The following is a 57,671-nucleotide window of genomic DNA, read 5'->3' as shown; positions in this document are numbered from 1 at the left end:
TGCCGCAGCAAAGCCACCGAGCGGCATGATCAATTCGGAAGGAATGGGCGGGAAAATGTTTTCCGCCAGCATCAAGAGGAAAATGCCCAGGTAACCGGCCTCGGCGGCCATCGCGACGATCTGATCAAACAATTACACACTCCACGGCAAAATGTTGCCGGATGCGGCAACGCACAGACTTCATTGCAGACCACCTCCCGCTGATTCAGCATTGGGCAGGCACAAACTCAAGGTCTGAAGTTCATCTTGCAAAAAGGTTCATTATTTTACCGGCAGCAACTTCAGCTCTGGCTGCTGAGACGGAGAACCAGCTCAATACCGATTTCTGCCCACGCTTCTTTTTCCTTTTCGATCCAGTACGCCACGGTCGGATGCTCACGCACCCAAGCACGCGGCAACTCCAGTTCGATGCGACTTTTCATGCGGATGCGCATGGCACTTGGATCGGCGTGCGTGTCGATACGCGCATGCATAAACATAGCAGCCAGACGCAAAGCCAGCGTGGCCCGCATGAAAGCAGGATCGGATAACTGGTCGACCACCTTGCGCAAATTGCCTTTCTGCGCCAGCACGAGATTACTCATGACACGTTGTTCGCGCGTGGTAAAACCGGGCAAATCGGCATGTTCGATCATGTAGGCACCATGCTTGTGGAAACCGCTGTGCGATACGATTTGGCCAATTTCATGCAATAAGGCACTCCAGCGCAACAATCGTTCGATAGCGTCATCGCCCGGCTTGAGCAAGGCCAGCGCAGTGCGCGCGATGTGTGCGGTACGATCGGCGCGACGCGCATCGACACCGCAACGTGCCAGAAACTCGCGTACCGATTCTTCACGACGATCACGCTGGTTGGCGCGCAATTGCAGATCGCGCAGCACGCCCAGACGTAATCCCGCCTCGACCGGCTGAATCGTCTTGATACCAAACTCCTGCATCGCCCCGATCAGGATCGCGACACCACCCGCAATACTGGTGGCACGATCGGGCTTGAGGCCGACGAGATCAATTTGATGTGGATATCCGAAATCGATCAGTCGCCGCTTGAGTGCATCAAGACTCTTGAGCGAAACCGTGCCATCGCCGAGCTGATTGCGCGCAATAGCCTCACCGATTGCCCGCGCGGTCCCCGACGAACCGTAAGCCTGCGTCCACTGCTTGCGGTCGTATTCCGGTGCAATATCCTCGAAACGCGAGCGTGCCGACAAGATGGCGGCTTCGAACGAATCGGCATCGATACCGTGGCCAAAAAAGCCGGCATTCTGCGGCACGGTACCGATACTGAAAGATTCGACCTTCAGAATTTCCATGCCCTTGCCGAGAATCACTTCGGTCGAGCCACCACCGATATCGATAACCAGCCGTCCTTCGTTCAGCGGCAAGGTACTTGCCACGCCCATGTAGATCAGACGTCCTTCTTCTTCACCCGAAATGATCTCGATGGGGTAGCCAATGGCCGCTTCGGCAGCAGGCAAAAACTCGGCTGCATTCCTGGCGATGCGAATCGTATTGGTGGCAACCACACGTGCGGCACTGAGCGGATAAGCGCTAAGGATTGCGTTGAAGCGTGACAAGGTAGCAATCGCTGCCTGCATGGCGGTAGGTGTCAGATTGCCCTTGCTATCGAGACCGGCACCAAGCCTGACCGGATCGCGCGCAGTCTTGACGATACGTATGCCATCGCCTTCCTGATGCCCGATATGGAGACGAAAACTGTTCGATCCCAAATCCACTGCTGCAAACATCTGCTCCATTCCCCTCGATAATCCCGCCAAAAGCCGCACACAAAAAGCCTGTGAAAATAGGCATCGGATGTGACAGGCGCATGACATGCGGCGACGTCGAACGACGTCAGGCCGACATGATGTCGGCGCTTTCCAGAAGAATTGTTTATACCATTTTATGGAGGATCAGGCAGCACAATCTGCGGTCGATAGTGCATGTTCGCAATGCACTGGCATGACGATACCGCTATTGGCATCTTCGATGGCATTGATGGCGATCAAGGGGGCATAGGAAGAAACACCGCCGAAGATGGTGGCAAAAGCCGTATCGCCGGCATCGCGCCCCGTGCCGATACGGATCAGCCCCATTGGAGGCGTGACACCGCTGGCATCGAACAGATACCAGCGACCGCTGAGCATGACTTCCACATAGGCATGAAAGTCAGTCGGTCCCAGATCGGGGTTGGCGCCATAATCGATACCTGAAGCGAAACGTGCCGGAATGTTCAGCGCACGGCACAAGGCGATCATCAGATGTGCATAGTCACGGCAGACACCGGCTCGTTCGACCAGCGTTTCGGCAGCAGACGTCGTACCACAGGAAATGCCGGATTGAAAACGTATATGTTGCTGTACCCATTTCTGGATCGCCAGCACACGGCCGTAACCCGGCTCAAGATGACCGAACTCACGGCAAGCCATCTGACACAAGCGATCCGACTCGCAATAGCGACTTGGATACAGGTAGACAAACGCTTCCGGCGGCAATTCGGCAACCGCCGTTTCATAAAGCTGCTCGGGAAAACTTGTTCGATGATCGATATCGACCGTCGCCTGATAACGCACCACCAGCGAACCGCGTTGCGCTTGCAGCCGCATCATGCGATTGCCACTACCGGATTCGGTAAAGAAAACCGGATCGGTCGCCTGATTGATGAGGAGATCTTCCTCGACAATTGTCTGGCATTGGGTTCTGGCAGCCTGGATATTGAAGATGAAATCCGCCGTCTCGTCCAGAACATCGTAAGCGAGTTGGATGGAGAACTGGAGCCTGACCATGGTTGCCATGCCTTTGCGTGAAGAACCGGTAATGGAGGTTGTGCACTGGCACAACTGCTTTACCTCAGCATGACAAGATCAGAGTCGCGAGTCTGTACGCCAGCCAACAGACTGGTGCTGCAAGAAAATGGCGATGCCACAACCGTTTCCAGCTGAACATCAGCACTGTGTGCAATCTGCCACTACCAGAAAATTACAGATGGAATTTCTTCAATGCAGCAAAACGAAAATGGAAAGGCAATCAGCCGAATTTCCGCTCGGCATCGATTGCCAGACCGGCACCGATACTGCCGAACAGATCGCCTTCGACACGGCGCGCATTCGGCAACAAGGCTGCCACGCGCTCACGCAGCAAGCGCACACCGCTGGAGCCGCCTGTGAACACTACCGTATCGATATGGTCGGCACCCAAACCTGCATCGCGCAGCAAATTGCCGACTGTCGATTCGATATCGCCCACCAGATGATCGATCGCCTGCTCGAAACCGATACGTTGCAGGGTCAAGGATTGGGACGGACGCAGACGATCCAGCAGCAACGTGACTTCTTCTAGTGAAGACAGCGCAATCTTGCCCTCTTCCGCCTTGATCGCCAGCCAGTGGCCTGAGCGTTCTTCGATCACATTGAGCAAGGTGTCGAGTAAAGGTTTGTCGCGTGCATCGCGATAGATATCGCGAATCTGCAACCAGGTCTTTTGCGTGTAAGCCAGATTGATCGTATGCCAGGTCGCCAGATTGTAGTAATAGCTCGATGGCACATCCGCACCATTGTTCAATTTCGACCCCATGCCCAGCAAGGGCATGAAACTGTTCAGGCTCAGATATTTATCGAAATCGGTGCCACCGATGTGCACACCACCGGTTGCCAGAATGTCGGGGCGACGATCGGCATGGCGCGCACGCTCCGGCGACAGGCGCACCAGAGAAAAGTCGGATGTACCACCACCGATATCGACGATCAGCACCAACTCTTCGCGTTCCAGTTGCGACTCATAGTCAAAGGCCGCGGCAATCGGCTCGAACTGGAAATCGATATCGCGAAACCCGACCGATTGCGCAATCTCGTACAAGGTATCTTCGGCCAGGATGTCTGCCTCTTCATCGCCATCGACAAAATGCACGGGACGGCCGAACACGGCACTCGTGAAGGTACGACCAGCGGCCAGCTCCGCACGTTGCTTAAGTTCGGCAATGTATTGCGTGAGCAAGGTACGAAACGGCAAAGCCTTGCCCATTACCTCGGTCTGTTCATCGATCAGGCTGGTACCCAGCAGGCTCTTGAGCGAACGCATGAGCCGTCCTTCGTAACCTTCCAGATAGTTGTCCAGCGCGGCACGACCGTAATAAATCTGTTCTTCATCGGCATTGAAGAAAACCACCGAAGGCAAGGTCGGCTTGCCATCTTCCAGAGCGAGCAAGGGCGAGCTGCCCGGGCGGCACCAGCCAACCGTCGAATTGGACGTCCCAAAATCAACGCCGCACGCATTTGCCATGACACTCCTCTGTCGATGAATGGAAAAAGGCGCACGATGATAAAGCATGCGAGTGCCCAGGTGTAATTTTTGTGGATCGGTTCCAGTCCACGTCCTAACCGTTCGTCCGACAAGCCGCATTCCTTGTCGCTGATACAACAATGTTGGACGAACGGACTACAATGAAGCGTCGCCTACTTGGCGGCCACAACAAGCAATACCCCAAGTAACGCTGAAGAAGTGCTCGATCATCCAACCACAAGAAGGAGGCATCATGGTCACTCTTGGATTGCAAGCCCGCCTGGAAGCCAAGCCAGGCAAGGAAATGGAGCTGGAAGAGTTCCTGCACGCGCAACTTTCCTACGCCATCGGCGAACCTGCCACGGTCGCATGGTTTGCCGTCAAGCTTGCTCCCGGTGTATTTGGCATTTTCGATGCTTTTGCCGATGAGTCGGGACGCAAGGCACATCTCGAAGGCGAAATCGCCAAGGCATTGCAGGGCGATGTCGGCAAAAACCTGCTTGCCAAACCACCCACCATCGAGTCCTTCCAGGTTCTTGCCGCCAAGCTACCCGGAAACGGCGAGATTCCGGATTCACTGGGTTGAGCAATTTTCGTCATTCGGCAACAACAAGGCTGGATGACGAAAACAGAAAAATCTACAATAGCGGCAAAGGAGAATCCGCATGAATACGAGTTGGGGCAATGACGAAGATAGCGACATCGATGACGAACTGGCACGTGACCTGCCTTTTCTGATTCCCGACCGCGAACGCAATCGCGGCGATATCGGTACACGCGATTATTACGATCGTCTGGATCGACAATCGCGCGAGATCAGCGATAACTTGCGCTGATTAAAAGTCATGGGCGGTAGCGATCTGGCGGCCCTGACGAACTTTCTTGCTTGCTCGTTCGACAATTTCTTTCGTCACGGATGATTGTTCAATAACGAACTCCCCCCTGGCCAACAAACGTCCCGACCTCAGATTGCTACCTCGCTTTGGCTGCTGTGCATCGGATCGTCTCGCAACGCTTGCTCCATCACTTATTCCAAAAAGACAAGAGCAAACTCTTTCCAGTATCACGTTCAGCCTCATCCTGACCGCTGGCAAGTGACATTTGCATTTCGTTCCCGGCACATTATGTGCATATAGATGCCCATACCGCTCTGACAAATTTCAGACTTGGCCGCTTAGGCAAAGTGATCCATGCAGCTTTGTCGTGATCGCCCTCGCCGCTTCCAGCCGACCATTCTGAGGATGCCAAGCAAAATGGTATGCGCCAATACAAGCACGCGTTTGTCCATATTTATCAACCCCTTTCATACACCGCAATGTCATCGCGTGTCATTTTGGTGCGAAAGGTGAGGCTTCAATATGGCACCTTTATTGCTTTGAAGAAATTTGATATGGGTAGCGTCTGCCTATCCTTTGAAAAGGACCCGACCCCGTTCAATCGGATTCACCATGCTTTTATCCATGCCATCGACACCCTCCGATCCATCAATGCAGGCCCGTATGCTCGGAACCTTACTCGCCAACCTGGAAGGCATGGTGTACCGCTGCCGTCTTGATGACCAATGGACGATGGAGTTCATCAGCGAAGGCTGTCTCGCGCTGACGGGTTACAAGGAAGAAGACATCCTTTTCAACAGCCGTATTTCCTACGACGACATCACCCACCCAGACGACCGCGCGTATCTACGCGCCACGATTCTCGAAGCGGTACGGCAAAACCGCCGCTTCGATATCGAATACCGCATCGTGCGTGCCGATGGGCAGGTACGTTGGGTATGGGAGCGCGGCACCAATATTTCGCATAGCCACAAGAAATGGGACGTGCTGGAAGGTTTCATTCAGGACATTACCGAACGCAAGGAAGCCGATGAGGCATTGCGGGAAGCCGAACGCCGGTATCGCAGCATCTTCGAAAACGCGATTGAAGGCATTTACCAGTCCACACCCACTAATGGTTACCTTGCCGTCAACCCGGCCCTGGCGCGCATGTATGGTTACGATTCGCCGGGCGAATTGATCGCCACGTTGCACGATATCGAACATCAGGTCTATGTCGATCCGCAAAGACGCGCGGAATTCGTACGCTTGATGGAACAACATGGGGTCGTGACCAATTTTGAATCACGTATTTATCGACGCAATGGCGAAATCATCTGGATTTCCGAAAACGCGCGCGCCGTCTATAACAATGCCGGCAAGCTATTGTTCTTTGAAGGAACGGTCGAAGCCATCACGGAACGGAAGCTACATGAAGCAGAAATCCAGTTTCAGGCCACGCATGATGCTCTCACCGGTCTACCGAATCGCACCCTGCTCTACGATCGCATGCAACAGGCGATTCTGCATTCGCAGCGCAATGGGAATCTGACGGCTATTGCTTTCCTCGATCTGGATCAGTTCAAATTCATCAACGATAGTCTGGGCCATCAAGTCGGCGATGAATTACTGAAGATTACCGCCCAACGTCTGATCAATTGCCTTCGTGCAAGCGATACCGTTGCACGCCAAGGGGGCGATGAATTCGTGCTGCTGCTGACCAGCCAGCCCAACGAAGAATCGATCACGCAAACCATGCAGCGTGTGCTGCACGAGGTGTCGCACCCCTGGAAAGCCAACGATCTCGATTTCCAGATCACCTGCAGCATCGGTGTGACGTTATGCCCGAATGATGGGCGCGATGCAGAAACGCTGTTGAAGAATGCCGATTCGGCGATGTACAAGGCAAAGGAACTGGGTCGCAACAATTTTCAGTACTTTGCGGCGGAAATGAATACATCGGTCACGGATCGTCTCGAATTGCTGAATCGCTTGCGCCAGGCGATTCCAAACGACGAATTCGTGCTGCACTATCAGCCGAAGCTCAACCTGCACAGCAATCGCATCATCGGTGTCGAAGCGCTGATCCGCTGGCAAAGTCCGAATGGCATGGTGTCGCCAGCGAGCTTCATTCCGCTTGCGGAAGAAACGGGATTGATCATTCCGATCGGAGAATGGGTGTTGCGCACAGCCTGTCGGCAAAACCGCGAATGGCAAAAAGCCGGCTACCCGCCAATTCCGATTTCCGTGAATCTGTCACCGCGCCAACTGGCACGTGGGGATATCGTCGATCTGGTGGGGCGTGTTTTGCAGGAAACCGCACTCGACGCGCGCTATCTGGAACTGGAAATCACCGAAAGCGTGATGGCAACCGATGTCGACAAATCGCTGGCCATGCTGTCCGAACTGCGCTCACTGGGCGTGAAGATTTCACTCGACGATTTTGGTACCGGTTATTCGAGCCTGAGCTATCTCAAGCGCTTCCCGGTGGATACTCTGAAGATCGATCAGTCCTTCGTGCGCGACATCGCGACCAGCCAGGACAGTGCCGCCATCGTCAAGGCCATCATCTCGCTGGGGCACAACCTGAATCTGAATGTGCTGGCAGAAGGAATCGAAACAGCCGAACAGTCACGTTTCCTGCAGCAAAATGGCTGCGACGAGGGGCAAGGCTACTTGATGAGTCGCCCCGTCCCCTGCCGCGATTTCCTGCGATTGCTGAGCGCACAGTAATCGATTACTTACGTCGGTTTCCAGATCGATGAGAAGGCGAGGCGCGGGCAAGCGAAGCTGACCAGGCGCACCTTTTGCCTGGATAAGGAATTAGAAGGTCATGCGTTTGACGCCATCGGCCGTGCCCAGCAAACCGATATTGGCACCACGGCGGGCAAACAATCCCACGGTCACGACACCGACGATATCGTTGATTTGTGCCTCAAGCGCCGCAGGATCCGTGATCGACAAACCGTGCACATCGATGATGGAACAACCGTTATCGGTTACCACGGTCTTGCCATCCTTGACGCGCAAACGCGGTTCACCACCCAGTGCTTGCAGGCCGCGTGCTACCGAGGCCTCTGCCATCGGAATGACTTCCACCGGCAAGGGAAATTTGCCCAAGGTCTTGACCAGCTTGGAACCATCCGCGATACAGACGAATTGACGCGCTACCGATGCCACGATCTTCTCACGCGTCAGCGCTGCCCCGCCGCCCTTGATCATCGCTCCCTGCAAAGTAATTTCATCTGCGCCGTCAATGTAGACGGACAGCGATGTCACCGCATTCAAATCCAATACCTCAATACCATGACCACGCAAGCGCTCTGCCGTCGCTTCGGAAGAGGCGACAGCACCGCGGATACGGTCCTTGATCTTGCCCAGCTCGTCGATGAAAAAATTGGCGGTGGAACCGGTACCGACGCCGATGATTTCATTGGGCGTCACATAATCGAGGGCAGCACGAGCTACTGCCTGTTTCATTTCGTCTTGGGTCATTGCAGGGAAGAAGTGAAGGAGGAAACGCACTATTTTAACGGATCGTCACACTCGCTTATTGCTTGGCATGGAACAAATCGCCAACAGCAGATTTGTATGCAACAAAGCGACGTAATGCCCGTCCATTCTGGGGTTTTCGCGGCACTATTGCCTACTTTCCAAGCATCTTTTATCCAACAATGCGTTTCCGCAAGGAAATGCCCGGGATATACTGACGCTACAGGTAGTTTCAGAACGTAGGAGATAATGCGTATCCGAACCGATCCGGCGCAGCCGGTTTCCTGCTTTCGCATTCGTATCGGCCATTTTTTCGCCATATGCTCAGCCCGTTCAATCTCTTGTTGATCACTGCCGGTTTCAGCATCGTTATGCTGTTCGTGCTCGCATCACTGATGCGCAGCCGTATCCCTGGCCTGCAGGAATGGACCACTGCCAACAGCATCGCCGTATTGGCTTTGCTGATGTTTGCCGGGCGCGGCGCGATCCCCAATTTCATTTCGATCGATATCGCCAACGCGTTGGCAGGTACATCCATCTGCATTACCTACCTCGGCTTTCGTCGCTATTTCGGCCTGCCGCTCCCCATCAAACCGATTCTGTCCAGCCTCGCCATTCTGACTGCGCTGATCATGCTGTTTCATTACGGGCATGACTCGATCGGCATCCGCACGGTCGTCGTTTCTACCTTCTTCAGCATCATCTGCCTGCTGATCAGCACCACCGTATTCCGTTGGTCACACTTGCAAAGCGCCCTGTCGCCCTACCCCTATCGCTTTACTGCATGGGTGACCTTGCTGTTTGCCATCGGCCACGCCTGTCGCGGGCTGGTGTATTGGAGCGGTACCGACCAACTGGTCTCGACAATGCAAGCGTCCAGTTGGAATCTGCTGTTTCTGTCGTTGGGCACGCTGATGCAACCGGTACTCACCATGGGCGCCATCATGATGGTGCACGATCGCATGATGGCCAAAGCCGTCGAAGACGCCAATCACGATTTCCTTACCGGCGCCTGGTCGCGCCGCGCCTTTTTCGAATTCACCGAACGCGAACTGGCACGCGCAACACGCCTGAAAAGACCTTTGTCGCTGCTGGTCTTTGATGTGGATTATTTCAAGCAGATCAACGACGCGCAGGGCCACGCCACCGGCGACAATGTGCTGATCGATATCGTCGAACGCGCTCGGCTGGAAATCCGCAGTATCGATTACATCGCCCGTATGGGGGGCGACGAATTCTCCATCCTCCTGCCGGAAGCCGATGCCGAAGCGGCCAGTGCGATTGCTGAACGCGTGCGAAGCCGTCTCAGCGGCGGCACATCTCTCACCATTTCATCTGCACGTGAAGCGTTTGTGCATGCGACGCCAAGCTATACAGTTAGTATTGGCGTCGCGACGCGTCTCAACGATGAAAACATGGCTGACCTCATGCATCGCGCCGACATGGCGCTGTACGAAGCCAAGGCGAAAGGGCGCAATGCAGTCGCCAGTGCCACGATGGCGACACAGGCTGCCTGATCTCGCAACAACCCTAGCGCAACTTTGCGGCAGCCTGTGCCAGTGTGCGGATACCATCCCAATCGCCAGTGGCCAGCAGTTCCTTTGGCGTCAGCCACGAGCCACCGACACAGGCGACATTTTTACAGGCGAGAAATTGCGGCGCTGTCTGCTGCGAAATACCACCGGTCGGACAAAACAAAACGTCAGGCAATGGTCCGGCAATGGCATTGAGCATGCCGACACCGCCTGCCGGCACGGCAGGAAACAGCTTGAGTTGATGGAAACCGGCTTCACGCGCAGCCATCACTTCCGACGGCGTCATGACGCCGGGTAGCAGCGGCAAGCCGCTAGCGCGTGCGGCATGGATCAGATCTTTCGTCAAGCCCGGCGACACACCGAATACGGCACCGGCGTCACGCGCGGCGGCAAAGTCTTCAGCACGCGTGAGCGTACCCACGCCCAGGATCGCTTCGGGCACCTGTTCGGCAATGGCGCGAATCGCCGCCAGACCATGCGCGGTACGCAAGGTCACCTCAAGCACGCGAATGCCACCATCCACAAGCGCCTGCGCCATTGGTACGGCGTGGCGAATATCGTCAATTGCAATCACCGGAATCACCGGCGATGCACGCATGATTTCAAGCAGATTCATGGTATCTCTCATATCGATTGCTGTACGTGCGTGTCTTCATCGCTGAAGGGTTCGGCCGCATCGTTCGGTTGATTAATCTCCGGCGAGGATGGCGTCGCCAGATGCGGCAAGCCGAATGATGCAGCGCCCTCCTCGGCAATGCTGACCGTTGAGCGAAACATCGCAAACAGCTCGCGTCCCATACCGATCACATTGGACGAGCGATCGACGTGCGCGAGCGGGCGACGTTCCCAATCAGCCTGCGGCACCAGCGCCTGCAAGGTCCCGGCCTCGGCGTCGAGACGAATCATGTCGCCGTTGCGCACGCGTCCGAGCGGGCCACCGGCCAGCACTTCTGGCGAAACATGGATCGCCGCCGGTACCTTGCCCGAGGCACCGGACATACGACCATCCGTTACCAGCGCGACATGGAAACCGGCATCCTGCAGATTGCCGAGCGCCGGCGTCAGTGCATGCAATTCCGGCATCCCGTTGGCCTTCGGACCCTGGAAGCGCACCACAGCGACGAAGTCGCGCTCGAGCTTGCCCTCTTGATAGGCATGCATGAATTCTTCCTGCGACGTGAATACGATCGCCGGTGCCTCGACCAGATGGTATTGCGGCTTGACGGCAGAAATCTTGATCACGGCACGACCAAGGTTGCCGGTCAGCAGACGCAAACCACCATCGGGCGCAAACGGCTGTGCCACCGGACGCAACACCGCCTCATCCGCTGTTTGCGCAGGCGCATCTTTCCAGATCACCTTGTCGCCATCGAGGAAAGGCTCGCTGCAATGCGCACGCAAGCCCTTTCCCAACACCGTCGTCACGTCGTCATGCAACAGGCCACCATCGAGCAGTTCCCGAATCACGAAGCCGGTACCGCCCGCCGCGTGGAAATGATTGACGTCGGCTTCGCCATTCGGATAGATGCGCGTCAGCAGCGGAATGACTGACGAAAGGCGATGGAAATCGTCCCAGTCGATCACGATACCGGCTGCACGCGCAATCGCGATAAGGTGGATCGTATGATTGGTGGAACCGCCCGTCGTCAGCAGCGCGATGATGCCGTTGACGATGGTTTTCTCGTCAACGATCTGCCCCACAGGCGTGAACGCACTGCCTTGCCCACTGATCTCGACGGCGCGGCGTGCCGCAGCAGCCGTCAGCGCATCGCGTAAAGGCGTGTTGGGCGTAATGAAGGCGGAACCCGGCAGATGCAGGCCCATGAATTCCATCATCATCTGGTTGCTGTTAGCCGTACCGTAAAACGTGCAGGTACCGGCACCGTGGTACGACTTGGATTCGGCTTCCAGCAAGCCTTCACGGTCGATCTTGCCTTGTGCATACAACTGGCGGATGCGTGACTTTTCCGAGTTCGACATGCCACTCGTCATCGGGCCGCCCGGAATGAAAATTGCTGGTAGATGGCCAAAATGGAGCGCCCCAATCAGCAAGCCTGGCACGATCTTGTCGCAAATGCCCAGATAGACGGCAGCGTCGAACATATTGTGCGACAGCGCAATGGCGGTGGACATGGCAATCGTGTCGCGTGAAAACAGCGACAGTTCCATGCCCGGCTGCCCTTGCGTGATGCCATCGCACATGGCGGGTGTGCCACCGGCAAACTGCGCCACGCCGCCAGCTTCGCGCACGGCATCCTTGATGATGTGCGGAAAATGTTCGTAAGGCTGGTGTGCCGACAGCATGTCGTTGTACGAAGACACGATGGCAACCGAAGGCTGGCGCTGCTGCTTGAGCACCAGCTTGTCATGCGCGGGAAAAGCGGCAAATCCATGCGCCAGATTTGTGCACGACAAGGCGCTACGCTGCGTGCCTTGGTGAATCGAGTCGGCGAGGCGGTTCAGATACGCGGCGCGATACAGACGGCTGCGTTCGATCACACGTTCGGTAACGGCTGCGATCACGGGGTGGAGCGACATGGGAATTTCCTTGAAAACATTTCTGAAATTTTACTACAAGAAGCATTGTCAACTGGTTATGTACATGCGACCAACACGCCCATCCGACTGCGTAGCGCAACGAAAATTCCTTGCGCCCGGATACAACACTGGGGCAAGGAAATTGAACTTTATTTTCGCACCTGATTCGTAGTGTGAGCACTGCATCATGCGCACGCCTTCACGTCATCACAGCGTCATGCGCGCACCGCATATTTGTAGTGAAACTACCATAATCTGATGTATAGTTCCTTCACTCATTCAACGAATCGACATGCCCACCTTTTCCCTGCCCGCCTCACCCACCTTTCAGGCACTTGAACAACAATTGCAACAGGCCAGAACCTGGCAGGTGCGCGATCTCTTCAAGCAGGATTCGGGCCGCTTCGATGCACTCTCGTTTGAAGGTGCCGGGCTGTTCGTCGATTTCTCCAAGAACATTATCGATCGGCACACGCTTTATTTACTGTGCGATCTCGCACGCGATGCCGACCTGAGCACCAAACGTGACGCCATGTTTGCCGGCGACAAAATCAATCAGACCGAGCATCGCGCCGTGTTGCATACCGCCTTGCGCCGCCCGGCTGGCGACCACCTGCACGTGGACGATCAGAATGTCATCGCCGATGTGCAAGCCGTGCTCGATCGCATGAGCAGCTTCGCCGAACGCGTGCGTTCGGGTGACTGGCAGGGCCATGATGGCCGTGCTATCACCGATATCGTGAACATCGGCATTGGCGGTTCTTATCTCGGCCCGAAAATGACGTGCCAGGCACTGCGTCCGTTTGCACATCCGCGCCTGAAAACGCATTTCGTCTCCAACGTCGATGGTCATGACCTGGCTGCCCTGCTGCCGCAACTCGACGCGGCAACGACGCTATTCATCATCGCCTCCAAGACGTTCACGACTTCTGAAACCATGACGAATGCACAATCTGCGCGCGCATGGTTTCTGCGCAATGCACCGGAATCGGAACTCGCTAGGCATTTCGTCGCCGTCTCCACACAAACCGATCTGGTCACGCAATTCGGTATCGATGCTGCCAACATGTTCCCCTTCTGGGACTGGGTCGGTGGCCGCTATTCAGTCTGGTCGGCGATCGGACTGTCGTTGATGTTGAGTATCGGCAGCGAACAGTTCAAGGCCTTTCTGGCAGGCGCTCATGCGATGGATCGTCATTTCCAGACGGCACCGCTGGAAAGCAACTTGCCCGTCCTGATGGGCTTGATCGGTATCTGGAATCGCAACTTCCTCGGCAGCGATTCGATTTCGATCGCGCCTTATCATCAGGATCTGGCACTGTTCCCCGGCTACCTGCAACAGCTCGAAATGGAAAGCAATGGCAAGCGCGTGCACACCGATGGCACGACCGTCGAGGTAGCAACCTGCCCCGTCATCTGGGGCGACACCGGCACCAACGGCCAGCATGCCTACTTTCAATTGCTGCATCAGGGTACCGATGTGATGCCCGTCGATTTCATCGCTGCGCTCAAGCCTTCGCATACCCTGCCACACCATCAGGAACGCCTGCTGGCCAATTGCTTTGCGCAATCAGAAGCGTTCATGCGCGGCAAATCGGCCGATGAAGTGCGCAGCGAAATGCGCGCGCAAGGCATCGCCGAATCGCAGATCGAGCAGCTTGTTGCTCACCGTACCTTTCCCGGCAACCGTCCAAGCACCACGATTCTGCTCGACAGCCTGACACCCGCCACGCTGGGCGCGCTCATCGCACTCTACGAACACAAGGTGTTCGTGCAGGGTGTGATCTGGGGCCTCAACAGTTTCGATCAGTGGGGCGTGGAACTGGGCAAGGTACTGGCAAAAAACATCGAGTCGGAACTGACTGGCGCGCCGCATCCCGACCGGCATGACGGTTCCACCAACGGTCTGATTGCCCGTGCACGCAACGCCGCAGGAAAAACTGCATGAACTGCATTGGCGCACGCAAGATGGCCGTGATACCGTCTATGACCATGTCGATGACGACCAACGCAACACCCTTAACGTAATCAACGCGACTTACCCACATCATGGCTCTTACCGATTTCGATCTTGTACTGTTTGGCGGCGGCGGCGATCTGTCCATGCGCAAACTGATTCCCGCCCTTTATGCGCGCCATCGCGCTGGCGATTTGCCGGCGACGGCACAGATCATCTGCGTCGGGCGTCAGGCGTTGTCGGATGCGGAGTTCATCGACGCACTTAATCAGAACGCCAAACCCAACATCAATGAGAAAGCCTTCAAGCAAGAGGCGTGGGATGCGTTCTGCAACTCCGTGCGCTACGTGTCACTGGATGCCACCGATGCCAGCAGTTATCAACCGCTGATCGATTGCCTGCGCAACGATCCGGGGCTGACGCGTGTGTTCTATCTGGCGATGCCCCCAACCCTGTTCGCCAAGATCTGCCACAACCTCAACGAGCGCGGCCTCGCCACCGAAAACTCGCGCGTGGTACTGGAAAAACCGCTGGGCCGCGATCTCGCCAGCGCCAAGCAGATCAACTTGGAAGTCGGTCAGGTTTTCAAGGAATCGCAGATTTTCCGTATCGACCATTATCTGGGTAAGGAAGCCGTGCAGAACCTGCTGGCGCTCCGCTTCGGCAATGTGTTGTTCGAGCCGCTGTGGCGACGCGAATGGATTTCCGACGTACAGATCACCATCGCCGAGGAACTCGGTGTCGGCAATCGCATGGGTTACTACGAAACCTCGGGCGCACTGCGTGACATGTTGCAAAACCACCTGCTGCAACTGCTGTGCATCACAGCGATGGAGCCACCTTTGTCGGTCACGCCGGATGCTGTGCGCGATGAGAAACTCAAGGTCCTGCACTCGCTCAAACCCTTCACACCGACCACACTGGCGCGCAATGTCGTACGCGGTCAGTATCGCGCCGGCCATGTCGAAGGCAAACCGGTTCCCGCGTATCGCGCCGAAAACAGCGCCAACCCCGATTCGACCACCGAAACCTTCGTTGCGGTGAAAGCCGAGATCGATACCTGGCGCTGGGCCGGCGTGCCGTTCTACCTGCGCACCGGCAAGCGCATGGCGGATCAATTGGCCGAAATCGTGGTGCGCTTCAAGTCGATTCCGCATTCGATCTTTGCGCAATCGACCAGCAGCTTCCAGCCCAATTGCCTGGTGATTCGCCTGCAACCTGACGATGGCCTGCAATTGAATCTGATGGCAAAAACACCGGGCGATGGCATGCGCCTCAAACCGGTTGAACTCGAACTCGATTTTGCCGAGACCTTCAAGACGCCTCGCATGGATGCCTACGAGCGCCTGCTGCTCGACGTCTTGCGCGGCCATCTGACGCTGTTCATGCGCGCCGATGAACTCGAAGCCGCATGGGAATGGGTGGAACCCATCCTGCGTCATTGGGAACAGGAAGGCAACGAGCCAATTCCGTATACCTCCGGTAGCTGGGGCCCGGCTGCTGCCAGCGCGCTCATCGGCCGCGATGGCCTGCAATGGCGCGAAGAAGCGCTGCCTGAATAAATCGGCGAAAGACAAGCAAGCATGCTGCTGGACGCCATACGCAACCGCTACGACTCGCTTTCCCGTTCCGAGAAAAAAGTCGCTGCGGTCGTGCTGGCACAACCCGAACTGGCCATCGATGCCAATCTGGCAGCGCTGGCCGCCAAGGCCGAGGTCTCCGAACCCACTGTCGTGCGGTTTTGCCGCTCGCTGGGCTGCGAAGGCTGGCACGCCTTCAAGCTGCGACTGGCACAAGGGCTGGCACTCGCACCCGGTAATGCCGAAGCGCCTGCAGCCGAAGACCGCAGTAGCGACCTGATCGAAAAAATCTGCGGTCGCTCCATCACGACCCTGCTTGATCTGCGCAGCGGCTTGGATGCCAATGCGATCGACGCTGCCTTGCACATTCTTGCCAAAGCCAACCGCGTCGAACTGTACGGACAAGGCACATCCGGCATTGTCGCGACCGATGCACAACACAAATTTTTCCGCTCCGGCCTGCCGACGGTGGCTTACGTCGACCCGCATGTGCACAGTATCGCTGCATCCCTGCTGCAAAAAGGCGATGCCGTCATTGCCTTCTCCCAACGCGGTCATAACACTGCCCTGCTGCCCAGCGTGCAACTGGCGCGCGACAGCGGGGCTGATGTCGTCGTGCTTGCACCCGGCGGGACGCCATTGGCAGAACTGGCCACCGTACTGGTTCCGATTGATCTGCATGTACATGCCGATGCCTACACGCCGATCTCGACACGACTCGCGCATCTGGTCGTCGTCGATATTCTGGCCGTGGGCCTTGCCTTGAAACGTACGCCCGTTGAGCGCAGCAGGATGCAGCGTGCGCAAAAGACGCTGGAGAAGATCGGCATGCCTTTCGATTCCTTCCTGCAATCGCAAACAGACGATTAAGCACGCTGCATGTACCGCGCCCATTACGTACAATAGAAACACACTGCAGCAACCATTCACAACAAGAAGAGACCGCATGAATCAGCTCGAACAACTCAAGCAGCACACCACCATCGTTGCCGATACCGGCGACTTTCAGTCGATCAAGGCCTTCGCACCACAGGATGCAACGACCAATCCTTCCCTGATTCTGAAGGCTGTCCAGAAGGACGAATATCGCCCGATCATGGAAAAGGTGGCACGCGACCACGCTGGCAAATCCACTGAAACCATTGTCGACAATCTGTTGGTCGCATTCGGCCAGGAAATCCTCAAGGTGATTCCGGGGCGCGTCTCGACGGAAACCGATGCACGCCTGTCCTTCGATACCGACGCATCGGTTGCCAAGGGGCGTGAACTGATCCGCCTTTACGAAGCCGCCGGCATTGCGCGCGAACGCGTCCTCATCAAGATCGCTTCGACCTGGGAAGGCATTCGTGCCGCCGAAATTCTGGAAAAGGAAGGCATCCACTGCAACCTGACGCTGTTGTTCTCGCTGCCGCAAGCCGTCGCCTGTGCCGAAGCGAACGTGCAACTGATTTCGCCTTTCGTCGGCCGTATTTACGACTGGTACAAGAAGGCCAACAATACCGACTACACGGGTGCCGATGATCCAGGCGTGCAATCCGTCAAGCGCATCTACACCTATTACCGCAAGTTCGGTTACGACACCGAAGTCATGGGTGCAAGCTTCCGCAATACTTCGCAGATTCTCGAACTGGCCGGTTGCGATCTGCTGACCATCAGCCCCGAACTGTTGCAGAAACTGGCCGAATCGGATGCTTCAGTCATCCGCAAGCTGTCGCCGCAGGAATCACAGACATCCGACATCGCACGCATCGTGTTGGATGAAAAGCACTTCCGCTTCCTGCTCAATGAAGATGCCATGGCGACCGAAAAGCTGGCCGAAGGCATACGTGCGTTCTGCGCCGATGCCGTCAAGCTCGATGGCCTGATCGAAGCACTGGTCAAGTAATCAGACGAGACTCACGCAAGAAAGAAGGGCGTGACTATGTGTCACGCCCTTCTTTCTTGCGGGCCCGCACCACCGCATCAGCTCCGCCATTGCGCGGGAAGATGTGCATCCAGATAGTCGAGAAAGACGCGCAGCTTGCCATTCACGGCACGTCGATCCTGATAGCACGCATAGAAATCCAGCGGCTCGATGGCGGCTTGCATCTTCCCTTTATCCGACTGTTTCCGTGTGCCCGCGACAGGTTCGAACAAGGCACGCCAATGACCGCTCTCGACCAGCGGCTCGGCAACGAACGCACCGATGCGGGCGATACCTGCCCCATCCAGCGCAAAACGCGACAGGCTATCGATATCGTTGCAGATCATCTTTGGATTCACGCGCGGCTCGAAACGCACGCCATCGCGCACAAAGCCCCATCCCAACAGCCGTCCATCCATCGGCGAACGAAACAGCAGGCATTGATGCGCCAGCATATCTTCCGGCGTTTCGGGTGCGCCATGTCGTGCCAAATAGTCGGGCGAGGCGCAGAATCGCAAAGGCACGCGCGCAATGCGTCGCGCGACCAAACCGGGTTCTAGTTGCTGGGCGAAACGGATGCTGACGTCGATATCTTCGGCAACATGATCAACGTAATGATCTGCCAATACAAGTTCAGGCATCAGGCGCGGATACAGGCGTGAAAATGCAGGTAGAAGTGGCGCCAGCACATGCCGGCCGAATGCGGCAGACGAAGCAATCCGCAAGACGCCTTGCGGTTCGCCGCGCAAATCATCGAGATCCGATTGCGCCAGTTCCAGTTCCTGCATGATGCACTGCACACGCTGGAAGTAGCGCTGACCACTTTCCGTGAGTGCCAGACGACGCGTCGTGCGAATCAGGAGACGCGTACCCAGCTGCTCTTCAAGACGCGCAATGTTTTGACTCGCTGCCGCAGCGGAAATACCCAGGCGACGCCCCGCAGCAGCAATGCTGCCTTCTTCGACTGCGCGTACAAAGCTCTCGACGCCTTTCAGACTTTCCATAAGTGCCAGCCCTTCTCATTCGTAAGTTTTTATTTACTCTAATTTTAGATATTGCCAGCTAGTTTCTTTCGACTGATTTTCTTACAGTACACCTGTCTTTGAAAGGAAAATCATGACCTCGACTTATTTCTCACGTCTGTTTGTACAACGTATTCCGACGCGTTTTACACCGGCAGTATTCGCTTTCTACATGTCCGGCATCATGGCTATGCTGATGTGCCTTGTCATCGTTGCCGCAGGCAGCGGCATCGATAATGGCTATCTGTTGCGCGTCTTGCACGCCTATCAACTGGCAATGCCGGTCGCCTTCGTTTGCGTGATGATGGTGCGACCACTCGTCGTCAAGCTTGTGGCATTGACGGTAAAACCGGCGAGTGTCCTACGCTGATGCTTGAAAAAGTGGGGGGAAATGGGCGGCGCTTGCCTGAAGGAAATTGACAAAAGGGAACCTGGAAGGCTACATAGACTCCTACACATGTCTTTACCTTGTTCGACTGCAGTAGCAGTATTCCCCCTTATGAAAAATGTTTCTTCGCGTCACCCATATTCCGCATTCCGTTTGAGCGCTCTTGCACTGGCCTTGGGAGCAGGCTGCATATTCCCCGCGTCTGCCGAGCAAACCGATACCTCTCTGCCGCCTGAAAGTGCACCGCACAACATCACCTTCAGCACGAGTATCGCCACACGCCATTTCCGGCCAAGTCCGGAACACAACAACACACAGCATTTGCTCAATCTGGAATGGAATTACCGTGACAACACCGTGGTCGGTGCTGCGTATTTCAAGAATTCCTATCGTCAACCGACTTCACTCGTTTATTGGGGCAAGAAATATCACCCCTTCGATGCATCGCCGAATACCTACGTCAAAGTGGTCGGTGGCCTGATCCACGGTTACAAGGATGAATACCAGGACAAGATTCCGCTCAACAAATACGGTACCGCGCCAGTCATCCTGCCGGCCGTCGGCTACTGCTACAAGCAGTTGTGCACGGAAGTCATCGTGTTCGGCGCCGCGGGCGCCATGTGGACAGGTGGTGTGCGTTTCTGAGGAGGCATGAGAGATAAGCATGTTCATGCGCCTGGGTAAGCGTATGAAAATAGCTAAAAAGATGAGCGATCAGTTGAAGATCAGGCCATTGAATGTCCAATAACCAAGTAGGAACAGGCATAAGGCAATCGCAAACTGCTTGAAGAAATTCTTGTCCATGATCTGCTCCTTTTGAATTGCATCCGTGGCTGTCATCACGCCAGCCTTGTAACACTGGGTGGGTCGATCATTGTCGACCCACCAACATCATTCCCTACACCACCCCGTCGCGATGCAAGGCGGCAATGGCTGCTGCATCGTAACCGAGCGCCTGCAATACCTCGTCGGTATGCTCACCCAAGGTTGGACCCAGCCAACGCGTTTCACCAGGTGTGGCTGACAATTTGGGCGTAACGGCTGGCAGCTTGATCGGCGTACCGTCCTTGAATGCATGTTGCTCAAACATCTGGCGCGCGAGAAATTGCGGATCGCACATCATGTCGCGCACCGAATAGATGCGGCCTACCGGCACATCGGCCTCCTGCAGTATTTGCAATGCAGAATCGATGGTCTGCGTCGCGCACCAAGCCTGAATCGCATCATCGATTTCCTGCGTACGCGGCACGCGACCATCGTTGCGCGCCAGTTGCGGATCATTGGCAAGATCATCCCGCCCCATCGCCAGCATCAGACGCTTGAAGATGGCATCGCCATTCCCGGCGATCACGATGTTTTCATGGTCGCCAGTGGTGTAGGTATTCGACGGTACGATCCCGGGCAAGGCACCGCCCGTGCGTTCGCGCACCACGCCGGCGTAATCGTATTCAGGCACCAGCGATTCCATCATGTTGAACACGGCTTCGTAGAGCGCGACGTCGATCATCTGGCCCTGCCCTGCCACGCATGCCTCACCCGTTTGGCCATTCCAGCGACCACCCGTCACATCGCGATGCCGCAAAGCCATCATGGCACCGATCACGCCGTGCAATGCCGCCACCGAATCGCCAATCGAGATGCCAATGCGCAATGGTGGGCGATCGGGAAAGCCCGATACATAACGCATGCCGCCCATCGATTCGCCAATCGCACCGAAACCCGGTTGATCCTTCATCGGCCCGGTCTGGCCGAAACCCGATAGCCGCACCATGATGGTAGCGGGATTGACCGCTTTCAATTGCTCGTAACCGAGCGACCATTTTTCCAGCACGCCCGGACGATAGTTCTCGATGATGATGTCGGCTTCCAAAGCCAGTTGGCGTGCAATCTCCTGACCGCGTGGATCCTTGAGATTGAGCGTCAGACTTTTCTTGTTGCGCGCCTGCACCGACCACCACAACGAGGTGCCGTCTTTCAATACGCGCCATTGCCGGATCGGATCGCCGCCATCCGGCGATTCGATCTTGATCACATCGGCACCGAATTCGGCCAGCATGCGCGAGCAGAATGGCCCGGCAATCAGCGTGCCGAGTTCGAGAACCTTGATACCGGCAAGCGGGCCGGAAGTTTTTGGGGTGGCGGTCATGACATTCAGTCGGGAATCGGGTGAATCGGTTGGGAGAGTGCCTGCAGTTCGTCCAGCACATTGTCGCGCGCACGCGCTTCATACGCCTGCCGCAACGGTTCAGTGAAATACAGGACGGGACGATCGAGAAAGGCTTGCAATACCTTGGCACGTGCGTCACGGAATGCCGTTTCTTCGACCCAGGCGTATTCGGCTCGAATGGCGGCGCGGTACTGCGCATACTCACGAGGCTCGCCGCCGAGAATCGCCAGATCCAGATCGAGAAACAAGGGCAAATCAGGCACTTCCTCCGTCGTGACACGATGGCCTGCGGTCGCCGCAATGCAGGCCGTCACATGGGGAATCAGGGCTTCATCGATCTGCATGTCGAGCAAGGCACAGCGCGCCAGATCGGCGCTGCGCGCTTCATTGTCATCCTGCTGCGGATCGTAGACGGCATCGTGAAACCAGATCGCCAGTTGCACCACATGCGCATCCCGAATGTGATCGGCCCAGCGCTCGGCCTGCGTCAGCAGCGCAGCCACATGCGACAGGCCGTGATAGCGGCGATGCGGCTCGCACAGACGCTCGCACAACGTCCACCAGACATGCGATGCCGCAGCCGGGTCCGCGCGTAGCGAAGTGCTCAGGGATTGCCAGCGTTGAGATAAGCCGTCGATCAGATGCAGGGACATGTCAGCACTCCATGCAGAAGCCGCCTGATACGGCAGAAATCGGCATCAGGCAATCGAAAGTAAATGGTCAGGTTGTACGGCGATCCAGCATGGCACGCGCAATCGTGCCGGCATCGACGTATTCGAGTTCACCACCGACCGGCACACCACGCGCCAGACGGCTGACCTTGAGGCCGCGTGCCTTCAGCGTTTCACTGATGTAATGCGCGGTCGCCTCACCTTCGTTGGTAAAGTTGGTGGCGAGCACGACTTCCTGCACGATACCGTCAGTCGCGCGGGCAATCAGCTTTTCCAGATGAATATCGCGCGGGCCGATGCCATCCAGCGGCGACAATCTGCCCATCAACACGAAGTACAAGCCTTTATAGGTCAAGGTCTGCTCGATCATCACCTGATCGCCCGGTGTTTCGACCACGCACAGTAGCTCGGGATTGCGCTCACCATCCAGACACACCTCGCACACCTCGTGTTCGGTGAAGGTGTTACACATCGCGCAGTGCTGCACCTTCTCGACCGCCTGCGACAGGGCGCGGCCCAGCAAGGCGGCACCATCGCGATCGTGCTGCATCAGGTGAAAGGCCATCCGCTGCGCGGATTTCGGCCCCACACCGGGTAAGCGGCGCAGCGCTTCGGTCAGAAAATCAAGGCTGGAAGGTGTTTTCAACGCGTTCCCGCGATCAGAACGGCATCTTGAAGCCGGGTGGCAATGGCATGCCGGCAGTGACGCCTGCCATCTTTTCCTGCGATGTCACTTCGGCTTTGCGCACGGCATCGTTGAAGGCAGCAGCAACCAGATCTTCCAGCATGTCCTTGTCGTCGCCGACGAGCGAAGGATCGATGGTGACGCGCTTGACGTCATGCTTGCAGCTCATGACAACCTTGACCAGACCGGCACCCGACTGGCCTTCCACTTCGATCGAAGCCAGTTGTTCCTGCATCTTCTTCATGTTGTCCTGCATGGCCTGCGCCTGCTTCATCAAGCCTGCCAACTGGTTTTTCATCATGATGGAAACTCCTTTGATTGAATCGGGAATAAAGAGAAAAAGCGATGCGTGCCGGATCAGACCGGCCGCACCGAACCGGGCAGAATGGTCGCACCCAGTTCACGCATGAGTTTCTGTACAAAGGGATCGTCCTGCATCGACTGCTCGGCTTCGCGCTGACGCTCGGCACGATAGGCAATGGCGGCGGCATTCGCCGTATGCTGCACCGGGCCCAGCTTCGTATTAAGGCGCACGGTCTGACCAAAATGTTCGCTCAGGCAACCCGTCAGTTTTTCCACACTGCCAGCGGCCAGCAAGGTTTCCACATTGACTTGCAGATCGAGCACGATGGCATTGCCTTCACGGCTGGCACCCATCAGCTCGCTCTGATGCGCGAGTTGTTGCACCATGCCGCGTACCGGCAGCGCCGCAGCCAGAACAGGCCAATTGCCATCCCAGGACAAGCCTTCGACAGGATGCAGCAGGAAGGGTCGGATCGCATCAGCCGGCGTTGCCGTCAAGGCGATGGATGCGGTCGGTTGAATTTCCTCAACGCTCAGCGTTTCAGTTTTTTTTTGAGCCGGTGCGCTGAGACCGTCTTCCTGTACACCACTCGAAGGCGGCAAATCGAATTCATCCTCCCACGGCGGCGCAGGCGGCAAATCGGACAAGTCCATCGGTGGCGCCTGATCGAAGGACGATGGCACGCGTGATGTCGGCGACGCGCTGACGATAGGTGCTGGCGTCACTGGCGCGGGTGCCGGACTAGGCACCATTGCGGCTACGGATGGCGGTGCCGACGCAACGGGCGTTTGCGGCATTGAAGCTGGTGAAGGAGCAGGTGCAGCCTGCGCAGGACGCGCACCGCCACCTTTCATGCCAGCACGTGCTGCTTCCAGCGCAGCGCGTGCCGGGCTCACGCTGCCAGCAGGCCGTTGGACGACTGGTGCGCTGGTGGTAGCGGCCTGCGGCGCGGCGCTCAGCCGTGCGGCGGAAGCGGATGGAGACGCCATAGTCGGCACCGCTGCCTGCGAAGTCGCAAGCGGTGCGGAGGTCGTCGTACCATGCACGATCTTTGGTGCGGCATTTCCAGCGGACGTGGGCGGCGCCACATCTGCGGCACCCAAGCCAGGACGAAACGCCAGCATGCGCAGCAAGGTCATCGAGAAACCAGCGTATTCGTCCGGTGCCAGACCCAATTCATTACGGCCGTGCACGGCAATCTGGTAGAACAATTGAATTTCTTCGGCATCGAACAAGCCTGCCAGACGCAACACATCTTCGCGTTCCGGCAAATCGTCGGGAATCGCAGAAGGCACGCTTTGCGCCAATGCTACGCGATGCAGCAGTGAACCGAGATCCTGCAAGGCGGCGTTGTACGACAGACTGCGCGTTGCCATGTCATCGGCAACAGCCAGCAGACCTGCGCCATCTTTGGCTACCAGCGCATCGAGAATCCGCACGAGGAAAGATTGGTCGAGCGCACCCAGCATGCCTTGTACCGCATCCAGCGTTACCTTGCCTGCGGCGTAAGCGATGGCCTGATCGGTCAGCGACAAGGCATCGCGCATCGAGCCATGCGCACCTTGCGCAAGGAGGCGCAAGGCTGGCGTATCGAATTCGATCTGTTCCTGACCGAGAATATTTTCAAGGTGCGAGACGATATGTCCCGGCGGCATCTGCTTGAGGTTGAACTGCAGGCAGCGCGACAGCACGGTGACGGGAATTTTTTGCGGATCGGTCGTCGCAAGAATGAACTTGATGTGCTCCGGCGGCTCTTCCAGCGTCTTCAACATGGCGTTGAAGGCGTGGCTGGTCAGCATGTGCACCTCGTCAATCATGTAGACCTTGAAGCGCGCATTGGACGGTGCGTAGATCGCCTGTTCGAGCAGTTGCGCCATTTCATCGACGCCACGATTCGAGGCGGCATCCATTTCGATGTAATCGACGAAACGGCCGGCATCGATGGCGGTGCAAGCTTCGCACACGCCGCATGGCGTGGCGGTGATGCCACCAGTGCCATCAGGACCGGTGCAATTGAACGACTTCGCCAGAATGCGCGACAGCGTCGTCTTGCCAACCCCGCGCGTCCCTGTAAACAGATAGGCGTGGTGCAGGCGCTGGTTATCGAGCGCATGCGTGAGTGCGCGCACGACGTGTTCCTGCCCGACCAGGGTGTCGAAACTCTTCGGACGATATTTACGAGCAAGAACTTGATAGGACATGGGGCCGTTCGCGTTGGACGAGGAAAATGCAAACCAAAGGCAACCCGCATTTTACCCGACACCGGCCGATCATTTACAGAGTCGCCGGGTTTCTTCCCATCAGCAAGAAACAAACGCGACCGACCGCCAAGATCCCTGCATGCGCGCCGACAAGAGAGCAGCCTCCGACAGGATGACGCCGATGCGGCGCCCTTAATTTCTTCGACCAAACGCGCCACTGGCTCGGAGAAGGTGGCAAGCGCTGTAGCGCACGCACCATCTCACTTCAAGCACTTCGTTATGGCAACAAAACGTGGAGCGTGTCGCCAAAAAGTTTCGATCAGCGTGCTGCGGCCATCTGCTCCGGCGTGATCTGCAACGGCCCGTCGCCGCTGTAACGATCGAGATACAGGTAAATCACTGGCGTGATGAACAGCGTGATGACCTGCGACACCATCAAGCCGCCCACTACCGCCAGCCCCAGCGGCTGACGCAATTCGGCGCCGGCACCGATCCCGAGTGCAATCGGCATCGCTCCCATCGCGGCTGCCAGCGTCGTCATCATGATCGGTCGGAAGCGAAGAATGCAAGCCGTGCGGATCGCTTCAGCCGGCGTCTTGCCTTCCTCGCGCTGCGCCGCCAGCGCAAAATCGATCATCATGATCGCGTTTTTCTTCACCAGCCCGATCAGCAGCAGGATGCCGATGATGGCGATCATCGTCAGTTCGACATTGAAGATACGCAGTGTGAGCAAGGCACCCACCACCGCCGACGGCAACCCCGCCAGAATCGTGATCGGATGGATATAACTTTCATACAGCACGCCCAGCAGGATATAAATCACCACCACGGCCAGAATCAGTAGCGCGATCTGGTTACCTTGTGATTGCTGGAATACGGCAGCATCCCCCGCGTAGCTGGTGATAATGCTTTGCGGCAATTCCACTTCTGCCTTGATGCGGTCGAGTTGCGCCGTTGCCTGCCCCAGCGGCACGCCCGGCGCCAGATTGAACGACAGCGTAATTGCCTGCAATTGCCCCTGATGGTTGACCGAAATCGGACCGGCCGTGCGTTTTACCGTTGCCACGCTTGTCAGTGGCACCAGTGCACCGGTCTTGCTGCGCAGGTAGATCTTGCCGAGATCGGACTCATCCTGGCGACCGACGTTACTGTCCTGCATGATCACGTAGTAACTGTTGGCACTCGTATAGATCGTGGAAATCTGGCGATCGCCGAAGGTACTGTAGAGCGCAGTGCGAATATCCTGAATCGCGATACCGGCCTGATTGGCGCGGTCACGATCGATCACCACTTCGGCCTGCAAACCCTTCAATTGCGAATCGCTGGTCACATCGATGAACGACGGATTGGCACGCATGCGTGCCAGCAATTTCTCCGACCAGGCATTGAGTTCATCGGCCCGTACGCTTTGCAACACGAATTGATATTGGCTCTTGCTGCTACGACCGCCAAGACGCAGGTTCTGCACCGGCATCATGAAAACCGTGATGCCAGGAATATCCCTGACACTCGCCCGTAACTGTCGCAACACGACATCCATCGAATCCCGCTCGGCACGCGGCTTGAGTCCGATAAACATGGTGCCAACATTACTGTCACGCGTACGCACAGTACCCGTTGCCACATTGGGGTTGGCACGAATGATTTCAGATGCCTGCGTCATCAGCTTGACCATAGTCGGATAAGCGGCATCTTCCGGCCCTTCAATCGTCACACTGATCTGTCCAATATCTTCGGTCGGGAAAAAGCCCTTGGGAATCGTGATGAACAAAACCACCGTCAGCACGAAGGTAGCAAACGCCAGCAACAGAATCAGTTTGCGATGCGCGAGCGACCAATCCAAGCCGCGCGTATACCCCGCCAGCACGCGATCGAAACCCTGCTCGAACTTGCGGCTGATCCAATTCTGCGGCGCATGTTCTTCGCGCTCTGCCTTCAGATAGCGGCTGCACATCATCGGTACCAACGTCAGTGACATCAGTGCCGACACCAATACGGCCAGCGACACGACAGCGGCAAACTCATAGAACAGCAAACCGATCACGCCCGGCATGAAGAAGATGGGAATGAATACCGCCACCAGTGAGATCGAGATCGAAATGATGGTGAAGCTAACTTCGCGCGAACCCTTGAGGGCCGCAGCCAATGGCTCCATGCCATCCTCGATATGACGCACGATGTTTTCCAGCATGACGATGGCGTCATCCACTACTAGGCCAACGGCAATCGTGATACCCAGCAGCGAAACGTTATCCAGACTGAAACCGGCCCAGTACATCAATGCCGCACAACCAATCAGCGAAATCGGCAACGACAATACGGGGATCAGCGTGGCCGTAAAACGCTTGAGGAACAGGAAAATCACCATCACGACCAGCGCGATCGTCAGCGCCAGCGTGAAGTGCACATCATGAATCGCCTCGCGAATCGAGACTGAACGATCGTTCAAGACCTGTACGTCGATCGAAGCAGGCATCTGCTCCTTGAAAAGCGGCAACTGCGCTTTCACCGCATCCACCACGGCAACCGTATTGGCATTTGGCTGACGCTGCACCGCCAGCACGATCGAAGGTTTGCCATTCGCCCAGCTACCGCTCTTGGTGGATTCGACGCTATCGGTCACCTCGGCTACATCCGACAGTCTCACCACGTGACCGTTGCTGCTACTGATCACGATATTGGCAAACGCTGCCGCATTTTGCATCTGGCGGTTGGCCTGCAAGGTCAGCGTCTGGCGCTCACCGTCGAGTACGCCGACGGGTGAATTGGCATTCGCTGCACGAATTGTCTGCGCCAACTCATCCATCGTCATGTTGCGCGCCGCGAGTTCATCCGGCTTGACCTTCACGCGCACCGCAAAACGGCGCTGGCCGAATACCTGCACCTGCGCCACGCCATTGATCGTGGAAAGAGACGGTGAAATCAGGTTTTCGCCGTAATCGTTGAGTTCCGACAAGGGCATCGACGGCGAAGTCAGCGCCAGCAGCAGAATAGCCTGGTCAGCCGGATTGACCTTGCGATAGGCCGGCAGCGAGGTCATCTCGATCGGCAGGCTGCGCTGCGCGCGTAGAAGAGCCGCCTGCACATCGACTGCTGCCGCATCGATATTGCGGTCTTGATCGAACTCCAGCGTGATCGAGGTATTGCCGAGCGTACTGCTGGAACTGATGGTCGACAGGCCTGAAATCGTCGAGAACTGTTTTTCCAGCGGCAGCGCAACCGAAGACGCCATGACTTCCGGGCTGGCACCCGGCAGCGACGCCGTCACATTGATGACTGGCGTGTCGTAACTCGGCAATGCCGCAATCGGCAACTTGAAATAACTGTAGGCGCCGATCACGACAATCGCGATCGACAGCAGCACGGTCATGACCGGCCGGCGTATACAAAGTTCGGAAATATTCACAGAGGGATGTCCGGGCGCAGGGCAATCAATCGTCGGCGGGCATGGTGTCGGCAGCAGACTTCGGTGGCACCTTTACCTCGCGCACCTTGCTGCCGGGACGCAGGTTTTGCGCACCTTCCACCACAACGCGCGCCCCGCTCGCCAGCCCCGTCACAACCGCTTGCCCATTCTCGGTCGCCAAAACCGTCACCTTGACATCCTTGACAGTCTGATCCTGCTGGATCACATAGATAAAGCGATCAACCGGCCCGGTCACCACGGCCTGCGCCGGCACCGTAACGGCATCGGGCACATTGCGCGTCACCATGCTGACATTCACATAACCACCCGGCCACAGTTTGCGCTCCTTGTTATCGAAACGCGCTTTCATGCGGATGGTGCCGGTCTGGCTGTCCGTCACGTTATCGATGAACATCAGGCGACCGGTCACCGGCGCTTGTCCGGGCAGTTGCACCGTCACTGGCGCATCGGCATTGGGATAGGTTCCCACCACGTTCTGCAACTCGCGCTCAGGCAACGAAAATGTCACGGCAATCGGATCGATCTGTGTAATCGTTACCATCGCGGTTCCGGCCGGCTGCGCCAGGCTGCCCGGAAACACGTTAATGACACCCAAACGCCCATCAATGCTGGCCGTAATGCGGTTGTCACCCAGCACGATGGCGCTCGATTGGGCTGCCGCCTGATTGGCCTTGATGGTATTGCGCAAGGACTCGACACGCGTACGCGAGGTATCGACCACGGCCTGCGAGACGAAATTCTGCTTGGCCAGATCCTGATTGCGCTTGAGCGTCAGTTCGGCATCTGCCAGATCGGATTGCGCGGCAGCCAATTCGGCTTGCGAACGTGCCAGATTGGATTGGTCATTACGCTCATCCAAGGTAAACAGCAGTTGCCCCGCTTTGACGAATTGCCCTTCCTTGACATGCACGGCACGCACGATGTTCTGCACCTTGGGGCGCACTTCCACCATCGTGATGGCGCTCACTGTGCCATTTGCCTGCACGGTCAAAGGAACCGTTTGCTGCTTCGCAACCGTCGAACGCACGACCATGGCACTGTCAGGACGCCCTGATTTCTGTCCGGTTCGAAAAAACTGTAAATATGAAATGACGGCAACCCCAACGATGCCTAGACCAATCAGGAGGAATTTTCTATTACGTTGCATGGGGCCAAATGAAGTATGCAGCATGAAGAATTGGGGACCAAAATGCTGTCCGCTTTACAGAGCGGTCACCGGCACCCAAGTTGCGCGAGAAGCTTAACATGGCAGCCATTCGTGGGCTGTCCGCAACAAATAAAATTCCACAGCGCTGACACTGCACAATTTGTTGGAATGACAAGGGGAGAAATGCGTGTCGGACCGAGAATAACTGGCACGAGTGAATACTGAGAGGGGCGAGCCTGATCTACGGCACTTGCAGTAAATGGCTGTGGCTGCTTCGTTCCCGACCTGACCAGATTGACCATGCCACAATGCGCAGGGGCCCGCCGACCTGCATTCTATCAGCAATGTGATGCACGCGCTGCAGAATTACTGCGTGCGCCGTTCATTCCTTAACATGCAAACGAGAAAGCAGCGCATCACCGCCACCGCAATGACCGCTTTCCCGCCGACTGAATTGTCCGCCGAGATGCCCAGCGTTAAATACCCAGCTCTTGCCAGATCTGATCCACCCGCGTTTTGACCGCATCCGTCATTTCGATCGGCGTACCCCACTCACGGCTGGTTTCCCCCGGCCATTTATTGGTGGCGTCGATACCCATCTTGCTGCCTAGCCCGCTGATCGGTGAGGCGAAATCGAGATAATCGATCGGCGTGTTGTCCACCAGCGTGGTATCGCGCAACGGATCGACACGCGTGGTAATTGCCCAGATGACTTCCTTCCAATCACGCACGTTGACGTCTTCATCCACCACGATGATGAACTTCGTATACATAAACTGCCGGAGGAAGCTCCAGACGCCAAACATCACGCGCTTGGCATGACCGGCATACGACTTCTTCATCTGCACCACGGCCATACGGTAACTGCAACCTTCAGGCGGTAGATAGAAATCGGTAATTTCCGAGAACTGTTTCTGCAGCAGTGGAATGAACACTTCATTCAGCGCCACACCCAGCACCGCCGGCTCATCTGGCGGCTTACCTGTATACGTAGAGTGATAGATCGGATCGCGCCGCATCGTAATGCGATCGATGGTGAAAACCGGGAAGGAATCCTGCTCGTTGTAATAGCCGGTATGGTCCCCATACGGGCCTTCAAGTGCATGCTCGTAACCGCTGGGATGCGATTCGTCGGGATAAATATGACCTTCCAGCACGATCTCGGCCGAAGACGGCACACGCAACTCGCTGCCAATGGATTTGACGAGTTCTGTCCGGCTGCCGCGTAACAGGCCGGCAAACTGGTATTCGGAAAGGCTATCCGGTACCGGTGTCACGGCACCCAATATCGTCGCAGGATCGGCCCCCAGCGCCACCGAAATCGGATATGGCTGACCACGATTGATCAGGCAGTGCTCGCGAAAATCCAGCGCGCCGCCGCGATGCGCCAGCCAGCGCATGATGACCTTGTTGCGGCCCAGCACCTGCTGTCTATATATACCCAGATTTTGCCGTTTCTTGTTCGGCCCCTTGGTGATCACCAGCCCCCACGTGATGAGTGGTGCAATATCGCCGGGCCAGCAATGCTGAATCGGCAGGCGCGCCAGATCGACATCATCGCCCTCCCATACGATTTCCTGGCATGGCGCACTGCGCGTCTCCTTCGGCGCCATATCCCACAGCGCCTTGACCATCGACGTCATGCCCATTACATCCTTGAATCCCTTGGGCGGTTCGGGTTCTTTCAGCGTTGCCAGCACATGGCCGATACGACGCAATTCGCTGACATCGGTCGCCCCCATGCCCAGCGCTACACGTTTTGGCGTACCGAAAAGATTACCCAGTACGGGAATCTTTTGGCTCGTGGGCTGCTCGAAGAGCAGCGCCGGCCCTTGTGCTCGCAGAGTTCGATCGCATATCTCAGTCATCTCCAAATGCGTCGAAACGGGCACGTTTATGCGTTTAAGTTCGCCCATTTGTTGCAATTGGGAAATAAAGTCGCGGAGGTCTGAATATTTCATATTTTTCGCGTTTTTTACCACTGGACACAATTTAGGAGACCAAAAGTGCAAGTGATTGATTTCATTGAATTTTGGTGAACCAACCCAAAATCTTAAGATCATAAAGTTATGAAATTGCGTTTTTGTAGTATTGACTCGATATAAACGGACTCCTACAATTCGCGCAACTCGAAGAGCAGGCCCGTATTTGAACATCAAACGGGGAAGAAAAGAAACCTCTCTTCGCTTCATCGGAGGATCGGGCCTCCACAGTCGTTACCTAGATTTGCAAGGCACTGCGCCTTCCCCGATAAGTTGTTTTTGGCCGATGGACCGCCGTAGCGACATTCACCAGACAACTCCGACGCCTGTTCCGTGCTGCCACGCGGTGCGAACAGGCGATTTCTCTGATTCACGGCACGTTCAGGGTTCTACATCCGAACTGGTGGAGCCCTTCACCTGCCGCGTTAATTCAGGAGCAAGTAATGTTAGATCGTATGACCCAGGCGATGCGACAAGTCGCCAACCAATCGGCACGAGAGGTGATCGCGCGCTCGACCCCGATGCGCGCTTCCACCGGCAAGCTGGTCAATACCGCTCGCCACGCTGTGATGGCTCTTGGCCTCGCTGCGATTGCCGTCCTTACCATGATGTTTTTCAAACCGGAAGTAGCCGACAAGTTGCAGGCGCTCTCTCCGTTCAGCGAAGCTGTTGCATCGAATTCTCCACAAGTCGATCTGCCGCCAATGTCCAATCTGATGGGCGAAGAGGCAGCCGGCAATCAGGATGATGCCGATAACATCAAAACCGTCGCCGCAAATGTGGCACCCAATGCGCTGCTCGGCAGCGAAGTGCAACAAAAGCGCGTCACAGAATGGATTTCCAAGCGCTACCGTGTTGCGAACGACGCTACCAATATGCTGGTTTCCGCTGCCTATTTGACGGCGCAGGAAATCAACCTCGATCCCCTGCTGATTCTGGCCGTCATGGCAATTGAATCGCGCTTCAATCCTTTCGCAGAAAGCCCGGTCGGCGCACAGGGCCTGATGCAGGTCATGTCCAAGGTTCACCACGACAAGTTTGCCGAAATGGGCGGTGCACAGGCAGCACTGAATCCGGTTGCCAATATCCGCGTCGGCTCGCTGATTCTCAAGGAATATGTCGCACGTGGCGGTTCGGTCGAGGCTGGACTCAAGCGCTACGTCGGCGCTGCCGCAATGACCGATGATGCCGGCTACGGTGCCAAGGTACTGGGCGAATATGACCGTCTGAAAGCCGTTGCCAGTGGCAAGCGTGTTTCGGTCTATGCAGCGATGGCCAGCCGCGCGCCAGCCAAACAAGCGATTCCAGCATCGGCACAAGCCAAGCAACCTGAAATGGTCAGCACGGGCGCCAGCGTGGAAGACATGGGCCGCAAGGAAAAACTCTCGAATGGCATGACGTCGCTCTAAGCCGAGTCGTCATCTCTATAAGAAAAGGAGCCACAAGGCTCCTTTTTTATTGTGCGAATAATAAATAGACTTACTCACCTCCGTCGCCACGCTCGAAAAAGCGCCGCATACGCGCTACGGCTTCCCGCAAATGCTCCAGCGAGGTGGCATAGGAAATCCGCAAGTAGCGACGTGGTTCTGCCACACCAAAATCCATGCCCGGCACCACCACCACCCCGGCCTGCTCCAGCAAATCACGGCTGAGGCGGTCTGCGTCATCAGACAAGCACGAACAATCTGCATAAACGTAAAACGCACCATCCGGTATGACCGGTACACGTAAACCCACACTCTCCAACGCTGGCACGATGTAATCGCGGCGACGCTGCATTTCGAGTCGGCGCTCTTCATAGATGGCGCGCGCTTCAGCAGAAAAACATGCAAGTCCTGCATGCTGGGCAATGCTGGGGGCGCAAATGAACAGGTTTTGCGCAAGCTTTTCAATTGCTGGCACCAATGCTTCCGGCACCACCAACCAGCCAAGACGCCAGCCTGTCATATTGAAGTATTTGGAAAAACTGTTGATGACAATCACATCGTCGCCCAGCGAGGTCGCCGAGAACGGCGCACTGTCATAGCGCAAGCCGTTATAGATTTCATCGACAATGACAAAACCTTTTCTGCTACACACTTCATCAACGATGCAAGCCAATTCCTTTGCCGCGATCGTAGTGCCGGTCGGGTTGGACGGTGAAGCGAGCAAAACACCGCGCGTGGACGACGTCCAATGTTCTCGTACCTGTCGTGCCGACAACTGGAAACGCTGCGCGGCATCACAGGCAATCATGTGCGCACTTCCACCGAAAGCCGCCACAAAATGGCGATTACAGGGATACGAAGGATCAGACATCAATACCTCACTTCCGTGTTCCACCAGTGCCGCACATGCCAGTAATAATGCCGCCGATGCCCCTGCCGTGACGACGATACGCGATGGCGAAACCTTTACACCATAGGCGTCCTGGTAGTAATCCGAGATAGCCTTACGCAAGGCCGGCATGCCGGTCGCTGCCGTATATTGCGAGCGTCCTTCCTGCATGGCGCGCATGGCCGCATCGAGCACTGGCTGCGGCGCCGTGAAATCCGGCTCGCCAATGCCCATGTGGACGATATGACGCCCTTGCCGCTCCAGTTCGGCAGCATGCTTGGCCAGTTCCATCACATGGAATGGCGCAATCTGTTCAAGTCGTGCAGCCAGTAACGGCAAATCGACAGACAAGGCCCTCTCCTTCCATTCGTTTCTGACAAGAGGCGCAAACACGCGTTGTGAGCGCACCATGAAAAACGCCATCCGGCATGACTGCACAGATGGCGGATGCGAGATCGAAACTCGCTTCAGACTTGATTACCTGGCCCCAAATCAAAGCCAGGGCGCAAGTCCTGACAAATACCGATCAGCCCTTGCGGTTGGCAAATTCGACTTCACGCACCGTCGCGGCAAACTTGTCGAGAACGCCGTTGACGTATTTATGACCATCGATGCCACCGAACGACTTGGTCAACTCGACCGCCTCGTTGATGACGACCTTGTACGGAATTTCGATGTGATTCTTGAGTTCGTAGGCACCGATCAACAGGGCAGCATGCTCGACTGGCGACAGCGCATCGATTTCACGGTCGATCAGCGGCGCTAAACCGGCGCGCAGCTCCGGCGCCTGCTTGACGGCACCATACAGCAATGCATCGAAGTGTTCGATATCAGCCTTGTCAAACCCGTGCGCCTGACGGATATGCAACTCGATGGCGCGCACTTCCTCGTGATTGAGCAGCCATTGGTAAAGGCCCTGCAGGGCGAACTCGCGCGCACGGTGACGTGGCGTACGGTTCTTGTTTGGATTGGCGTGTTCAGATTTCTGATTCATGGCTTGCGAATTCATGCCGGCACGGCATGACATGTGAGTTAAACGGAGGGAGAAAGCGACGGCAAAACTCAGTCGTCATCCTCTTCATCGTCGGCGGCATCAGCCAGCTCTTCGAGGGCGATGGTCAGATTCGCCATTTCCACGGCAACACGCGCCGCATCGGCACCTTTTTCTTCCATGCGTGCTTCGGCCTGCTCGTCGGTATCCGTAGTCAATACGGCATTGGCAACAGGAATGCCAAAATCCAGGCCCACGCGCGTGATACCGGAACCGGATTCGTTCGACACCAGCTCGAAGTGATACGTCTCACCGCGGATAACGGCACCAATCGCAATCAGTGCATCGAACTGCATGGTCTCGGCCATCTTGCGCAGCGCCAGCGGAATTTCCAGCGCGCCTGGCACCGTCACCAGAAGGATGTCTTCATCTTCGATACCCAGATGCTTGAGCTCGGCCAGACAGGAAGCCAGCAAACCGTGGCAGACGTCCTGATTGAAGCGTGCCTGCACGATACCGATACGCAGGCCTTCTCCCGCCAGATTGATCTCATAAGTGCCAACGGTCATGATGCTTCCTTTATGCGCTTGCGCGCCTTACTGAATGAACAATCGAATCACAAGCCACTGATTCGACAATGAAATTCTCAACAAACTGAACGAATGCTCAATTTTCCGGCGTGGCACGATAGCCAGTGACTTCCAGATTGAAGCCCGTCATCGACGGCATCTTGCGCGGCTTGGAAAGCAGCTTCATGCGACCAACCGACAGATCGCGCAAGATTTGTGCACCAATACCGTAGGTACGCAAATCCATGCGCGAGGCACGTGGCTGCGCACGACCAGCCGGATTATCCAGTGCCTCGAATTCGGAAAACAGTTCGTCGGCCGACTCCTCGCAATTGAGCAGCACCATCACACCGCGCTCTGCCTGCTTGATCGCCTGCATGGCGGAAGCCATATTCCACGAGTGCGTGGTCGCCTTGGTTTCCAGCAGATCGAGCACGGATACCGGTTGGTGCACACGCACCAGCGTTTCTTCATCGGGCACGATATCGCCATGCACCAGCGCCAGATGCGCGCCGCCACTTGGCTTGTCGCGATACAGCACCGCCTGGAAAGTGCCATGCACGGTTTCCATGGTGCGTTCGCCAACACGCTCGACAAAGCATTCGGTCTGACTGCGGTAATGAATCAGATCGGCGATCGTGCCGATTTTCAGCCCATGCTCTTTGCCGAATTCAATCAGGTCGGGCAGACGTGCCATCGTGCCGTCGTCCTTCATGATTTCGCAGATGACGGCTGCCGGCGTCAGTCCTGCCAGCTCGGCTAGGTCGCAACCGGCTTCGGTATGGCCTGCACGCATCAGCACACCACCCTTTTGCGCCTTGAGCGGGAAGATGTGGCCGGGCTGGACGATATCGATCGCCTTGGCATCCCTGGCGACAGCCGCTTGTACGGTACGCGCACGGTCGGCCGCAGAAATACCTGTCGTCACACCTTCGGCAGCTTCGATCGAGACCGTAAAGGCCGTACCGTAAGAGGTGCCATTGCGCGCCGTCATCATGGTCAGCGCCAATTGATCGCAACGCTCTTCGGTCAATGTCAGACAAATCAGGCCACGACCGAAGCGCGCCATGAAGTTGATGGCTTCAGGCGTGACGAAATCGGCGGCCAGCACCAGATCACCTTCGTTTTCACGATCTTCCTCATCGACCAGAATCACCATGCGACCGGCACGCAATTCTTCGACGATTTCCTGGGTAGTTGAAATGGACATGGGGGATATTCTCGAAACAGGCCGCTATTTTAATGGATTTAGGCCTGTTCAAACGGAATCTCCTCACCGTCCGACAAGGAATTCAGCGTCTTTTCGCCTCATTCAGACAAGACACCGGACAGGGATTTTGGCAGAAAGGCAACGTATACCCCTACACCATACGGCAACCTCAAACCAGAACAATCTCGGCACCAAAAAAGAAACCCTTGCCATGCTGGGTCAACAAGGGCAACACCCTGCCACTGTTTTTGAGCCAACGCCGCCGCAAGCGGCTGATGGTCTGATCCAGACGCCGATTGTCGAATTCCAGCCAGTCGATGCGCATGGCATGGGCAATTTCGCGGCGCGTGACGATTTCACCATGTTGTGCAGCCAGCGTGAGCAACATCATTTCCTGCTCATTGAGATACGTTGCGTGTCCGCTCGGCGAAATCAATTGCCGCTGTGTCCGATGCAACTGCCAGTACGACCTCACGCGCCGTCCCAGCATGATCAGGTGCGCCTGCAATTCTTCGAGTGAAATCGGTTTGACGAGCACGAAATCGGCATGTTTTCGCATGCTGGCAAGATTACGCTTGAGCCCGGTCTGTACCGTCAGGATCATGACGCCGCAACCAGGCCGAGCGGCCCGCACGCGTGCAGCAACCCGCATGCCGTCGCCACTGCCGATATTTGCATCGACGATGGCGATATCGAACGTGTCGAGCAAGGGTTCGATATCGCGCTCATGACTGGCAATCAGTACACGGCAACCATTCCTGCCAAGCACGGCGAGCAATTCATTACGCAAGAATGGATCATCTTCCAGCAGCAGTACCGTGGTCATGCTGCAACCGCTCCGTGCAAACAGACTCGTCGTTGCAATTTTGCTTGTGCGCCTTGTCTTGGTTCGCCAGTCATGCTGTCAAATCACCTGCACAACGTCTGCACTTACTCATGGCTGTGCATCCTGATAGACGATGACTTCGACACGACGATTCGGCTGCAAACAAGCGATCAGCGCCTGACGCGGCTTGACTGCCTCGCATGCCTCGATCTGTTCCGTCATGCCACGACCTTCGGCACGAATAGGCACACTGACGCCGCGCGCCTGCAAATAGGCTTTCACGGTTTGCGCACGCGACTCACTGAGCTTCTGGTTGTAGGCCTTGCTACCCAGACGATCGGTATGACCGATCACCGTCAAGCCCGTGACATCGGCATAACCCGTGCGTAATTTCTCGGCCATGTCATCGAGCTCTTTGCGCCCCTTAATGAGCAGATCGCCTTGTGTGGACTTGTCGAAGCGAAACAACGCATCGGCCGACAGGGTCAGCTTGACAGGTGACGGCACTGGCGGCGGTGGCGCGCACTTTTCCGCTGCCTGCTCGGCAGCACCGGTCAGGTCCTCGGCGATCTGAATGTAGGGCTTGGCATGGCGCCAGCCGGCATCGCGAATCTCGTTACCGGCATGTACAAGTTCCACTTCCGCGCAAGCGGTCTGCTGTGTCGCACATTGAAAGCCGGCATGCTGCTTGAGTGCGTCGTAACGCGTCCACAAATCGGGGCGCAGTTTTTCTGCATCGTTGACCAATGGCGTCTGCCAGCCCGGATCCTGCTTCTGTTCGAGCGCCGTCAGGATGCGCTGGCTTTCTTCCAGCGCAGCTTGCGGAAAGCCACCACGATCATTGCGACTGTATTCATGAAAGGAAACGTCCAGCCAGCACTGCGCCTTCGACAACTGATAGTCGGCAACCCGTCGACCGCTGTCGTTGAGTGCCTTGATACGTCCTTGCGTGTCGCGATAAACGCCGTAATCGCGGTGAATGGTGCGATCCGTGATGCGTTCCTGCTGAGGTGCAAGTGCAGGATTCACCGTTGTCATCACTGCCTCGGCAGACATCGCCTGCGTCGTCGCTAATAAGCCGGCCGCTGCCAGCAAGACACGTATACCAATACGGGCATGCACGATACCGATGAGGTTAGATGTAGAGAGAAATGTGTTCATGCTTGTTCCTTGTAATCGTGATCAGCGATCGAGCGCCGGGTTACGCAACTTGTCGTTGCCGGCAAACAGGTTTTCGTCGAATTTGAAACGCACGCGAATATAGAAACCCTGGTTCGTATAATCGGAACCGGTAAGGTCGCGATCGCGGAAACCGCGCCAGTTGTAACCAGCCGATAGCCATAGGTTGTCCTGCACCTGATAACCGGCTTCGAGGCCCAGCGCGTGTTGTGCGGCGTGTCCTTGCGGGCTGTACATAACGGAAGCCAGACCACTGAGATCCCAGCGCTTGGTAATGTCGTAAGTCACACGACCACCGAGCAAATAGGCCTGATAGGTGTCGCTGCGGCCATCGAAATAATCGCGCTGCGACTTGGCTGCTGCACGACCACCGAACCACCAAGGGCGCGATGGATGGTATTCGGCATGTGCCGAAACGATGTGCTTGTCGAAACCTTCGTTATTGGTGCCATACGGATCGCCCGGATAGTAAGCGGAACCATTGCTGCCATATGTGGGCAGGTACACCGCGGTACCGCTGCGATCACGTTGCGTCCAGTATTCGTAACGCATCAGCACGTTGAGGCGGTTGGTATCGGTATCACGATAGGCGGCACCGAGTTGCAACTTGTCTTCATGACGGTTGCCGACATGACCGCGATTGTCGGTGTAGAGCAGGTAATTGCGGCCGAGGAAAGTCCAGTCGCGATTGATCTTGCGTGCCACACTGACGATGGATAGCCAGGTATCGTTGCCAGCCAGTGCCGGCGCTGCCGCCCCTTCGCCCGGCTTGTCTTTCAGACGACGCCATTCAAGCCGATTGGAAAGCAGCCACAGATCGTTGGGGCGCCATTCGATGGCACCCGTCAACGCATACGCGTCCTGTGCCTGACCGCGATAGATGCGCAGATATTCGGCAGTCGTCGCGACCTTGACGGTTTCGCTCAGATTCCAGCCATTGCGCAAACCACTGGCCGATTGCAACTGTTCACCACCAAGCGAATCGCGCAAACGGTATTCCGAGAACACGCGCTGGTTCGGCAGATACTGCGTATCGGCACCGAACACGAAGGCATTGCTGTCATAGACACCATTGGCTGCCTGTGGCGACGACAGACCCGTCATCCACTCGTATTTGCCATATAGACGTCCTACTTCGCTGAAGCGATAGGCCGCACCCAAAGCGGCACGTTGCTGCGTATCGCCATCGATGCTGTGCTCGTACTCGCCAAACAGATCGATACGATCGGTTGCGCGGTAGGTCGTGCGCAGGCGTACACCAGTCGTGTTGTAATCGACACCGGCTAACCCGTAGTTGGTGCCGTTGTAACCGTAACCAGTCTGCGCGTTAATGAGGCTGGAGCCGTACCCAAAACCGACACTCGGCGATGGGTCAACCACCAGGCCCGAACCCGAACTCAGCAACGCATTGGCATAGTCCCCGGCCTTTTCATCCGTATGCGTGAGCGCGACGTCGACGTTCAGGCGATCCGTCACGTCATACGCCGTACCTAGTGCGATGGCATCGCGCGAAGCACCGGCCGTCTGGTGAGCAGTATGTGTGGCCTGCGCGTAAATCGCCCATTGATCGGTCAGACGCTTGGTCACCTTGAGCGCTCCTTCTTCACGTCCCTGCGCCAGCGAGGCAGAGGGATTGTTGAAATAAGGATCACTGCGGCCGTAATAGAAGCGTGCCTGCAACGATTCATCGTTGTGCAGGGCTTCCACGCGCCAAGCCGTACCGTCAATCTCCTCCAGCGAGCCTGTGGCTGGCGTATTGCCGAATTGCGGCTGCAGGCTATAGGGATTGCCGGCTATCGACGTTCCCAGGCCATTGGCACTCGCCAATACGCTCTGGCTGCGTGCGACCTCGGCGACGATGGTGGTTTTCTCGCCGGGCTTGTAGCTGGCATTTGCACTCGTCAGCGTGTAAGGCGCATAAGGATTCTTGTCCTTGACATAGCTGCCACCGACTTCTGTCTGTTCATTTAGGCGGACTTGTCCATCGATACCATAGACCCAGAAACTCTCGCCATTCGATTCCACCTCATAGGTCACGCGCAACGATTTCGGATTGCCATTGGCATCCACCGATGGCAGCGGCTGATTCAACAGAATGCGACCCGAGAAAGGTTCGAAGCTATAATCGCCACCACGCTGTAGCGTTTCTGTCGCAAGAATCACGGCCGGTTGATAGCGGTCACGAGTAATGATCTCGACCTTTTCCGTACCGACGACAGCATCGCGCTTGGAGACTGCAAACGGACCGGAGATGCCTTGCCCTGCGAACTCTTCCACGAATTGCAACAGACTGTCGCGCGTGACAAAGCCATTGAGCAAGATGCCATTTTCGTCGTAATGTCCGCGCACACCATTCATCGTGCGGCTGTAATTACCGAGATCGCGTTTGCGTACGGAGGCCACATTGCCGCCGCCCGAGACCTGGCTGAAACCAGCGCCGGTATTGAAATCGCCGTACAGCAGATAGGAACGATCCTTGTCGATCCGCACGTAAAGCTTGGAAGTCGACTGTGCCTCGAAGCCACGAATCGAGGCATCGCCGTAGACAGCATAGTAATCATCGGGGCGAATCGAACGGAACAGGCGTTCGTAGGTCGCCTTGTCCGAATCATAGGCCATGGTCAGCAACGCGTCGCCCTTGATCTTCCCCTTGAGAAAAAATGCGGTGCGCATCGCGCTGTAACGTCGCCCATCGCTACTACTACTCGAAAAGCTGCGAATCTCGCGTTCGAAACCATCGTCGCGTCGCGCATCGGTCAACTGCAAGGGAGATTTGCTGTCGAACTTAATAATCCCTTCGACCAGACCGACTGCCAGCATTTCGCGCAACTCAGGCACAAAACTGATCACGCCTTGGGCCTGCGCCCGCCCTGCCGTAATGCGCACCGTCACATCCTGTGGCTGGAACGGTGCCAGCAGCAATACCTCGGCCTGCCCATTGACGACCTTGATCTGCACACCGCGCGACAGACGATCCGCATCTTTCGCACCGGGACCGAATTCATCAGTCGGCGCACCTGGAATCTGGATGCGCCCTGCGCTCGCCTCAACCGTTACGACGGCATCGCCCGATATCGGCTGGCCGTTGTAGTCGAGCAGCGTGATCGACAATCGGGCCGGCGTTTGCCCATCGGCCGGCACACTGTTCTGTGCCACGCTCACACGTACCAGACCAATCTTGGCATTTGCAGCGTAATTAGCATTGTCAATCTGCGCCGATAGGACGCGCGACGACGTCATCGGCAAATTGCTGTTACTGCCATTGAGCGGCAGCAAATCGAGGCCGTTGCCATCGATGCCACGACTTCTCTCAATCGTCGAAGGTTGTCTGTCTAAACTGCCGGCGGCCTCGTTCATCGTGCCTTGCGCCCATGCCGGCAGCGTGCCGGCGACGGCGAATGCAATGGCGGTCTGCCGCACGGCCTGCCAGCGTCTGCGCGGCGCATGATCAAAAGCGCGATTTGTGCGAGACGCGCGGTAAGCGCCACCTGCAGCGGCAGGAAGAATAACTGAATTCATGATGACGGAATGCAAGGTGGAAGGATTAACGGCCATCGCGACCTCCCTGATTGATCTCGAGCTGACGCAGCGGGGTATCGCGTTCACTGATCGTGTCGGCAACAGGCTGCTGGCGCACTTTTTCTTCACTATCGATACGCGGGTTGACGATCACCTGGTTGGCGCTGTCGGTTCCCTGCTGCGGATAATTGGGCGCCTTGCCTTCGAAGCTGAATCCGACACCTTTTTTCTTTTCGATATGCGGCGCAGTCACTTCGCCCTGCGTACGCCGTGCCTTCACCTGTTCCAGCACGGTGTTCGAGCACGAACCTTCAATGAAGTCGGCACGTTGCAACTCGCCATTCTTCAAGTCGAGGAACAGGCTGTTGGCATCACCCACATTGCGATTACTGCTGACCACAAGACGGCTGCCGCGTGGCAGTGTGGTCTGATCGACCTTGAGGACGTGCGTCTTCGGTGAGAAACCGCAATAGCTGTATTTGCCTTCGCTATCGCTGATGAGGAACAGACCATTCTCGGCATACAACCGTACTCCCGGAATACCCAGCTCTTCATGGTCTTTGATCTGATTGCCATTGCAATCGACATACACCATCCCGACGATGCAGGCATCGCTGGTGAACACGCCACCCGACACCTTGACGCGCCAGCGTGCCTCGTTGGAACAACGTGCAGTCGGATTCAACGGACATTCGGCATTGGCGCGATTGACCCCGTCACCCTGCATGCTGCCGACACCGACCCGCACGCGATAGACGATCGTGACCGTGGCCTTGGCCGGAATGATGTCCAGTGCATAGGTAATGACCGGCCCTGGAGCACCCTGCAACGAGACCAGATTGGCTCCCGTCACACGCGAAGTGTTATCGATCAGACGAAAGCCTTGCGGCAGGCGATCGACAATACGCGGCTGCACCACGGCCACAGCCGACGTATTCTTGATGGTCAAGGTGTACGTCACCATGTCACCGACTTCGGTGTCGCGCTTGTTCGACGTTTTTTCGATATACAGCAGACCGCCACCTTCAACCGTCGAAGGCACGTTCGCACAGCGCGGATCGGTACAACTACTGCCGGGTGTTGGCGGATCGATATCGCCACCACCACCGACCGATGCATAGTTGGTGGTCACACCAACCGGTGTAGTGGTATCGACGTGCACAGGCACGACAATCAATGCGGTACCGTTCACCGATGCCAAGGGAACCGTTGGCAGAAAGTCAAAGGTAATGGTGAGACCTGTGCCCACGATACCGGTGGTCACGACGTTACTGATCGTGCCCTGCGTGCTGCTCATGCTGCCATTCAGACTCAAGCCGGGTGGCATATGCTCGATGAGCTTCAATGCACCTATAGTTGCAGTCTGGCCATTGTTGGTAATCGTCAGTGTGTATTCGGCATTACCGTCCAGCGTCAGTGTCGGCGGACCAGTCTTGGTCAGACGCAATTCCACATTCGTACCGTTGGTGACGGCAAAGTTGGTCTGTGTCACACGTGCACCTGCCAGCAAAGTGATGGCGGTTACCGTTTCATCACCACTACGCGTGCCACGCACCGTACCGTTGGCATCGGTTCCCGCAAACGCACCATTGACCTCGTTGACGACAGGTGGCGTACGCACGGGATTGGTTTTCACGACCTGATACGTACCCGGTCGCAGATTCTGGAAAGAATAGCCACCGTCGGCTCCCGTCGTCGTTGTCAGATTGACGGGTTGGCCAAGTTCATCGGTCCCTGTGAGCGTCAACGTCACGCCACTGAATGGCAAATCGGTACCCGGCTGGTAATTCGAATTCAGCGCGCCACGCTCGGTGTAGACAAAGCCGCTGATCGCTGCCAATGGGAAAACGACATCGTTGACGGCGCTGAGGTTGTTGCCAGCAACAGTCGGATCGGAAGAACAGGAGCCGGATGATTCGTAGATCGATGAAGCGGCATCCCCCACACAGACATACGCACGATTGCCAAAGGTCACGGCACCCGCTGCGGTTCCCGTCATGGTCATGGCAATTTCGAAATTGACCTCTTCATTCGCATCGAGATAGTTCTGAGCTGGATCAGCGCTCAGACGGCAGACAACGTTGTCGTTTGTGGTGTTCTGCGTACAACTGACCGGCTTACTGACCAGCGCAAAACCGCTACTGGCGGGCGACTGATTGATCTTGTCCGGCATGCCGGACACCATCGCAACTTGGAATCCCGATGCCACCGCCAGAATGTCATTCATGACGATGTTTTCTGCACGCGAGGGACCAGCATTACGCACGCTGAAGCGATAACGCAGTTGATCACCAATCAGGAAGTTGCTCTGTCCCGCATTGAGCACGCGAACCTTGCCCTGCTGCAGATCGAACTTGGGAACCTTGATATCGAAACTGATGGTTTTGCTATTGTTCGATACCGAAGCGGCATCGTTACAGGCGGTCGATAGCGGCGAAGCGGACGTATTCGTCTCTTCGCGGAATTCGCATAGTGATGGATCGAGATCGACACGTGCGGTATTGGTCACACCGCTGTACTGCACCTGTTCCGCAGCACCGAGCGTGCCGTCCGGTTTCTTGACACGCGCCACGATATTGATCGTGTGCGTGTCATAACGTGGCACGCTGACGGTATTGGTACAGGCAATATCGCCACCAACGACCGTACAACTCATAACCGCCGGGTTAGAGGGCTTCGCACTGAGGATCTCGTAAGCAGGAACGGTCAGCGTCGGCGTACCGATGTTGAGCGTGTCACGAATCGTGAACATTCCGGCAGGAATGTTGTCTGGCCCGAAATTACGCGCCGTCACGCTGAACTGCACCTGACCACCGATGGAAGGTGATGCTGGCGCCACCGTTTTCGATGTCAATGCGACATCGGTACGCGGCTGGATATTGATGGCAGCATCATCATTCAATGCCCCACCGCTCATGGCACTCAGCAAGGCATTCGGCGAAGTTAGTGTCGCCGTGTTGCTCTGTGCGCCACTCACCAACGGACGCGCCACAGGAATCAGCACCGTGATTTGTTCGCCGGGCGGCACATTGCTGAAGTTACATACCAGGCTGCTGCTACCTGCGGCCAGATTCGGGCAGTCGCCGGTAGATGTTCCCGTGCGTGTGGTGGTAACGGTGATCGCTGGTGTCTGATAGCTAGGCGCACCGGAACCGCTCACATTCAGGATACCGGGCAGGTTATCTACCAACCGCAAGGTCGGAATAATCTCCTGTTGTGCATTCTGCGCCGTTGTCGGCGTCGTTATCACAATCCGCCAGTACAGCGTTTGTTGTGCGCTGGTCAGCGTTGGCGCATCGGCAACGGCATCATGAAAGTTGCTGTTATCGATGGAGGACTCTTTACGAACGCTGACTTGCGCGTTGCCAGTCACCACCGGGGTGACGATGAGCCCGGAACCGGCTGAAGCACAATCCGTACTGTTGCCAACAACGTTGTTATCAGGTGGCTGTGGGCCGTCGGCAGTAGACAAACCGAGCTGGGTCAATGCAGAAGCACCCGTACAAGCGGTATTCGCAAGTTCGATTGGCTGCGTCAGTGATGCCACCGAGGTTGTGCGAAAACTGACTGCCTGCGTGGCACCTGGGGCCAGCGTGCCGGAGCCTGTTGTCACGCAAACGATCTGCGTTGTATAAGCACTATTCACTCCAGCTGGCGGTGTCACACCGACATTGACTGAACAGCTCCAACCCGCCGACACATTCGACACAACACCACCAGCCACTTCTTCCGGACGCGCGTAATCCACTGCACGCAATGGTTGCGCAGGCGAATAACTAGCTGTACTCGGACTGTCGGCATGATTGCGTACCGTCAATGTGGTCGTGATCTGCGTACTTGGCGCGATCGGCCCCGAACCCGGCGTCTTGCTCTTGCTCAGGTTCATGACGGTGTAAGGATCCACCACCGAGAATGGCAGCAGCACGCTGTTGTTACCCGTGTTGGCATCGCCCATCCCGCCTGACGGTGTAACGACGACAGGAAACTCCGATACAGTCGCAACAGATGGCAATGTCAGCGGGATGTTGAAATCGGCAATCGCCCCGACCGCAACCGCATTGGTCGTGCAACTGATAACCGTACCGTTATAGGTATTGCCACTCACGGTAAGTGAGCCGGCAGATTGCACACAACCTGATGGCAAGGTACCAATGGTGAAGCCGGCTGGCACCACCGTTTCGACAACCCCACCAGCTGGCGATATCAAGGGGCCGTTATTACGAAAACGCAGGGTGAGAGTCTGAGAACTACCGGTCAAGCGTGGCGCGGATGGATAGATTCCCAAGGCCTGGATATCGGTACCAGGATCAACGCTGTAATTGACACTCGACGTGTTGTTTCCTGCATTGATATCAAAGTAGTTGCTGTTGCCCGGTGCAATCGACGCGGTATTGGTGAACGAACCATTCGTCAACCCATTTCCCGTCACGTCGATGTGACTGGCATTCAACTGGGCAATCGTGAAAGGCCCGCTGTAAGTACACGTCAATACGCGACTACTGTTCGCAGCTGACACGGCATTACAGACTGGCGTGAGACCCGTAAACGTATAGCCGGTCAATGTGAAATCAGACACCGTACCGGGCAGATTGTCCGTCACGACGATCGAAGCATCAGCCGGCACATCATCACCGCCAACGACAATATTAGGCTCTAGGCGAAATGTGGTCGCTTGCCCAGCCACCGGCGATGCAAGCGGTACCGTTTTAGATTTTGCGATGGAAATCTCACCCGTAGAACGTACCGTACCAGAACGAATTGCTGCCGCACCAGAGGTGCCTGTTGCACTCAGATTGAAGCCACCGTTGGCCGCACCGGCAAGCTGAAAGATAATTTGTCCACTCATGCCGTCGGTACCGTTAGGTACAGGACATACGAGATTAGGCGCCGTGTAAGTACAGCCGGCAGTCAACGCAGGCGGATCGATCGTCAGTTGCGGTGGGACCACCACAGTGATGGTGTCGCCGCTACCTGTCACGTTACGAACCCAATCCACACTGACATCGACAACCTGACCACGCCCGATGTCTGCAGGCGCATTGATCTGCGTCGCCACGACACGTGCCTGTGCGGAAATCGCACAGCTCATCGCAACCAGAAAAATCAACGCACACCAAGATTGATGAATTGGTAAGAGCCGATGCAGACAACGTAGCCTGCCCAGCAAGGTATGTATGACGTTCATGAGGTTCCATTCAGCCGTAAAGATGAAGTGCCTAAAAATTCCGCACTTTTTGATTGCACATGGCAACGCAAATTGCAGCGAGAAGATAAGGCGCTACCCGCCAAACCTTGAAGTCAACCTTTGTCAGCAAATGAAAATATTTGCTAACGACACATCAGGAAAAATGTCAGCGACTTGTCGATAAGGGAAATTTGCAAGCGGCATTCTGGAGAGAAATCGCCATGACTTTCTGACGAGTTCTGACAGAAGAAAACGTGATGAGCGATGAGGTGATGCATGGCATTGATCGCAAAGTCAATGCAGCTCAAGCATGCACGGAGGAAGGGAAATGAACGAGGGGGTAAGCGATGCACATCACGCGCAACGCAAACAATTGTAAACAGGGAGGGTGTAATACCAACAGCAGGATGCCAACGGCAAGAAATACGACAACGCTGTGCCCCGACATGGCCCGCAGCAGTAGTGAGACGAACTAAAAGCGTGTTTCGATACCTACGTACACAACACGTGTTTGGCCGGGACGAAAGACATTGCTCTGTTGTGTGCGTGCATCGACCAGATAGTTGGCAGTAGCGGCATAGTGCTTGTCGCCCAGGTTGCGCGCATCGAGAAAGAGACGATAGCCGTTACGAGAGATGTAACCCGCACCCAGATTGAGCACGCCATAACCGGGCGCTTTCAGGGTATTGGCCTGATCGGCATACCAGTCCGAACCGAGCACTACCGAAGGGCCGATATAAAACCCGCTTGCGTGGCGATACGTCCATCCGGCTTGCAGGACGTGCTCGGGAATCCCAGGCAAACGATTATTGCCATAGGTTCGATTGTCATCGAAACGGAAACGACTGAAGGTGTACACCACGCTCCATTCCATCGAACCTGACAGCGACGCCATATCTTTTGTGCCGTTCAATCCCAACTCCATACCGCTGTGCGAGGTCGGCGAATCGGCATTCACATTAATCGCCGGCAGTGCCGGGCTGGTCGAGTTGGCAATAGCCAGCAACTCGTTACGGACACGACTCTGATAGATAGAGAGGTCCCAGCCAAAACCTTATCGCCGCCACGCGTACCGACTTACACCGTATCAGCTCTTTGGGCGTTAAGCGTACTCTTAGGTGAGTTTGGTAAAGAACCTCGCTGAGTGTAGAAAACGACGCTGGACGGCGCTTCATGATTGCGACTCAGATTGCCATAAAATTGTGTGGTGCCGCCGGCCGGCGTCCAGATCGCTCCGATTTTAGGATTTAGATAGGTATAGGTACGCGATACCGTGCCATCAGGATAATCAGAGATAAAGAAGGCCGTATCGTTATCCGTACCACGCATGGCGCGGAAAATCTGTGCACCTGCCACCAGTGCGAAACCATCGGTGACCTGATACGTATTTTCAGCAAACAACTCCGCCGTACTGCGCTTGTCGCGTATCGTGCCATTGGCTGCAGGCAAATTAGATGGAAAATGGCGGTGGCAAGACAACCGCTGGCGTATGCAGGGCATTGTCGCCACTTCCACGTCCATAACTCATGCCCCACACAAATCGATTCTTATGGCCGCCTAACGTGCGGTTCATCTCATGCCGCATCGAAACACCATAATCCGTCTCATCGTAGAAAATACGTCCGAACGGCGTCAGGGAATCGAACTTGGTGCCAGTATGAAAGACACCGAACGAGAGCTTGTCACCTTGATCCAGATCCAGTTCATGCTGGTAAGCCATATGCCAACGTGGCGAAATACGTAAATAGGCATCGAGTCTCTTGAACAAAGACTGCGCCATCTGCGGATTATCGCGAATTTGTGCCAATCTCAGCGTGCCAGGAAACTTGCCGTCATAACGCTCTTCGGTTAGATGGAAGCGACCACGCGATGTTGCACTAAAGGCATACCCCAAATTGGCGTAGAGACGCGAAGTACGCTCGGTGCTCTGCTCGCGAAAGCCATCCGCTTGGTAGTGCGTTGCTGAAACGAAGGTATCAATACCATTTTCGAATACCTTGCCGGCTTTGATCTGTCCGCTGAGATAGCCGTTTGAGCCTACTTCCGTACGTACGGTAACACCCGGGCTGGTATAACCGGTGGAGGAAATCAGATTGACGGCGCCACCAAGCGAGCTCGCACCATACTGCAATGAACTGGCACCACGGTATATTTCAACCCGATCATTATTCACCACATCGGCCAGCATGCCCTGATTCATATCATCGACGCGCCCAATCGGTAAGCCATCGCGCAAAAAACGGATGCCACTTACGTAAGTACTGGAAATACCTGAGCCACGAATGGAAATACGCGTAGCTTCTTGGCCAGACAAGCGTTGCACATACACTCCCGGCACGAACGCAAGCGCATCGCCAAGACCTATCACACTTTTCTCGCGATATTCCTCGGCAGTGCGAATACTTACCCCGCCTGGAACATTCCGTATCTCTTTTTTCGCCTCAGCGTTGATATCTCGCTCGCCCTCAACGGAGATTGCCGGCAGGGTATTCGCTTCGGTCGAATCGGTGGCATGCACAGTGCCATGAGCAAACAAGGCCAAACCTGCCGACAACAGGCACAGAAAAGAAACAGTACGGGTCATGTTTTTGCAGGAAAAGTCGAGCGAGGATTGTCGCAGCGCTGCTGCCTAAAAGCGCATGGCAGCGCATCCGGCATTGTCACCGAGAGGATTTATTGACAGCAAGAATGTTTTGCCAATTTGCGACGCAAAACAGACGGTTATCCGGCGGCAAGCCTCATTTGGGCAGAAAAGGCAAACTATCTGAGTAATTATTCAGCTCTCTGCGACATAGATATCGTGACTCGGTGCAGATAAAAAACGTAAAGTGAAGCAACTGCCTTGAGAAGTACGCGGTTCGTAATTGATCTGCCAGCCCATGTGCGTCGCCACGCGCTTGACAATTGCCAACCCCAGACCCGATCCGGCGTATTCCTTGCCATGTCCTCGCACATTGCGTGAGAAAAGGCGCGTGCGCACATTCTCCGGCAAACCTGCGCCCTCGTCTTCCACGATGAGGCGATCTGTCGCCAGCGTTACTTGCACCACACCTTGCTCAGTATATTGGCACGCGTTGCGAATCAGATTGCCAATTGCGATGCCTGCCAATTCACCGCGCGCATTTACCCACACCTCTTCCGACGGATGCGAAAAACGCAATTGCACCGGCTTGCCATCCAGCATCTGTCGATAACGATCGACTTCACGCGTGACCAGATGTGTGAGTGAAAGCAGCGTGCCCTTCAGCGTCTCTGGCGATTGCGACAGCAGCAATAAGGCACTGACACGCTCCGTGGCTTCATTGGCGATTCGTGTGATGCGCTGTGCAACGGCCAAATTGTCCGGTTCGTTTTGCAGCCGCACTTCAAGCAATTCTGCGGCACCCAGCATGATGGTCAAGGGCGTACGCAATTCGTGGCTGACATCGCCGGTAAAGAGTTTTTCATCCGCGAGAAATTGCTGCATTTGACGCGAGCGATTGGCAAAAGCGCGCGCCAGCAAACCAACCTCATTTTGCTGTTCGACCAAGGGTAGCTGGGAACAATCTTCATTTTGCTCCACTGCGCTAGCCAGCTCGGTCACTGGCGCCACAATACGCCGTGACAGAAACAGTCCCATACCGAGTGCCAGCAGAATACTGGCGATAAAACCGGCAATCACGGCGACAAAGATGGCATCTTCGGTCAGTTCAAAATCGCTGGTGTCGCTGGTCGCCACATACGTATTGGTGCCAACGCGACGCATAAGAACAGTGGTTTCATGTCCGTCGATCTTTACTTCATGCACGCCATCCGACAAATGGCGATAGATCTCGGGAATCTGCTCATTGACGAAAAAATTGTCGTCCCACAGCGACCCGCCCATGTTTTGCTGATGCCGCACGATAAGTTCGTCGGCATCCTTGATCAAGCGCTCGTAGACCAGCTTGTCTTCCGACAGCTCTACTGCAAGAAATGCGGTTGCGGAAAAGAAGGTACAGATGACAAACGCCATGCCTGTGAAAGCCAGGGCAATGCGACTGCGAAATGACCGATCCCTGCCCTTAAAAATATCAACCATTGCCATCTACCAATTTGTAGCCATTGCCTGGCAGTGTCGTCAGCATGGGCAGGATGAAAGGACGATCGATCGCCGTTCGCAAGGCATGGATATGCGTGCGCAAGGCGTCGCTATCTGGCGGATCATCGCCCCAGATTTCGCGCAACAGCGTCTCGCGCGTTACTACCGCTGGCGCCTTGCGCATGAGAATTTCAAGAATCCGGTACCCGATCGGTGTCAGCACAAGCTTGCGACCGGCACGCTTGACTTCGCAACGACTTGTATCAAGTTGCAACTCGCCAAATTCAAGAATGTGCTCGACGATTTCATTGCGAGCCCGACGCACCAGCGCCGTCAGCCGCGCCTCCAGCTCCACCAGCGAAAAAGGCTTGACCAGATAATCGTCAGCACCGACCTTGAAACCCGTCAGCTTGTCGTTGACCGTGTCACGCGCAGTCAGCATGAGGATCGGCGTTGCCAGCCGCTTTTCCTTGCGCAATTGACGGCACACTTCGATACCGTCGAGCCCCGGCAATTCAAGATCAAGAATGATGACGTCGTAATCGGAACCGGCAGCACGCTGCACACCCACCGTACCGCTCTGCGCAACATCCAGCATATGGCCTAGAGGCTCCAGAAAACCGTAGAGGTTGGCGACAATATCGCTGTTGTCCTCGATGATCAGGATGTACATGCTGTCTCCATCTTGTCTTTTTCAGATAACCGAATTGCATGCCATCGGCGTTGAACCGCAGCCGCAAATATGCACCTTATCCGGCTGCAAGTACTAGCTTATTTTTTCTCGGACAGACTCAGGATGCGTTCGCAATAACGCGCAATCAGATCGACTTCGAGATTCACTTTGACACCCGGCTTCAAATGCTTGAGCGTCGTCACCTGCACCGTATGCGGAATCAGGTTGACCGAAAATTCGCAACTGTCTGGCGTATCGACCACGGCGTTGACCGTGAGCGAGACGCCGTTGATCACGATCGATCCCTTGAACGCCAGATAGCGTGCCAGATCCTTGGGTGCAGCCACCGTCAGCAGCCATGATTCACCAATCGGCTCGAAACGCACGACCTCGCCCAAGCCATCGACATGCCCCGAAACCAGATGTCCCCCAAGGCGTTCCGAGAGCGTGACGGCCTTTTCCAGGTTCACTTCGCCCGGAAGATCCAGACCAGCCGTGCAATTGAGGCTTTCACGTGAGACATCGACCTTGAAATAAGTGTCGCTCTTCTCGATCACCGTCATACATGCACCGTTGACGGTGATGGAATCACCTAGTGCCACATCCGCCAGCGGCAAGCCGCCGGCATCGATCGTCAGGCGGTGGCCGGCCTGCGCATCGCCCAGTGGAGAAATGGAAGTGATGGTGCCAATGGCGGCGACGATTCCGGTAAACATGATGATGAAGAAAAAAGATTAAATGAAACGGGCTAGGATACGCACATCCGCACCGACTCGCTTGATGTCGTGGAAAACCAGATTGCGCTTGTGTTCAAGATTGTCTAGCGCAGACAGATTGAACATGCCTTGTGCATCGCCCAGCAAAGAGGGCGCGAGATAAACCAGCAACTCATCGACGCAACCTTCACGAATCAGCGAACCGTTGAGTTTGAAACCGGCTTCGACGTGCAACTCATTGATCTGGCGACGACCAAGCTCTTCCATGAGAGCCGGCAATTCGACCTTGCCCTCACTATTGGCAAGCAATACAACTTCATGCCCCAGATCGCGCAATTGTGCTTCCTTTGCCGCATCCGCCTGTGCCGCCACGATCAATGTGCTGCTGCCTTGCAATACGCGTGCATGCGTACTGATCTGCAAGCGGCTATCGATGACGATACGCAAAGGCTGACGCGGCGTATCGATGGCACGCACGGTCAGTTGCGGATCGTCTTCCATCACGGTACCGATACCGGTCAGAATGGCGCACGCGCGCGCGCGCCAGACATGGCCATCGGCACGTGCTTCATCGCCGGTGATCCATTGGCTGATGCCGTTGTGCAGTGCCGTCTTGCCATCGAGCGTTGCCGCTGTCTTCAGGCGCACCCATGGTCGGCCATATTGCATGCGCTTGAGAAAACCGATGTTCATCTCGCGCGCCTCGTCTTCCATGACGCCGGACGTGACTTGGATACCGGCGGCCTGCAAACGCGCCAGCCCCTGCCCTGCTACCAGCGGATTCGGATCACCAATGGCAATCACTACACGCCCGACGCGTGCGCGTATCAGCGCATCGGCACAAGGCGGCGTGCGACCATGGTGGCTACAGGGCTCCAGCGTGACATATACCGTGGCGCCTTCGACATCGAATCCCTTGCTGGCGGCATCGTTGAGTGCCTGCACCTCGGCATGCGCATGCCCGACCGGTTGCGTATGTCCGAGACCGATGATGCGGTTTTCCTTGACGATAACGCATCCAACGCGCGGATTCGGCGCGGTGGTCAGCATGCCTTTGGCAGCCATTTCCAGCGCAAGACGCATGCCCTGCTGATCGCTATGAATTTCCAAGACAGTGCTTTAAAAATTGAGGAACGACGATTGAAGAAATTCAGCAGGTGGCAGGTTCGGTCACTGGATTGCAGACACGCGGCCGACCGAGGAAATTGACGATGACCTTGCGTGCATGTGAACCGGATTCGAGCAACCAGCTACCGGACTGCGAAGCCTGGCTGCTGGCATTGGTGCGGGAACGCCCACTGCTGTTGAATGCCAGATATTGTACTTTCGAATCGGTAAAACGGGCGGTGATCCTCAGATCGCGCGGCAATGCCTCGTGTCTGAAAATCACGGTTTCGGCACCATCGGGACGCTGGTTGTCGTTCTCATCGACAAAAATGATCCAGCCATTGCTCCATGAAACGCCATCGCCTGCTGGCACGAGATCGACACGCGTACCGCGATGAATAGCTTCGGAGCGGGCAAGATTGACGGCCGAGAACAAGGCATTGGCTGCAGTCGTCAGGCGGTGGTTACGAATCAGATATTGGAATGATGGAATCGCTACCGCGATGAGAATGCCCAGGATCGCCAGAATCACCATGAGTTCGGTCGCAGAAAAACCGGTATGCCGGTTTCTGCGCACCTTCACCAGCACGACTCCCTGGCCGCAAAGCGCTGACCATCGCTGGTCAAACCCAGTTCGCCACAACGCGCATCCGAGAAACGGGCATCGACACGTGCCGTACCAGGGCGTGCCGTCAACTTGATGCATTCATGCAGAGATTTACCGCTGCATGGCTGGGCATGGATTTCATAGGCACTGGTTTCAGGCGTTTCGCCGGAATGCCAACGAAACGGCGAAATATCGGATGCATTCATATTGGAATGAAAAATGGCATAACGCGCGTGCACACTGTAATGACGCTCTTGCTGCTGCATCACTTGCAACAGCGCCGCTTTGCCTTCCGTGCGCCGGGCCTTGATGGTGTGCTCCTTATAAACCGGTATCGCAACAGCCAGCAAGATGCCGATGACTATCACCACGACCATCATCTCCACGATTGTCAAACCAGCGTTTCGCTTCGCTCTCGTGCCAAATTGGCTACTACACGTTCTCATGCCATCCTCGTCATTCAATTTCCTTCATTTTTTACAAACTACTTGCCGGCCCATTCGGAAAGCTCACGCCAACTCAAACGTCCGCCCACCACATCGGGAATCGATAACCCATCCAGTACGAGCGGGGTATTGTCTTCCCGCAGCAATTCGACCTTGGGCGCATAGCGACGCCTTCCAAACCGATCCGGCTTGCTCGACTCAGGAAATGCGGTGGTTTCATGGCGTATTGGCATCGGTACCACACGCAATAGCGTGCCAAGGGCGGAACCTGCAGAAATGGGAATGCCCGTGGTGGTGCCGACGATTGTCAGTCCGCTCGATGCATCCATTGCATAGACACGTGCCATCGGCGCCTGGCAAGGACCGCCCTCTGGCAAAAGTGAGCGGAAGACGATCTGCGAACCGACCGATAACAGTGGCGAAACCACACGTTCACCACTCATGCTCGAATCTGGGAAATCCATATACCAACCTGCCCGGCTATTGTTGGCATCGGCATAGGAAAACGGCGAGCCATCTACCGTCAGACGGTTCGATCCGGAATCGGTAAGGAGCCGACGCGAAGCCAGCTGTGACCGCGAGACCGTGCTGTCGGCATCGCGCACGGCATAGAAGGACTGCGTGGCGAATCGGTCCGGCTGCAAGTCTTGTCGTACCAGATACCGTCCGGTTCCGAAAAGTAAAAGATGCTTGCCGTCAGGGGCTGCGACGACAGATAACTTGTGCATGACAGGCTGGCGTTTGCCAGCACTGTCGGTTGCCGTGAATAGGCGCCTTGCGCTTACACCATGAGCCGGCAAACCTGATGCAAGATCAAAGCGCCAGATGTTTCCCTGCAAATCACCGGCATAGATACGTTCAACCGCCTGGTCATGCCCCATGACGGAGACAAACTCGAGCATGCCATTCGATAGTGCATTCACCGCGCTATCCGTTACGACCTTGAAGTAGTTGGTCCCAAGCTGCCATGTTTCGGCAGGTTTCTTGTCCAGGGAAAGGAAGAACAATGCATTGCCTGCGCGCGGATTCAAGCCGCCAGTCACGACAACGAAGTAAGCATATTGCTGTTTTCCACCCTGTAACATGGTACGCACACGCAGAATCTGCGGCGCGCCAATGACATGGGCAATGTCAGGATCGTCCTGATCGGCAAATTCCCAAAGAAGCGCATTGCTTGCCGGAAGATTCGCAGTGTCAGATACGTCGAGCGCCATCAATCCCTTCGCCGCCATACCGAAACCGGCTACAAGGACTGTACGCCATGCGCCATTGATCAATACGGACGACGACGCCATCCCGCCATCGAAAGGCACACTTGCGGGCGATGATTTCGTCGTCAACTTGATCAAACTGTTGAAACTTGCACGTGGCGCATAGGCAAACACTTCCTCGCCAGTATCATCTGCGAACGCATGCAACATGCCGTCGCTGGCACCTACATATACGAGAGCACGACGGTTGCGATGTCGTTCGTAATATTCCTGATAACCGGGCGCGACCATCAACGCAGGCGGGCCTACGTGAAGTGCGATACCGTGAACGACAGCGCCAAGTATGCTAAAGCGTGGCGCAAAAAGGCTATTCGGAGCCTGCATTTCATCGATACGGTCGCCTGTTAGATACGCCAGCCTGCGGATGGCCATGGCGTCATCGCTTTCCGTTGCAAGCCTCAGACTAGCACGCTGAGTATCATTCAGATTGTTCCAGTGCAATGGAACGAGTTTTCCGTCATGCGTCGAAGTGGACAATTGACGTGCTGTGTTTCTCGTGTCGAGCTGTGTCGCCGCATTCCAGACGATGACCTGCCCTTGCTGCTTAAGCAAAGTTCCACCCAACTGACCTCGCACCATGCCGCCGCGATAGATAGTAGGACTATCGACAGCCGCTGCGAGAGAGGTCAACACCATATTGGCCGATGCTGGACAACCGGCAAGATGGATCGGCTCTGTTTCCCTTGGGGATGTATCAACCGCGTGTGCTTGCCCGAAAAGCAGCAAAGATGTGGCGCCCAGCAAGACAGACAGAATAGCAATCGTCATCGCGGCAACCTGCGATAGAAGGACTGCAAGGCAACCCGTGTAACCGGTCTGACGCCAAAACCGATGGCGGTAATACGATAAAAATAGTTGGCAGTTTCCAGCGTTTGGCCTGGAATGCGATCCGGCAGGGATTCGATCA

Annotated in this window: 45 protein-coding genes, 1 other RNA gene and 1 pseudogene (1 of these 47 running past the window's edge); 11 read left to right on the top strand and 36 right to left on the bottom strand. The window is 56.1% G+C overall.

Annotation, left to right across the window (positions count from 1 at the left end):
• The 4 genes from QZ725_RS06205 to QZ725_RS06190 form a co-directional block, all read right to left on the bottom strand.
• On the bottom strand, nucleotides 1-132 hold the start of the coding sequence (locus QZ725_RS06205) for a DedA family protein (protein WP_293777437.1). The gene continues 471 nt to the left of window position 1, outside the view; only the first 132 of its 603 coding nucleotides appear in the window; the start codon lies at nucleotides 130-132; its stop codon lies beyond the left edge, outside the window.
• 149 nt (nucleotides 133-281) lie between these two features.
• Nucleotides 282-1,745, bottom strand: a complete 1,464-nt coding sequence (locus QZ725_RS06200; protein ID WP_293777477.1) for a Ppx/GppA phosphatase family protein — start codon at nucleotides 1,743-1,745, stop codon at nucleotides 282-284.
• Nucleotides 1,746-1,910: 165 nt separating this feature from the next.
• Nucleotides 1,911-2,783 carry a transglutaminase family protein gene (locus tag QZ725_RS06195; protein ID WP_293777436.1) on the bottom strand — a complete coding sequence of 291 codons (873 nt, stop codon included), beginning with the start codon at nucleotides 2,781-2,783 and terminating at the stop codon, nucleotides 1,911-1,913.
• Nucleotides 2,784-3,024: 241 nt separating this feature from the next.
• The gene (locus QZ725_RS06190) at nucleotides 3,025-4,275 is read right to left on the bottom strand and encodes an Hsp70 family protein (protein ID WP_293777434.1); all 1,251 of its coding nucleotides are present in this window, start codon (nucleotides 4,273-4,275) and stop codon (nucleotides 3,025-3,027) included.
• Nucleotides 4,276-4,528: 253 nt separating this feature from the next.
• On the opposite strand from QZ725_RS06190, the gene QZ725_RS06185 reads away from it, so the two are divergent.
• The 3 genes from QZ725_RS06185 (at nucleotide 4,529) to QZ725_RS06175 (ending at nucleotide 7,823) form a co-directional block, all read left to right on the top strand.
• A complete protein-coding gene (locus QZ725_RS06185; protein ID WP_293777432.1) occupies nucleotides 4,529-4,861 on the top strand; it encodes an antibiotic biosynthesis monooxygenase in 333 nt (110 codons plus the stop codon).
• A gap of 79 nt (nucleotides 4,862-4,940) precedes the next feature.
• The gene (locus QZ725_RS06180) at nucleotides 4,941-5,111 is read left to right on the top strand and encodes a hypothetical protein (RefSeq protein WP_293777430.1); all 171 of its coding nucleotides are present in this window, start codon (nucleotides 4,941-4,943) and stop codon (nucleotides 5,109-5,111) included.
• A gap of 612 nt (nucleotides 5,112-5,723) precedes the next feature.
• On the top strand, nucleotides 5,724-7,823 hold the full coding sequence (locus QZ725_RS06175) for a bifunctional diguanylate cyclase/phosphodiesterase (protein ID WP_293777428.1): 2,100 nt from the start codon (nucleotides 5,724-5,726) through the stop codon (nucleotides 7,821-7,823).
• A gap of 90 nt (nucleotides 7,824-7,913) precedes the next feature.
• Here the strand turns inward: QZ725_RS06175 and rpiA are convergent, their stop codons facing one another.
• Nucleotides 7,914-8,585: a ribose-5-phosphate isomerase RpiA gene (gene rpiA, locus QZ725_RS06170; protein ID WP_293777426.1), complete on the bottom strand. Its 672-nt coding sequence runs from the start codon at nucleotides 8,583-8,585 to the stop codon at nucleotides 7,914-7,916.
• Nucleotides 8,586-8,902: 317 nt separating this feature from the next.
• Here rpiA and QZ725_RS06165 point away from each other — a divergent pair, with 317 nt between their 5' ends.
• Complete coding sequence (locus QZ725_RS06165; RefSeq protein ID WP_293777424.1) at nucleotides 8,903-10,099, top strand: GGDEF domain-containing protein; 1,197 nt, start codon at nucleotides 8,903-8,905, stop codon at nucleotides 10,097-10,099.
• Between the two features lie 13 nt (nucleotides 10,100-10,112).
• Here the strand turns inward: QZ725_RS06165 and eda are convergent, their stop codons facing one another.
• Both eda and edd read right to left on the bottom strand, forming a co-directional pair.
• Nucleotides 10,113-10,733, bottom strand: a complete 621-nt coding sequence (gene eda, locus QZ725_RS06160; protein ID WP_293777422.1) for a bifunctional 4-hydroxy-2-oxoglutarate aldolase/2-dehydro-3-deoxy-phosphogluconate aldolase — start codon at nucleotides 10,731-10,733, stop codon at nucleotides 10,113-10,115.
• A gap of 8 nt (nucleotides 10,734-10,741) precedes the next feature.
• Nucleotides 10,742-12,655 carry a phosphogluconate dehydratase gene (gene edd, locus QZ725_RS06155; RefSeq protein WP_293777419.1) on the bottom strand — a complete coding sequence of 638 codons (1,914 nt, stop codon included), beginning with the start codon at nucleotides 12,653-12,655 and terminating at the stop codon, nucleotides 10,742-10,744.
• 292 nt (nucleotides 12,656-12,947) lie between these two features.
• Between edd and pgi the strand changes: the two genes are divergently transcribed.
• The 4 genes from pgi to tal all read left to right on the top strand — a co-directional run bounded on the left by pgi (nucleotide 12,948) and on the right by tal (nucleotide 18,077).
• Nucleotides 12,948-14,603 carry a glucose-6-phosphate isomerase gene (gene pgi, locus QZ725_RS06150; protein ID WP_293777416.1) on the top strand — a complete coding sequence of 552 codons (1,656 nt, stop codon included), beginning with the start codon at nucleotides 12,948-12,950 and terminating at the stop codon, nucleotides 14,601-14,603.
• Nucleotides 14,604-14,704: 101 nt separating this feature from the next.
• On the top strand, nucleotides 14,705-16,174 hold the full coding sequence (gene zwf, locus QZ725_RS06145; RefSeq protein ID WP_293777414.1) for a glucose-6-phosphate dehydrogenase: 1,470 nt from the start codon (nucleotides 14,705-14,707) through the stop codon (nucleotides 16,172-16,174).
• A gap of 21 nt (nucleotides 16,175-16,195) precedes the next feature.
• A complete protein-coding gene (locus QZ725_RS06140) occupies nucleotides 16,196-17,062 on the top strand; it encodes a MurR/RpiR family transcriptional regulator (protein WP_293777412.1) in 867 nt (288 codons plus the stop codon).
• Nucleotides 17,063-17,138: 76 nt separating this feature from the next.
• On the top strand, nucleotides 17,139-18,077 hold the full coding sequence (tal, locus tag QZ725_RS06135; protein ID WP_293777410.1) for a transaldolase: 939 nt from the start codon (nucleotides 17,139-17,141) through the stop codon (nucleotides 18,075-18,077).
• 77 nt (nucleotides 18,078-18,154) lie between these two features.
• Here the strand turns inward: tal and QZ725_RS06130 are convergent, their stop codons facing one another.
• Nucleotides 18,155-19,099 (bottom strand): LysR family transcriptional regulator, encoded by a 945-nt coding sequence (locus QZ725_RS06130; protein ID WP_293777408.1) that lies wholly within the window; start codon nucleotides 19,097-19,099, stop codon nucleotides 18,155-18,157.
• A gap of 112 nt (nucleotides 19,100-19,211) precedes the next feature.
• Between QZ725_RS06130 and QZ725_RS06125 the strand changes: the two genes are divergently transcribed.
• Together QZ725_RS06125 and QZ725_RS06120 are read left to right on the top strand one after the other, a co-directional pair.
• Nucleotides 19,212-19,487: a DUF2798 domain-containing protein gene (locus QZ725_RS06125; protein ID WP_293777406.1), complete on the top strand. Its 276-nt coding sequence runs from the start codon at nucleotides 19,212-19,214 to the stop codon at nucleotides 19,485-19,487.
• Nucleotides 19,488-19,616: 129 nt separating this feature from the next.
• A complete protein-coding gene (locus tag QZ725_RS06120; RefSeq protein ID WP_293777403.1) occupies nucleotides 19,617-20,150 on the top strand; it encodes a hypothetical protein in 534 nt (177 codons plus the stop codon).
• A gap of 253 nt (nucleotides 20,151-20,403) precedes the next feature.
• Here the strand turns inward: QZ725_RS06120 and QZ725_RS06115 are convergent, their stop codons facing one another.
• The 9 genes from QZ725_RS06115 to ubiD all read right to left on the bottom strand — a co-directional run bounded on the left by QZ725_RS06115 (nucleotide 20,404) and on the right by ubiD (nucleotide 32,068).
• Nucleotides 20,404-21,651, bottom strand: a complete 1,248-nt coding sequence (locus QZ725_RS06115) for a CaiB/BaiF CoA-transferase family protein (protein ID WP_293777401.1) — start codon at nucleotides 21,649-21,651, stop codon at nucleotides 20,404-20,406.
• 5 nt (nucleotides 21,652-21,656) lie between these two features.
• The gene (locus QZ725_RS06110) at nucleotides 21,657-22,325 is read right to left on the bottom strand and encodes an N-methyl-D-aspartate receptor NMDAR2C subunit (RefSeq protein WP_293777398.1); all 669 of its coding nucleotides are present in this window, start codon (nucleotides 22,323-22,325) and stop codon (nucleotides 21,657-21,659) included.
• 67 nt (nucleotides 22,326-22,392) lie between these two features.
• On the bottom strand, nucleotides 22,393-22,989 hold the full coding sequence (recR, locus tag QZ725_RS06105; RefSeq protein ID WP_293777396.1) for a recombination mediator RecR: 597 nt from the start codon (nucleotides 22,987-22,989) through the stop codon (nucleotides 22,393-22,395).
• A 13-nt stretch (nucleotides 22,990-23,002) separates the two neighbouring features.
• Nucleotides 23,003-23,329 carry a YbaB/EbfC family nucleoid-associated protein gene (locus tag QZ725_RS06100; protein WP_293777394.1) on the bottom strand — a complete coding sequence of 109 codons (327 nt, stop codon included), beginning with the start codon at nucleotides 23,327-23,329 and terminating at the stop codon, nucleotides 23,003-23,005.
• A 56-nt stretch (nucleotides 23,330-23,385) separates the two neighbouring features.
• Entirely contained in the window at nucleotides 23,386-25,533 is a 2,148-nt protein-coding gene (locus QZ725_RS06095) for a DNA polymerase III subunit gamma/tau (RefSeq protein ID WP_293777392.1), read from the bottom strand.
• A gap of 319 nt (nucleotides 25,534-25,852) precedes the next feature.
• The gene (locus tag QZ725_RS06090) at nucleotides 25,853-28,939 is read right to left on the bottom strand and encodes an efflux RND transporter permease subunit (protein ID WP_293777389.1); all 3,087 of its coding nucleotides are present in this window, start codon (nucleotides 28,937-28,939) and stop codon (nucleotides 25,853-25,855) included.
• A gap of 25 nt (nucleotides 28,940-28,964) precedes the next feature.
• Nucleotides 28,965-29,993, bottom strand: a complete 1,029-nt coding sequence (locus tag QZ725_RS06085) for an efflux RND transporter periplasmic adaptor subunit (protein WP_293777387.1) — start codon at nucleotides 29,991-29,993, stop codon at nucleotides 28,965-28,967.
• Nucleotides 29,994-30,333: 340 nt separating this feature from the next.
• Nucleotides 30,334-30,432: signal recognition particle sRNA small type (ffs, locus tag QZ725_RS06080), an RNA gene on the bottom strand.
• A gap of 151 nt (nucleotides 30,433-30,583) precedes the next feature.
• Nucleotides 30,584-32,068, bottom strand: coding sequence for a 4-hydroxy-3-polyprenylbenzoate decarboxylase (gene ubiD / locus QZ725_RS06075; protein ID WP_293777385.1), 1,485 nt, complete (start codon nucleotides 32,066-32,068; stop codon nucleotides 30,584-30,586).
• A gap of 464 nt (nucleotides 32,069-32,532) precedes the next feature.
• On the opposite strand from ubiD, the gene QZ725_RS06070 reads away from it, so the two are divergent.
• Nucleotides 32,533-33,498, top strand: coding sequence for a transglycosylase SLT domain-containing protein (locus QZ725_RS06070; RefSeq protein WP_293777383.1), 966 nt, complete (start codon nucleotides 32,533-32,535; stop codon nucleotides 33,496-33,498).
• 70 nt (nucleotides 33,499-33,568) lie between these two features.
• Here QZ725_RS06070 and QZ725_RS06065 read toward each other — a convergent pair whose 3' ends face one another.
• From QZ725_RS06065 to QZ725_RS05975, 19 genes and pseudogenes are all read right to left on the bottom strand, one after another.
• On the bottom strand, nucleotides 33,569-34,756 hold the full coding sequence (locus QZ725_RS06065) for a pyridoxal phosphate-dependent aminotransferase (protein WP_293777380.1): 1,188 nt from the start codon (nucleotides 34,754-34,756) through the stop codon (nucleotides 33,569-33,571).
• Nucleotides 34,757-34,931: 175 nt separating this feature from the next.
• The gene (gene nusB / locus QZ725_RS06060) at nucleotides 34,932-35,399 is read right to left on the bottom strand and encodes a transcription antitermination factor NusB (RefSeq protein ID WP_293777378.1); all 468 of its coding nucleotides are present in this window, start codon (nucleotides 35,397-35,399) and stop codon (nucleotides 34,932-34,934) included.
• A 68-nt stretch (nucleotides 35,400-35,467) separates the two neighbouring features.
• Nucleotides 35,468-35,965 (bottom strand): 6,7-dimethyl-8-ribityllumazine synthase, encoded by a 498-nt coding sequence (gene ribH / locus QZ725_RS06055; protein ID WP_293777376.1) that lies wholly within the window; start codon nucleotides 35,963-35,965, stop codon nucleotides 35,468-35,470.
• A 97-nt stretch (nucleotides 35,966-36,062) separates the two neighbouring features.
• Nucleotides 36,063-37,175, bottom strand: coding sequence for a bifunctional 3,4-dihydroxy-2-butanone-4-phosphate synthase/GTP cyclohydrolase II (ribBA, locus tag QZ725_RS06050; RefSeq protein WP_293777373.1), 1,113 nt, complete (start codon nucleotides 37,173-37,175; stop codon nucleotides 36,063-36,065).
• Between the two features lie 169 nt (nucleotides 37,176-37,344).
• The gene (locus QZ725_RS06045) at nucleotides 37,345-38,001 is read right to left on the bottom strand and encodes a response regulator (RefSeq protein ID WP_293777371.1); all 657 of its coding nucleotides are present in this window, start codon (nucleotides 37,999-38,001) and stop codon (nucleotides 37,345-37,347) included.
• 108 nt (nucleotides 38,002-38,109) lie between these two features.
• On the bottom strand, nucleotides 38,110-39,162 hold the full coding sequence (locus QZ725_RS06040; protein ID WP_293777370.1) for an OmpA family protein: 1,053 nt from the start codon (nucleotides 39,160-39,162) through the stop codon (nucleotides 38,110-38,112).
• A 21-nt stretch (nucleotides 39,163-39,183) separates the two neighbouring features.
• Nucleotides 39,184-42,735 carry a hypothetical protein gene (locus QZ725_RS06035; protein ID WP_293777369.1) on the bottom strand — a complete coding sequence of 1,184 codons (3,552 nt, stop codon included), beginning with the start codon at nucleotides 42,733-42,735 and terminating at the stop codon, nucleotides 39,184-39,186.
• Nucleotides 42,725-47,884 (bottom strand): SdrD B-like domain-containing protein, encoded by a 5,160-nt coding sequence (locus tag QZ725_RS06030; RefSeq protein WP_293777368.1) that lies wholly within the window; start codon nucleotides 47,882-47,884, stop codon nucleotides 42,725-42,727. Before QZ725_RS06030 ends, QZ725_RS06035 begins: the two co-directional genes overlap by 11 nt.
• A 472-nt stretch (nucleotides 47,885-48,356) precedes the next feature.
• Nucleotides 48,357-48,923 (bottom strand): annotated as a pseudogene (locus QZ725_RS06025) (TonB-dependent receptor); the annotation flags it as partial.
• A 38-nt stretch (nucleotides 48,924-48,961) separates the two neighbouring features.
• The gene (locus QZ725_RS06020) at nucleotides 48,962-49,333 is read right to left on the bottom strand and encodes a TonB-dependent receptor (protein WP_293777367.1); all 372 of its coding nucleotides are present in this window, start codon (nucleotides 49,331-49,333) and stop codon (nucleotides 48,962-48,964) included.
• A 1-nt stretch (nucleotide 49,334) separates the two neighbouring features.
• On the bottom strand, nucleotides 49,335-50,402 hold the full coding sequence (locus QZ725_RS06015) for a TonB-dependent receptor plug domain-containing protein (RefSeq protein WP_293777365.1): 1,068 nt from the start codon (nucleotides 50,400-50,402) through the stop codon (nucleotides 49,335-49,337).
• Nucleotides 50,403-50,660: 258 nt separating this feature from the next.
• A complete protein-coding gene (locus QZ725_RS06010; RefSeq protein WP_293777363.1) occupies nucleotides 50,661-51,878 on the bottom strand; it encodes a HAMP domain-containing sensor histidine kinase in 1,218 nt (405 codons plus the stop codon).
• A gap of 58 nt (nucleotides 51,879-51,936) precedes the next feature.
• A complete protein-coding gene (locus tag QZ725_RS06005) occupies nucleotides 51,937-52,617 on the bottom strand; it encodes a response regulator transcription factor (RefSeq protein WP_293777362.1) in 681 nt (226 codons plus the stop codon).
• Nucleotides 52,618-52,715: 98 nt separating this feature from the next.
• Nucleotides 52,716-53,333, bottom strand: coding sequence for a riboflavin synthase (locus tag QZ725_RS06000; RefSeq protein ID WP_293777361.1), 618 nt, complete (start codon nucleotides 53,331-53,333; stop codon nucleotides 52,716-52,718).
• A gap of 18 nt (nucleotides 53,334-53,351) precedes the next feature.
• Nucleotides 53,352-54,443: a bifunctional diaminohydroxyphosphoribosylaminopyrimidine deaminase/5-amino-6-(5-phosphoribosylamino)uracil reductase RibD gene (gene ribD, locus QZ725_RS05995; protein WP_293777360.1), complete on the bottom strand. Its 1,092-nt coding sequence runs from the start codon at nucleotides 54,441-54,443 to the stop codon at nucleotides 53,352-53,354.
• 40 nt (nucleotides 54,444-54,483) lie between these two features.
• A complete protein-coding gene (locus QZ725_RS05990) occupies nucleotides 54,484-55,023 on the bottom strand; it encodes a GspH/FimT family pseudopilin (protein WP_293777359.1) in 540 nt (179 codons plus the stop codon).
• Entirely contained in the window at nucleotides 55,020-55,493 is a 474-nt protein-coding gene (locus QZ725_RS05985) for a type IV pilin protein (RefSeq protein WP_293777357.1), read from the bottom strand. Before QZ725_RS05985 ends, QZ725_RS05990 begins: the two co-directional genes overlap by 4 nt.
• 38 nt (nucleotides 55,494-55,531) lie before the next feature.
• The gene (locus tag QZ725_RS05980) at nucleotides 55,532-57,532 is read right to left on the bottom strand and encodes a PilC/PilY family type IV pilus protein (RefSeq protein WP_293777356.1); all 2,001 of its coding nucleotides are present in this window, start codon (nucleotides 57,530-57,532) and stop codon (nucleotides 55,532-55,534) included.
• A complete protein-coding gene (locus QZ725_RS05975) occupies nucleotides 57,529-57,660 on the bottom strand; it encodes a hypothetical protein (protein WP_293777474.1) in 132 nt (43 codons plus the stop codon). Before QZ725_RS05975 ends, QZ725_RS05980 begins: the two co-directional genes overlap by 4 nt.
• Between the last annotated feature and the right edge of the window lie 11 nt (nucleotides 57,661-57,671).

Origin of the sequence: uncultured Oxalicibacterium sp., assembly GCF_913776015.1 — a bacterium.
Taxonomy (GTDB): Bacteria; Pseudomonadota; Gammaproteobacteria; order Burkholderiales; family Burkholderiaceae_D; genus Oxalicibacterium.
The sequence above is the reverse complement of the archived record's forward strand: the minus strand, read 5'-3'. Positions and strand labels throughout refer to the sequence as shown.

Bases quoted from the DNA above. Each gene is read 5' to 3' on its own strand.
- QZ725_RS06125 (WP_293777406.1), top strand. From the start codon at position 19,212: ATGACCTCGACTTATTTCTCACGTCTGTTTGTACAACGTATTCCGACG.
- QZ725_RS06185 (WP_293777432.1), top strand. From the start codon at position 4,529: ATGGTCACTCTTGGATTGCAAGCCCGCCTGGAAGCCAAGCCAGGCAAG.
- QZ725_RS06180 (WP_293777430.1), top strand. From the start codon at position 4,941: ATGAATACGAGTTGGGGCAATGACGAAGATAGCGACATCGATGACGAA.
- QZ725_RS05980 (WP_293777356.1), bottom strand. From the start codon at position 57,532: ATGACGATTGCTATTCTGTCTGTCTTGCTGGGCGCCACATCTTTGCTG.
- zwf (WP_293777414.1), top strand. From the start codon at position 14,705: ATGGCTCTTACCGATTTCGATCTTGTACTGTTTGGCGGCGGCGGCGAT.
- QZ725_RS06070 (WP_293777383.1), top strand. From the start codon at position 32,533: ATGTTAGATCGTATGACCCAGGCGATGCGACAAGTCGCCAACCAATCG.
- ribH (WP_293777376.1), bottom strand. From the start codon at position 35,965: ATGACCGTTGGCACTTATGAGATCAATCTGGCGGGAGAAGGCCTGCGT.
- QZ725_RS06190 (WP_293777434.1), bottom strand. From the start codon at position 4,275: ATGGCAAATGCGTGCGGCGTTGATTTTGGGACGTCCAATTCGACGGTT.
- QZ725_RS06000 (WP_293777361.1), bottom strand. From the start codon at position 53,333: ATGTTTACCGGAATCGTCGCCGCCATTGGCACCATCACTTCCATTTCT.
- QZ725_RS06175 (WP_293777428.1), top strand. From the start codon at position 5,724: ATGCTTTTATCCATGCCATCGACACCCTCCGATCCATCAATGCAGGCC.
- nusB (WP_293777378.1), bottom strand. From the start codon at position 35,399: ATGAATCAGAAATCTGAACACGCCAATCCAAACAAGAACCGTACGCCA.
- QZ725_RS06120 (WP_293777403.1), top strand. From the start codon at position 19,617: ATGAAAAATGTTTCTTCGCGTCACCCATATTCCGCATTCCGTTTGAGC.
- QZ725_RS06195 (WP_293777436.1), bottom strand. From the start codon at position 2,783: ATGGTCAGGCTCCAGTTCTCCATCCAACTCGCTTACGATGTTCTGGAC.
- QZ725_RS06140 (WP_293777412.1), top strand. From the start codon at position 16,196: ATGCTGCTGGACGCCATACGCAACCGCTACGACTCGCTTTCCCGTTCC.
- QZ725_RS06200 (WP_293777477.1), bottom strand. From the start codon at position 1,745: ATGTTTGCAGCAGTGGATTTGGGATCGAACAGTTTTCGTCTCCATATC.
- QZ725_RS06095 (WP_293777392.1), bottom strand. From the start codon at position 25,533: ATGTCCTATCAAGTTCTTGCTCGTAAATATCGTCCGAAGAGTTTCGAC.
- QZ725_RS06030 (WP_293777368.1), bottom strand. From the start codon at position 47,884: ATGAACGTCATACATACCTTGCTGGGCAGGCTACGTTGTCTGCATCGG.
- pgi (WP_293777416.1), top strand. From the start codon at position 12,948: ATGCCCACCTTTTCCCTGCCCGCCTCACCCACCTTTCAGGCACTTGAA.
- ubiD (WP_293777385.1), bottom strand. From the start codon at position 32,068: ATGAAATATTCAGACCTCCGCGACTTTATTTCCCAATTGCAACAAATG.
- eda (WP_293777422.1), bottom strand. From the start codon at position 10,733: ATGAATCTGCTTGAAATCATGCGTGCATCGCCGGTGATTCCGGTGATT.
- rpiA (WP_293777426.1), bottom strand. From the start codon at position 8,585: ATGACCCAAGACGAAATGAAACAGGCAGTAGCTCGTGCTGCCCTCGAT.
- QZ725_RS06085 (WP_293777387.1), bottom strand. From the start codon at position 29,993: ATGGTCGTGCGTTCGACGGTTGCGAAGCAGCAAACGGTTCCTTTGACC.
- QZ725_RS06165 (WP_293777424.1), top strand. From the start codon at position 8,903: ATGCTCAGCCCGTTCAATCTCTTGTTGATCACTGCCGGTTTCAGCATC.
- tal (WP_293777410.1), top strand. From the start codon at position 17,139: ATGAATCAGCTCGAACAACTCAAGCAGCACACCACCATCGTTGCCGAT.
- QZ725_RS05985 (WP_293777357.1), bottom strand. From the start codon at position 55,493: ATGAGAACGTGTAGTAGCCAATTTGGCACGAGAGCGAAGCGAAACGCT.
- edd (WP_293777419.1), bottom strand. From the start codon at position 12,655: ATGTCGCTCCACCCCGTGATCGCAGCCGTTACCGAACGTGTGATCGAA.
- QZ725_RS06110 (WP_293777398.1), bottom strand. From the start codon at position 22,325: ATGTCCCTGCATCTGATCGACGGCTTATCTCAACGCTGGCAATCCCTG.
- QZ725_RS06040 (WP_293777370.1), bottom strand. From the start codon at position 39,162: ATGAACACATTTCTCTCTACATCTAACCTCATCGGTATCGTGCATGCC.
- QZ725_RS06005 (WP_293777362.1), bottom strand. From the start codon at position 52,617: ATGTACATCCTGATCATCGAGGACAACAGCGATATTGTCGCCAACCTC.
- QZ725_RS06115 (WP_293777401.1), bottom strand. From the start codon at position 21,651: ATGACCGCCACCCCAAAAACTTCCGGCCCGCTTGCCGGTATCAAGGTT.
- QZ725_RS06100 (WP_293777394.1), bottom strand. From the start codon at position 23,329: ATGATGAAAAACCAGTTGGCAGGCTTGATGAAGCAGGCGCAGGCCATG.
- QZ725_RS06010 (WP_293777363.1), bottom strand. From the start codon at position 51,878: ATGGCGTTTGTCATCTGTACCTTCTTTTCCGCAACCGCATTTCTTGCA.
- QZ725_RS06035 (WP_293777369.1), bottom strand. From the start codon at position 42,735: ATGGCCGTTAATCCTTCCACCTTGCATTCCGTCATCATGAATTCAGTT.
- QZ725_RS06045 (WP_293777371.1), bottom strand. From the start codon at position 38,001: ATGACCACGGTACTGCTGCTGGAAGATGATCCATTCTTGCGTAATGAA.
- ribBA (WP_293777373.1), bottom strand. From the start codon at position 37,175: ATGTCCATTTCAACTACCCAGGAAATCGTCGAAGAATTGCGTGCCGGT.
- QZ725_RS06130 (WP_293777408.1), bottom strand. From the start codon at position 19,099: ATGGAAAGTCTGAAAGGCGTCGAGAGCTTTGTACGCGCAGTCGAAGAA.